The 53008-nt window shown below is 64.0% G+C and carries 58 protein-coding genes, 1 other RNA gene and 1 riboswitch; of the genes, 28 read left to right on the top strand and 31 right to left on the bottom strand.

Features of this window, described 5'->3' with window-relative positions; translation table 11 throughout:
* Positions 1-19: 19 nt before the first annotated feature.
* The gene (locus tag ACXAHG_RS17600; protein ID WP_475041341.1) at positions 20-529 is read right to left on the bottom strand and encodes a c-type cytochrome; all 510 of its coding nucleotides are present in this window, start codon (positions 527-529) and stop codon (positions 20-22) included.
* 118 nt (positions 530-647) lie between these two features.
* Here ACXAHG_RS17600 and ACXAHG_RS17595 point away from each other — a divergent pair, with 118 nt between their 5' ends.
* Entirely contained in the window at positions 648-1481 is an 834-nt protein-coding gene (locus tag ACXAHG_RS17595; protein WP_475059381.1) for a prephenate dehydratase, read from the top strand.
* A gap of 66 nt (positions 1482-1547) precedes the next feature.
* On the opposite strand, the gene ffs is transcribed toward ACXAHG_RS17595, so the two are convergent.
* Positions 1548-1646, bottom strand: an RNA gene (ffs, locus tag ACXAHG_RS17590) — signal recognition particle sRNA small type.
* 63 nt (positions 1647-1709) lie between these two features.
* Positions 1710-3563: a 5'-nucleotidase C-terminal domain-containing protein gene (locus ACXAHG_RS17585; RefSeq protein WP_475059379.1), complete on the bottom strand. Its 1854-nt coding sequence runs from the start codon at positions 3561-3563 to the stop codon at positions 1710-1712.
* A 334-nt stretch (positions 3564-3897) separates the two neighbouring features.
* Here ACXAHG_RS17585 and nudC point away from each other — a divergent pair, with 334 nt between their 5' ends.
* Together nudC and ACXAHG_RS17575 are read left to right on the top strand one after the other, a co-directional pair.
* Positions 3898-4884: an NAD(+) diphosphatase gene (gene nudC / locus ACXAHG_RS17580; protein ID WP_475059376.1), complete on the top strand. Its 987-nt coding sequence runs from the start codon at positions 3898-3900 to the stop codon at positions 4882-4884.
* A 57-nt stretch (positions 4885-4941) separates the two neighbouring features.
* Positions 4942-5409: an SRPBCC family protein gene (locus ACXAHG_RS17575; RefSeq protein WP_475041335.1), complete on the top strand. Its 468-nt coding sequence runs from the start codon at positions 4942-4944 to the stop codon at positions 5407-5409.
* 11 nt (positions 5410-5420) lie between these two features.
* On the opposite strand, the gene ACXAHG_RS17570 is transcribed toward ACXAHG_RS17575, so the two are convergent.
* The gene (locus ACXAHG_RS17570; RefSeq protein WP_475059373.1) at positions 5421-6299 is read right to left on the bottom strand and encodes an alpha/beta hydrolase family protein; all 879 of its coding nucleotides are present in this window, start codon (positions 6297-6299) and stop codon (positions 5421-5423) included.
* Between the two features lie 70 nt (positions 6300-6369).
* Between ACXAHG_RS17570 and ACXAHG_RS17565 the strand changes: the two genes are divergently transcribed.
* Both ACXAHG_RS17565 and ACXAHG_RS17560 read left to right on the top strand, forming a co-directional pair.
* Entirely contained in the window at positions 6370-6990 is a 621-nt protein-coding gene (locus ACXAHG_RS17565) for a TetR/AcrR family transcriptional regulator (protein ID WP_475041332.1), read from the top strand.
* An 18-nt stretch (positions 6991-7008) separates the two neighbouring features.
* Positions 7009-7231, top strand: a riboswitch (cobalamin riboswitch).
* Positions 7232-7341: 110 nt separating this feature from the next.
* Positions 7342-7746, top strand: a complete 405-nt coding sequence (locus ACXAHG_RS17560; protein ID WP_475059370.1) for a hypothetical protein — start codon at positions 7342-7344, stop codon at positions 7744-7746.
* Between the two features lie 130 nt (positions 7747-7876).
* On the opposite strand, the gene ACXAHG_RS17555 is transcribed toward ACXAHG_RS17560, so the two are convergent.
* Positions 7877-8422: a protein-tyrosine phosphatase family protein gene (locus tag ACXAHG_RS17555; protein WP_475059367.1), complete on the bottom strand. Its 546-nt coding sequence runs from the start codon at positions 8420-8422 to the stop codon at positions 7877-7879.
* Between the two features lie 196 nt (positions 8423-8618).
* Between ACXAHG_RS17555 and ACXAHG_RS17550 the strand changes: the two genes are divergently transcribed.
* The 3 genes from ACXAHG_RS17550 to ACXAHG_RS17540 are packed head-to-tail and all read left to right on the top strand — an operon-like array spanning position 8619 to position 11168.
* The gene (locus ACXAHG_RS17550) at positions 8619-10439 is read left to right on the top strand and encodes a DNA polymerase III subunit gamma/tau (protein WP_475059365.1); all 1821 of its coding nucleotides are present in this window, start codon (positions 8619-8621) and stop codon (positions 10437-10439) included.
* Positions 10436-10813, top strand: coding sequence for a hypothetical protein (locus tag ACXAHG_RS17545; protein WP_475059362.1), 378 nt, complete (start codon positions 10436-10438; stop codon positions 10811-10813). Before ACXAHG_RS17550 ends, ACXAHG_RS17545 begins: the two co-directional genes overlap by 4 nt.
* Positions 10814-10823: 10 nt before the next feature.
* Positions 10824-11168 carry a YbaB/EbfC family nucleoid-associated protein gene (locus ACXAHG_RS17540; protein WP_475041325.1) on the top strand — a complete coding sequence of 115 codons (345 nt, stop codon included), beginning with the start codon at positions 10824-10826 and terminating at the stop codon, positions 11166-11168.
* A gap of 66 nt (positions 11169-11234) precedes the next feature.
* Here ACXAHG_RS17540 and ACXAHG_RS17535 read toward each other — a convergent pair whose 3' ends face one another.
* Positions 11235-11738, bottom strand: coding sequence for a GNAT family N-acetyltransferase (locus tag ACXAHG_RS17535; RefSeq protein WP_475041323.1), 504 nt, complete (start codon positions 11736-11738; stop codon positions 11235-11237).
* Positions 11739-11874: 136 nt separating this feature from the next.
* Here ACXAHG_RS17535 and recR point away from each other — a divergent pair, with 136 nt between their 5' ends.
* Positions 11875-12474, top strand: a complete 600-nt coding sequence (gene recR, locus ACXAHG_RS17530) for a recombination mediator RecR (protein WP_475041321.1) — start codon at positions 11875-11877, stop codon at positions 12472-12474.
* Between the two features lie 23 nt (positions 12475-12497).
* On the opposite strand, the gene ACXAHG_RS17525 is transcribed toward recR, so the two are convergent.
* The 3 genes from ACXAHG_RS17525 to ACXAHG_RS17515 all read right to left on the bottom strand — a co-directional run bounded on the left by ACXAHG_RS17525 (position 12498) and on the right by ACXAHG_RS17515 (position 16126).
* Positions 12498-12785, bottom strand: a complete 288-nt coding sequence (locus ACXAHG_RS17525; RefSeq protein ID WP_475041319.1) for a DUF1330 domain-containing protein — start codon at positions 12783-12785, stop codon at positions 12498-12500.
* A 122-nt stretch (positions 12786-12907) separates the two neighbouring features.
* Positions 12908-15049 (bottom strand): ATP-binding protein, encoded by a 2142-nt coding sequence (locus ACXAHG_RS17520; protein ID WP_475041317.1) that lies wholly within the window; start codon positions 15047-15049, stop codon positions 12908-12910.
* 309 nt (positions 15050-15358) lie between these two features.
* Positions 15359-16126, bottom strand: coding sequence for a DUF1013 domain-containing protein (locus ACXAHG_RS17515; protein ID WP_475059360.1), 768 nt, complete (start codon positions 16124-16126; stop codon positions 15359-15361).
* Positions 16127-16272: 146 nt separating this feature from the next.
* On the opposite strand from ACXAHG_RS17515, the gene ACXAHG_RS17510 reads away from it, so the two are divergent.
* Positions 16273-16920, top strand: coding sequence for a ribonuclease T2 family protein (locus ACXAHG_RS17510; protein WP_475059358.1), 648 nt, complete (start codon positions 16273-16275; stop codon positions 16918-16920).
* A 323-nt stretch (positions 16921-17243) separates the two neighbouring features.
* Positions 17244-18101 (top strand): DUF2189 domain-containing protein, encoded by an 858-nt coding sequence (locus ACXAHG_RS17505; RefSeq protein WP_475041312.1) that lies wholly within the window; start codon positions 17244-17246, stop codon positions 18099-18101.
* A gap of 70 nt (positions 18102-18171) precedes the next feature.
* Here the strand turns inward: ACXAHG_RS17505 and ACXAHG_RS17500 are convergent, their stop codons facing one another.
* Positions 18172-19155, bottom strand: a complete 984-nt coding sequence (locus tag ACXAHG_RS17500; RefSeq protein ID WP_475059355.1) for an NAD(P)H-quinone oxidoreductase — start codon at positions 19153-19155, stop codon at positions 18172-18174.
* 458 nt (positions 19156-19613) lie between these two features.
* Here ACXAHG_RS17500 and ACXAHG_RS17495 point away from each other — a divergent pair, with 458 nt between their 5' ends.
* Positions 19614-20237, top strand: a complete 624-nt coding sequence (locus tag ACXAHG_RS17495) for a hypothetical protein (RefSeq protein WP_475059353.1) — start codon at positions 19614-19616, stop codon at positions 20235-20237.
* Positions 20238-20260: 23 nt separating this feature from the next.
* On the opposite strand, the gene ACXAHG_RS17490 is transcribed toward ACXAHG_RS17495, so the two are convergent.
* A complete protein-coding gene (locus ACXAHG_RS17490) occupies positions 20261-20962 on the bottom strand; it encodes a COQ9 family protein (RefSeq protein WP_475041307.1) in 702 nt (233 codons plus the stop codon).
* A 119-nt stretch (positions 20963-21081) separates the two neighbouring features.
* On the opposite strand from ACXAHG_RS17490, the gene rpsU reads away from it, so the two are divergent.
* Together rpsU and ACXAHG_RS17480 are read left to right on the top strand one after the other, a co-directional pair.
* Positions 21082-21288: a 30S ribosomal protein S21 gene (gene rpsU, locus ACXAHG_RS17485; RefSeq protein WP_005614280.1), complete on the top strand. Its 207-nt coding sequence runs from the start codon at positions 21082-21084 to the stop codon at positions 21286-21288.
* A 749-nt stretch (positions 21289-22037) separates the two neighbouring features.
* Positions 22038-23090, top strand: coding sequence for a CAP domain-containing protein (locus ACXAHG_RS17480; RefSeq protein WP_475059351.1), 1053 nt, complete (start codon positions 22038-22040; stop codon positions 23088-23090).
* Positions 23091-23178: 88 nt separating this feature from the next.
* On the opposite strand, the gene ppk2 is transcribed toward ACXAHG_RS17480, so the two are convergent.
* Positions 23179-24096 (bottom strand): polyphosphate kinase 2, encoded by a 918-nt coding sequence (gene ppk2, locus ACXAHG_RS17475; RefSeq protein ID WP_475041303.1) that lies wholly within the window; start codon positions 24094-24096, stop codon positions 23179-23181.
* A 193-nt stretch (positions 24097-24289) separates the two neighbouring features.
* On the opposite strand from ppk2, the gene ACXAHG_RS17470 reads away from it, so the two are divergent.
* On the top strand, positions 24290-25129 hold the full coding sequence (locus tag ACXAHG_RS17470) for a lysostaphin resistance A-like protein (RefSeq protein ID WP_475059348.1): 840 nt from the start codon (positions 24290-24292) through the stop codon (positions 25127-25129).
* Between the two features lie 67 nt (positions 25130-25196).
* Here the strand turns inward: ACXAHG_RS17470 and ACXAHG_RS17465 are convergent, their stop codons facing one another.
* Positions 25197-25655, bottom strand: coding sequence for an Lrp/AsnC family transcriptional regulator (locus ACXAHG_RS17465; protein ID WP_421053204.1), 459 nt, complete (start codon positions 25653-25655; stop codon positions 25197-25199).
* A 139-nt stretch (positions 25656-25794) separates the two neighbouring features.
* Here ACXAHG_RS17465 and ald point away from each other — a divergent pair, with 139 nt between their 5' ends.
* Positions 25795-26913, top strand: a complete 1119-nt coding sequence (gene ald, locus ACXAHG_RS17460; RefSeq protein ID WP_475041299.1) for an alanine dehydrogenase — start codon at positions 25795-25797, stop codon at positions 26911-26913.
* Between the two features lie 112 nt (positions 26914-27025).
* On the opposite strand, the gene ACXAHG_RS17455 is transcribed toward ald, so the two are convergent.
* Positions 27026-29272, bottom strand: coding sequence for a calcium-binding protein (locus ACXAHG_RS17455; RefSeq protein ID WP_475059346.1), 2247 nt, complete (start codon positions 29270-29272; stop codon positions 27026-27028).
* A gap of 299 nt (positions 29273-29571) precedes the next feature.
* Here ACXAHG_RS17455 and ACXAHG_RS17450 point away from each other — a divergent pair, with 299 nt between their 5' ends.
* Complete coding sequence (locus tag ACXAHG_RS17450) at positions 29572-30378, top strand: mechanosensitive ion channel family protein (protein ID WP_475041296.1); 807 nt, start codon at positions 29572-29574, stop codon at positions 30376-30378.
* A gap of 96 nt (positions 30379-30474) precedes the next feature.
* Here ACXAHG_RS17450 and ACXAHG_RS17445 read toward each other — a convergent pair whose 3' ends face one another.
* From ACXAHG_RS17445 to ACXAHG_RS17425, 5 genes are all read right to left on the bottom strand, one after another.
* On the bottom strand, positions 30475-31011 hold the full coding sequence (locus tag ACXAHG_RS17445) for a hypothetical protein (RefSeq protein ID WP_475059344.1): 537 nt from the start codon (positions 31009-31011) through the stop codon (positions 30475-30477).
* A 264-nt stretch (positions 31012-31275) separates the two neighbouring features.
* Positions 31276-31806 carry a GNAT family N-acetyltransferase gene (locus tag ACXAHG_RS17440; protein WP_475059341.1) on the bottom strand — a complete coding sequence of 177 codons (531 nt, stop codon included), beginning with the start codon at positions 31804-31806 and terminating at the stop codon, positions 31276-31278.
* A complete protein-coding gene (locus ACXAHG_RS17435) occupies positions 31803-32252 on the bottom strand; it encodes a YtoQ family protein (protein ID WP_475059338.1) in 450 nt (149 codons plus the stop codon). The genes ACXAHG_RS17440 and ACXAHG_RS17435 overlap by 4 nt, the downstream gene beginning before the upstream one ends.
* Positions 32243-32905 carry a phosphoribosyltransferase gene (locus tag ACXAHG_RS17430; protein WP_475041289.1) on the bottom strand — a complete coding sequence of 221 codons (663 nt, stop codon included), beginning with the start codon at positions 32903-32905 and terminating at the stop codon, positions 32243-32245. Before ACXAHG_RS17430 ends, ACXAHG_RS17435 begins: the two co-directional genes overlap by 10 nt.
* Before the next feature lie 47 nt (positions 32906-32952).
* On the bottom strand, positions 32953-33588 hold the full coding sequence (locus ACXAHG_RS17425) for a class I SAM-dependent methyltransferase (protein ID WP_475059336.1): 636 nt from the start codon (positions 33586-33588) through the stop codon (positions 32953-32955).
* Between the two features lie 87 nt (positions 33589-33675).
* On the opposite strand from ACXAHG_RS17425, the gene ACXAHG_RS17420 reads away from it, so the two are divergent.
* On the top strand, positions 33676-34569 hold the full coding sequence (locus ACXAHG_RS17420) for a LysR family transcriptional regulator (RefSeq protein WP_475045229.1): 894 nt from the start codon (positions 33676-33678) through the stop codon (positions 34567-34569).
* A 104-nt stretch (positions 34570-34673) separates the two neighbouring features.
* Here ACXAHG_RS17420 and pheT read toward each other — a convergent pair whose 3' ends face one another.
* The 6 genes from pheT to ACXAHG_RS17390 form a co-directional block, all read right to left on the bottom strand.
* On the bottom strand, positions 34674-37070 hold the full coding sequence (pheT, locus tag ACXAHG_RS17415; protein WP_475059333.1) for a phenylalanine--tRNA ligase subunit beta: 2397 nt from the start codon (positions 37068-37070) through the stop codon (positions 34674-34676).
* A gap of 89 nt (positions 37071-37159) precedes the next feature.
* On the bottom strand, positions 37160-37975 hold the full coding sequence (locus tag ACXAHG_RS17410) for a CE1 family esterase (RefSeq protein ID WP_475059330.1): 816 nt from the start codon (positions 37973-37975) through the stop codon (positions 37160-37162).
* A 285-nt stretch (positions 37976-38260) separates the two neighbouring features.
* Positions 38261-39181, bottom strand: a complete 921-nt coding sequence (locus ACXAHG_RS17405; protein ID WP_475041284.1) for a hypothetical protein — start codon at positions 39179-39181, stop codon at positions 38261-38263.
* 7 nt (positions 39182-39188) lie between these two features.
* A complete protein-coding gene (pheS, locus tag ACXAHG_RS17400) occupies positions 39189-40262 on the bottom strand; it encodes a phenylalanine--tRNA ligase subunit alpha (RefSeq protein WP_475041282.1) in 1074 nt (357 codons plus the stop codon).
* Between the two features lie 152 nt (positions 40263-40414).
* Positions 40415-41056, bottom strand: coding sequence for a hypothetical protein (locus ACXAHG_RS17395; protein ID WP_475059328.1), 642 nt, complete (start codon positions 41054-41056; stop codon positions 40415-40417).
* Positions 41057-41163: 107 nt separating this feature from the next.
* Positions 41164-42087 (bottom strand): GlxA family transcriptional regulator, encoded by a 924-nt coding sequence (locus ACXAHG_RS17390; protein ID WP_475059326.1) that lies wholly within the window; start codon positions 42085-42087, stop codon positions 41164-41166.
* A 97-nt stretch (positions 42088-42184) separates the two neighbouring features.
* Here ACXAHG_RS17390 and ACXAHG_RS17385 point away from each other — a divergent pair, with 97 nt between their 5' ends.
* The 4 genes from ACXAHG_RS17385 to ACXAHG_RS17370 all read left to right on the top strand — a co-directional run bounded on the left by ACXAHG_RS17385 (position 42185) and on the right by ACXAHG_RS17370 (position 44589).
* Positions 42185-42739 carry a cysteine hydrolase family protein gene (locus ACXAHG_RS17385; protein WP_475059324.1) on the top strand — a complete coding sequence of 185 codons (555 nt, stop codon included), beginning with the start codon at positions 42185-42187 and terminating at the stop codon, positions 42737-42739.
* Positions 42740-42753: 14 nt separating this feature from the next.
* Complete coding sequence (locus ACXAHG_RS17380; RefSeq protein ID WP_475059321.1) at positions 42754-43398, top strand: glutathione S-transferase family protein; 645 nt, start codon at positions 42754-42756, stop codon at positions 43396-43398.
* Between the two features lie 109 nt (positions 43399-43507).
* On the top strand, positions 43508-44143 hold the full coding sequence (locus ACXAHG_RS17375) for a DUF1326 domain-containing protein (RefSeq protein ID WP_475059319.1): 636 nt from the start codon (positions 43508-43510) through the stop codon (positions 44141-44143).
* Positions 44144-44235: 92 nt separating this feature from the next.
* On the top strand, positions 44236-44589 hold the full coding sequence (locus tag ACXAHG_RS17370; protein WP_475041272.1) for a GFA family protein: 354 nt from the start codon (positions 44236-44238) through the stop codon (positions 44587-44589).
* A 23-nt stretch (positions 44590-44612) separates the two neighbouring features.
* On the opposite strand, the gene ACXAHG_RS17365 is transcribed toward ACXAHG_RS17370, so the two are convergent.
* Positions 44613-45380 (bottom strand): AraC family transcriptional regulator, encoded by a 768-nt coding sequence (locus ACXAHG_RS17365; protein ID WP_475059317.1) that lies wholly within the window; start codon positions 45378-45380, stop codon positions 44613-44615.
* Between the two features lie 67 nt (positions 45381-45447).
* On the opposite strand from ACXAHG_RS17365, the gene ACXAHG_RS17360 reads away from it, so the two are divergent.
* The 3 genes from ACXAHG_RS17360 (at position 45448) to ACXAHG_RS17350 (ending at position 47841) form a co-directional block, all read left to right on the top strand.
* Complete coding sequence (locus ACXAHG_RS17360; protein WP_475059315.1) at positions 45448-46050, top strand: pyridoxamine 5'-phosphate oxidase family protein; 603 nt, start codon at positions 45448-45450, stop codon at positions 46048-46050.
* Positions 46051-46135: 85 nt separating this feature from the next.
* On the top strand, positions 46136-47416 hold the full coding sequence (locus tag ACXAHG_RS17355) for an aconitase X (protein WP_475059313.1): 1281 nt from the start codon (positions 46136-46138) through the stop codon (positions 47414-47416).
* Positions 47413-47841, top strand: coding sequence for an aconitase X swivel domain-containing protein (locus tag ACXAHG_RS17350; protein WP_475059310.1), 429 nt, complete (start codon positions 47413-47415; stop codon positions 47839-47841). Before ACXAHG_RS17355 ends, ACXAHG_RS17350 begins: the two co-directional genes overlap by 4 nt.
* 127 nt (positions 47842-47968) lie before the next feature.
* Here the strand turns inward: ACXAHG_RS17350 and rplT are convergent, their stop codons facing one another.
* The 4 genes from rplT to pyk all read right to left on the bottom strand — a co-directional run bounded on the left by rplT (position 47969) and on the right by pyk (position 50367).
* Positions 47969-48334, bottom strand: coding sequence for a 50S ribosomal protein L20 (rplT, locus tag ACXAHG_RS17345; RefSeq protein WP_008206278.1), 366 nt, complete (start codon positions 48332-48334; stop codon positions 47969-47971).
* Positions 48335-48349: 15 nt separating this feature from the next.
* Positions 48350-48550, bottom strand: coding sequence for a 50S ribosomal protein L35 (rpmI, locus tag ACXAHG_RS17340; protein ID WP_475041266.1), 201 nt, complete (start codon positions 48548-48550; stop codon positions 48350-48352).
* 116 nt (positions 48551-48666) lie between these two features.
* Positions 48667-48888, bottom strand: a complete 222-nt coding sequence (locus ACXAHG_RS17335; protein WP_475041264.1) for a hypothetical protein — start codon at positions 48886-48888, stop codon at positions 48667-48669.
* A gap of 33 nt (positions 48889-48921) precedes the next feature.
* Positions 48922-50367, bottom strand: coding sequence for a pyruvate kinase (gene pyk / locus ACXAHG_RS17330; protein ID WP_475059308.1), 1446 nt, complete (start codon positions 50365-50367; stop codon positions 48922-48924).
* Positions 50368-50487: 120 nt separating this feature from the next.
* Here pyk and ACXAHG_RS17325 point away from each other — a divergent pair, with 120 nt between their 5' ends.
* The 3 genes from ACXAHG_RS17325 (at position 50488) to ACXAHG_RS17315 (ending at position 51973) form a co-directional block, all read left to right on the top strand.
* Positions 50488-51225, top strand: coding sequence for an N-formylglutamate amidohydrolase (locus ACXAHG_RS17325; protein ID WP_475041261.1), 738 nt, complete (start codon positions 50488-50490; stop codon positions 51223-51225).
* Between the two features lie 117 nt (positions 51226-51342).
* Positions 51343-51582: a DUF6868 family protein gene (locus tag ACXAHG_RS17320; RefSeq protein ID WP_475059305.1), complete on the top strand. Its 240-nt coding sequence runs from the start codon at positions 51343-51345 to the stop codon at positions 51580-51582.
* A 76-nt stretch (positions 51583-51658) separates the two neighbouring features.
* A complete protein-coding gene (locus ACXAHG_RS17315; RefSeq protein WP_475041258.1) occupies positions 51659-51973 on the top strand; it encodes a DUF1244 domain-containing protein in 315 nt (104 codons plus the stop codon).
* Here the strand turns inward: ACXAHG_RS17315 and ACXAHG_RS17310 are convergent.
* Complete coding sequence (locus ACXAHG_RS17310; protein ID WP_475059302.1) at positions 51957-52832, bottom strand: DMT family transporter; 876 nt, start codon at positions 52830-52832, stop codon at positions 51957-51959. The genes ACXAHG_RS17315 and ACXAHG_RS17310 overlap by 17 nt on opposite strands.
* Positions 52833-53008: the final 176 nt, after the last annotated feature.

Below are 53008 nucleotides of genomic sequence, written 5' to 3'. Positions count from 1 at the left end.
GCTGGGACAGCGGTCTGGATTAGTTGTCCAGGCTGTCCAGGTAGGCGATGAGGTTCACCCGGTCCTTCTGCTTTTTCAGGCCGGAGAACGACATGGTGGTGCCCGACGCATAAGCCGACGGCTTGGTCAGGAAGGCGTCCAGCTCTTCTGCGGTCCAGGCCTTGTCGGCCATGCCGCTCAGCGCGCCGGAGTAGCCGAAACCGGATGCGGCTGCGATGTTGCGGCCGACCACGCCGTACAGATACGGGCCGGTGGAGTTGGCGCCGTCTTCCAGCTTGTGGCAGGCAGAGCATTTCTTGAAAACTTTGGCGCCTTTTGCGACATCGGCGGAGGCCATCAGCTCTTCAAAGCTGACTTCCGGCTCGTCGCTTGCCGCGGCATCGGCCGAGGCGACTTCGATCACATAGGAAGCCTCACCGTGGCTGTCCATGTGATACAGTACTTCTGCGCCCCATTTGCCCAGAAGGAATACCAGGAACGCGCCGCAGACGCCTGCGGTCGCTTTGGTGAGGGTCATCGTGTCAAACATGATCGCGAGTCCATTTAGCTGTCTGCAGGGGTGTCTAAGGCTTCCCCTCCCAAGTGGCAAGGTATAGACAGCGCGACGAAACGCCCAAATATTGAAGTTTTGCACGGGGAACACACCCATGAGCCGCAAAATCGCCATACAGGGGGAGCTTGGCTCCTACAGCCACGAGGCCTGCCGCATTGCCCGCCCCGGTATGGAGGTGCTGCCCTGCCGCACGTTCGAGGAGATTCTGGAGGCGGTGCGCAGCGGCGAGGCGGAGCAGGCGATGCTGCCGGTGGAAAACTCCACCTATGGCCGTGTGGCCGACAGCCACCGGCTCTTGCCGCACAGCGGGCTGCATATCGTCGACGAGGCGTTTGTGCGGGTGCATATCAACCTCTTGGCGGTGCCGGGGGCAAAACTGGAAGACATCCAGGAGGCGCATTCGCATCTGGTGCTGCTGCCGCAATGCGGGACCTTCCTGCGCGAACACGGCATCCGCGGCCGCGTCAGCCCCGACAATGCCCGCGCCGCCCGCGACGTGGCCGAGGCCGGCGACATCCACTCTGCCGCGCTGGCCAGCGAACTGGCGGGCGAGATCTACGGGCTGGACGTGCTGGCCCGCCATATCGAGGACAACGGCGACAACACCACCCGCTTCCTGATCATGGCCAAGGACATTGATTACACCCGCCGCGGCGCCCACAACATGATCACCAGCTTCGTCTTTCAGGTGCGCAACATCCCGGCGGCGCTGTATAAGGCGATGGGCGGCTTTGCCACCAATGGCATCAACATGACCAAGCTGGAAAGCTACATGGTGGACGGGTCGTTCACCGCCACCCAGTTCTATGCCGATATCGAGGGCCACCCCGATGATGCCAATGTGCAGCTGGCAATGGATGAGCTGAGCTATTTCACCACCAATGTGGAAATCCTCGGCGTTTACCCGGCGGACAACGGCCGGTTCTAGGCGCGCCGGAATTCGGCGCGAATTCCGGCCAGGAAAACGGCGTCTGCAACACAACACGGCGGGATTAAGTGAGAGGCTGGACATCGACCCAAGCGGGGCTCGTTGTGGCTGCTTCCTTCCGGACCTGACCAGGTTGGCGAGGCGCTTGCCCGCGCCAACCTCTCGAATCCCGATATAAGGACCGCTGCCGGGAATGGCAAGAGCGGCTGCGGCGGTGCCGTCAGACCGTCAAAGCCGCAGCTCCAATTCCAGGAAACCGCCGCTGTTGTATCCGCGCGGGCGCACCAGCCCGGCCGGCAGTTCATCGATATAGGACTGCGCCCCCGGCCCGGTCACCGCCACCGCGCTGGCGCCAGGGACCGGCACCAGCTGCCAGGGATAGGGCATCTCTGCCAGCGGGTCGGCGGGCAGGCGGCCGGCAATATAATCACGGACCGCCTTGCGGATGCGCATCGGCGGCAGCGGCAGGTCCTCGGCCTCCTGCAGCACGCGGAAATTGCCGCCGCCGCTGACCCGGTAGCTGTTCGCCGCCACTGCGAAACGCTGGCCCGGCTCCACCGGGCGGCCCTGCCAGCGCAGGTCCGTGATTCGCTGCGCCTGCGGATTGATCCGGTCGCCGGCGGCCGAGAACCGCGGCGGCTGCGACAGGTCGATCCGGTAGCTGAGCCCGAAGATCACATCAAAGTTATGGCCCGCGCGCTGCGGGTCCGCCAGCAAATGCCCGCCGCTGCCCGGCGGGATCCGGTTGAACAGCCCTGCCGACATCTCCAGCCAGTCCTGCAGCTGGCTGCCGGTCACCGCCACCGCCCGCAGCTCATTCGGGAACACTTGCAGATCGGCGATATTGCGGGCGCACAGGTCCCCGGCCGGGATATCGGTATAGAACTGCGGGCCGGAGCGGCCGCCGAACTTGCCGGGAGCGGCCGCGGACAGCAGCGGCAGCGTTTCCGCCGCGGTCCCCCGCAGCAGCTGCCGCACCGCAGCCGCCTGGGCGCAGGCCGCCAGCGCCAGCCCGCGGTCCGGCGCAAAGAAGGTGAAATAGGAATGCATTGCCACCGAACTGTAGCCGGCCGGTGCGCCCATCCGCTCCAGGGTGCGCGCGTGATCTGCGGCCAGCGCCTGCACGAAACCCGCGTCCTCATCCACCAGCGGCCGGGCCGCGCCCCCGGCCTGCTCCGCCGCCGGCTGCAGGCTCGCCGCACCGGCGGCCAGGCGCCAGCCGCTGCCGGTGTGCTTCAGCTCCAATTCCAGCAGCCCCAGATGCGAGCCATGCGCGCCAGGCATCACCACCGGCTTGGTCAAGGGGTGGCGGGGGTCCGGCAAGGTCAGATGGGTGTGGCCGCCCACCACCGCGTCGATGCCTTCCAGCGCCGCCAGCGGCCCCAGCACGTTTTCGCCGCTGCCGGACCCATCTTCGCTGCCGAGGCCGGTATGGGCCAGCGCCAGCACCAGATCGCAGCCCTGCGCCTTCAGCGCCCGGGCTTGGGCGGCAGCGCTTTCCAGAATGCCGGAGGCAACCAGCTGCGACTGCAGCGCCGGGCCGCACCAGGTCAGCGTCTGCGGCGGCAGCACCGAAAGCAGGCCGATCCGCACCGGCGGCAAGCCCGGGCAGCCCGGCACCGCGCGCTCCAGCACCGCGGACGGGCGGAACGGCAGCTGCAGCCCGGGCCGGGCCGCGGCCAGGTTGGAGCAAAGCACCGGGCACGGCATATCCGCCAGCACATCCGCCAGCGCCTCCAGCCCGAAATCGAAGTCGTGGTTGCCCAGCCCGATAGCGTCATATTCCAAAAACTGGAATGCACGGGCCAGCGGGTGCGGCCCCGCGGACTCCGGCAGGATATCCCCCAGCGGCGCGCCCTGAAACCCGTCGCCGTTGTCCACCAGAATGCAGGCAGCGCCTGCCGCGGCGGCCTCAGACCGGGCCTGGCGGATCAGCGTCGCCACCCGCGACAGGCCGATGGCGGTACCGGCCCTGCCGGCGTAGTAATCGTAGCTCAGCAGATTGCAGTGCAGGTCCGTTGTGGCCAGCACATGCAACCGCCCGGCGCCCTGCGCGTCAGAGGCCTCTGCCCCGATTGTCATGTCGCGAATTCTGCTGACACCGTTTGTCCGCCGCTCCTTCCGCACCCTGTGGCGCCGTTTTTGATTTGCGGCTATTTGAATCAGCGTTTTAACGATTTGCAAAGAAACCTTTGTGCGGCTTTTGATTTTTTTTGCTGACGCTGCGGCAGCCGGGCAGATGCGCCCTGTTCTGCGGGGAAAACCCTGGCCGGATGCGGCATGGGTGTGGCGGCATGGTGACAGGCAAGCACGGATCCGCGGCAATCGCTGGCCAGCCCTGCGGCACACTGTCATGGATGGCGCATCGCCGTCCGTTGCAAGGGGGCACGCCCCCGCCAGCCAGAGGAGAGCCCGCATGAAACGCGCAGAACAGGTGACTTTCGGCGGCGGCGGCGGGCTGGACCGGGCGGCGCATATGCGCACGGACAGCACAGCCCTGGATGCGGCATGGAACAGCCCGCGGGCGCAGGTGCTGCTGATGTGGCGCGGCAAGCCGCTGACCCTGCGCGCAGACGAGGCAGAGCTGCCCTGCGGCCTGGCCTGGACTGCACCGACGCATCCGCTGGCGGCGGACAACCGGGGCAGCGCGGTCTTTCTGGGGCTGGCCCCCGAAGGCGCCGCCTGTTTTGCCTGCGATATCAGCCATTGGCAGCCCGAAGCGCTGGACCAGGAGGCCCTGAACAGCTTTGCCGATGCCAGCGAGCAGCAGCACCCGGATCTGCCGCCCGCCCATGTCTTTGCCGAACTGCGCCGGGTGATGACCCGGCTCACCCCGCTGGAAGCGGAACTGGCGGCCACCGCCAAGGCCCTTCTGGCCTGGCACCGCAGCCACCGGTTCTGCGCCTGCTGCGGTGCGCCGAGCGATCTAGCGCAGGCCGGCTGGCAGCGGGTCTGCCCGTCCTGCAAGGCACCGCATTTCCCGCGCACCGACCCTGTTGTGATCATGCTGATCACCCACGGCGGCAGCGTCCTGATGGGCCGCTCGCCGGGCTGGCCCGAGGGGATGTATTCGCTGCTGGCGGGCTTTGTCGAACCCGGCGAAACGCTGGAGGCCGCGGTGCGCCGCGAAGTGCTGGAGGAAACCGGCGTGCAGGTGGGCGCGGTCAGTTATCTGTCCAGCCAGCCCTGGGCCTTTCCGATGTCGCTGATGTTCGGCTGTGCGGGTGAGGCGCTGAGCCGGGAGATCACCATCGACCCGGAGGAAATCGAGGATGCCATGTGGGTCAGCCGCCAGGACATGATGACGGCCTTTGCAGGCGGACATCCTGTTCTGAAACCGGCGCGAAAAGGCGCAATTGCGCATTTTCTGCTCAAGAACTGGCTTGCAGACACGCTGGACTAAGCTGCATATTGCCGCAAACAGCACGGCAGAATGGCCGCGCAGCAGAGGCAGGCATCCATGGAATTCAAAAGCAAAGAAGATATCGAAGCCCCGATTGCCGACGTCTTTGGCGCGATCTCCGATTTCGATCTGCTGGAACGCTCCGCCCTGCGCCGCGGCATCCAGGTGCAGCGCACCGGCGACCCTGCGCATCCTGAGAACGGGCTGGCCTGGGATCTGAGCTTCAGGTTCCGCGGCAAGCAGCGCGACGTGCGGTTGACGCTGGCCTCTTATTCCCCCGTGACCGGGATGGCCCTGACAGGCGGCGGCAGCGGTATCGACGGCCGGATGGAGATTGAACTGCTGGCGCTGTCGCCGCAGCGGACCCGGATGTCAGCGCAGCTGAAACTGGCGCCCTCCACCCTGACCGGGCGGCTGCTGATACAATCGCTGAAACTGGCACGCAGCAATCTAAACCGCCGCTTCAAGCTGCGGCTGGCCGATTACGCCCGCCTGACTGAAGAACGCCTAAGCCGGACAGCCTGAGGCAGTCCTGGTCAGGCCTGCGGCATCAGCCGCGGCCACAGCGCGGCATTGGCGCGGGCAAAGGCGCCAAGGTGGCCGATCTTCTGCACGCCAGCTTTTTGCGGGTCCAGCACCGCACGGCGCTGCGGCACATCGCCAAAGACATCGCCCAGCCGCCAGACCGCCGCGGGCGGCACCACATCGTCATCCGCCATCGCAAACAGATCCACCGGGATGCCGGTCTGCGCCCAGCGGGGCTGCGGCAGCGTGGTGCCGGTTTCCGGCAGGTAGCTGCCCTTCGTGGTGCACCAGCGCCGCCACTGCCAGTAGACACCGGCCGGCAAATCGGCCCCGAACCCCACCGCGCGCCCTGGCAGATAGCCCAAGGCACTGACCAGCGGCGGCACATGGCCGAACCAGAAGGCCAGCGCCAGCGCGCGGTAGGGCCAGGGATGATCGTGGTGATGCACCAAGCCGCCCGCGACCACGATCATGCGGGCGACGTCCGTCAGGCCATCCTGCAGGGGCATCAGCATTGCCCCCAGCGAATGGCCAATCACATACAACGGCACACCCGCATAGTGCCGCTGCATTTCTTTGCGGGCCGCTGGCTGATCCGCCAGCGCCCAGTCGGCCATGGTGGCCTGTGACCGGCGCGGGTGCATACGCGCCGAGGCCCCAAAGTCCCGGTAATCAAAAGTGAGGCAAGCCATCTGCCGCTCTGCCGCCAGCCAGCGTGCGAAATGCCGGTAATAGCCCTGTGGCACCCCAGTTGCGCCATTCAGCACCACCGCTGCCCGGGCCGGTCCCGCCGGGTGATACAGCCGCCCGGCCAGCACCGCCTCACCAGCGGCAAAGCGCAGCTCTTGCACCCGGATATCTGCCGTCTGTTCTGCATGGCTGTCGAGCATGGCACCCTCCTAGACCAATTGGTCTACTCCACCTCTGGACCAATCGGTCTAATGCTGTCAACCTGCCGTCATGACTGACGTGACGACACCTTCTGCCGCCCCGGACGGCCCCGTCCCCACCCGCGAGCGGCTGCTGCGCGCGGCTGCCGGGCTGTTCCGCAACAAGGGCTACAGCGGCACCGGCCTGGCAGAATTGCTGGCCGCGGCGGAGGCGCCCAAGGGCTCGCTCTACCACCATTTCCCAAACGGCAAATCGGACCTTGCGCTGGCCGCAGCGGACTGGGCATCAGAGCAGATGCAAGCACTGATCGACGCTTCCTTCACCCCTGCGCCGACCTTTCAGGACGGCGCCAAGACGGTCTGCTACAAACTGGCGAAACTGTTCGACAAACAGGGCAAATGGAGCGGCTGCCCGGTCTCTGCCACCCTGTTCGAAGGGCCGGAGAACGAGGCTTTCCACCAGCACGCCGCCAAGCTGTTCGAGGGCTGGATCACCGGGACCGCAGCCCATGCCCGGCGCCTGGGCCTGCCTGAGGCTGAGGCCCGCGCCGCTGCCGAGAATTTCTATATCCTGCTGCAAGGCGGCTGGCAGCTGGCCCGGGTGCGGCGCGATTCGGATGTGATCCGGGGGCTGCACCTGCAGATGCACAGACCCCAGCCAAACCCAATGCAGCTGCAGAAAAACGATTGACGACTCAGGGATCCAACCGCTACCGATTGTGGCGATGGTTCCCGCGCCACAGAATCTTGTGTCCGGGATGAAAAGGGAACACGGTGCGGCCCCGCCCTGCGCAAGGCCAATTCCGCGACTGCCCCCGCAACTGTAAGCGGCGAGCGACCCCGATAGAGCCACTGGCCCTCAAAGAGGCCGGGAAGGATCGGGAAAGCTGCGACCCGCAAGTCAGGAGACCTGCCATCGGATATGAAACTCGAACCCGGGCGGGGTGTCCGGACAGGGTCTGATGGCACCGCGGGGCTTTCCGCTTTCTCATCCGGTCTCTTGTCCCCAGAACTCCCCGCACCACGCGCGGAGGGCGCAAACATGATGTGGACGGACCAGACGCATTTCTATGCGGCAACGGATTGCAAATACCTCGGGAAACCCTGCCCCGCGGCAGAGCGGATGATCGCCAAGCTGGCCGAGGCGATGACCAAGGCCAAGCCGCTGACCCAGGAGGATTTTGAAATCACTGGCACCAGCGCGCTGGACGGCTGCCCGCGCAACTGCCCGGCGCAGTTCGTAGCCAGCCATGACCGGATCCGGCTGTTCTGCGGTGTCGGGGAGGACGCGCCGCGTGAGGGGCTGGACCGGTTTGCCGATGCGATCCTCAGCCGCGACGGCACCGGCTTTGCTGCCTCGAAACTGGACGCCCGCCCTTGCGCGCTGATGGAGGCGCTGCCGAAAACGGCAGAGGCGCATCAGGCAGAGCAGATGCTGGCGCTATAAGAATTCCAGACTGCAAGTGATCCGCCCGGCGGCACCGCCGGGCAGCGCCCGCCCCTCCCCGTCAAACCAAAGGTTTGCCTCCGGCAAAACGGGAGGACGCTTCGCACCCACCCAGGGTCAGGCGCGGCCCTCAGTGTTTGACACCCTGCCCTGCGCAGGCCCAATCCAGCTGCGCCTCAGTCTCCACCGCACAGGGCCGCACCGAGCGCAGCCGCGCCAGCGCCTGGACCGGGTCCTCGCCGCAGTCGATCATCAGCCGCAGCACCGCCATGCCGGAGCGCCCGCAGCCGCCCTTGCAATGCACCAGCACCCGTCCGCCGCCTGCCAGCGCCTGCCGCGCCGACTGGCTGGCGGCGGCCCATTTTGCATTCACTGCCGGTGGCGGCACCTGGAAATCCGGCACCGGCAAATGCAGCCAGCGGCAGGCCATGCTTTGGATGTCGACGCCCAGCCGCGGCACTCCGGCGGCCACATGCTCGGCCTCGGTGGTCATCGAGATCACCAGCCCCGGCTTCCATTGATAGATCTGGATCAGGTCGCTGCGGTAATCGCCGGCGCCGCCCGGCAGCCGGCACAGCGCCAGAATGCCGCCGCCCGCTGACAGCGCGTGGATGGTCAGGCCGGCCTGCGCGGCAGTCTCCTGCACCGCTGGCTTTGAAGTGTCTTCAGTTTGCATACCGCCTCCCTGGACGCCGCGCCCCTGCACTTCCCCCGCATTTCCCCCTTCCCTCCAGACTAGCCGCTAACCGCAGAAAGCCAAAGCGCTTTTGCAGCCCTGGCTTTGCTGCCTTCTGCGGTGGACGAACCGGCTGCGCTTCAATACCCTGCGCGGAACGCGGGACCCCCGCACACCGAATCCGGCACGAGACACCATGAACGACATTCCCAGCGGCACCACCCAATCGCAATACCAGGTTCTGGCCCGCAAATACCGGCCCGAAACCTTTGCCGATCTGGTGGGGCAGGACGCGATGGTGCGCACCCTGAAAAACGCCTTTGCCGCTGACCGTATCGCCCAGGCCTTCATCATGACCGGCATCCGCGGCACCGGCAAAACCACCACCGCCCGGATCATCGCCAAGGGCATGAACTGCATTGGCGAGGATGGCCAGGGCGGCCCCACCACCGATCCCTGCGGCAAATGCGAGCATTGCACCGCGATCATGGAAGGCCGCCATGTGGATGTGATGGAGATGGACGCGGCCTCGCGCACCGGTGTCAACGACATCCGCGAGATCATCGACTCGGTGCAGTACCGCGCGGCTTCGGCCCGCTATAAGATCTACATCATCGACGAGGTTCACATGCTGTCGACCAGCGCGTTCAACGCGCTGCTGAAGACGCTGGAGGAGCCGCCGGCGCATGTGAAATTCATCTTTGCCACCACCGAAATCCGCAAGGTGCCGGTGACGGTGCTGTCGCGCTGCCAGCGGTTCGATCTGCGCCGGATCGAGCCGGAGGTGATGATTGCCTTGCTGCGCAAGATCTCCACTGCCGAAGGCGCCCAGATCGCCGAGGACGCGCTGGCGCTGATCACCCGCGCCGCCGAAGGCTCTGCCCGCGATGCGACCTCGCTGCTGGACCAGGCGATTTCTCATGGCGCGGGGGAGACCACCGCCGATCAGGTCCGCGCCATGCTGGGGCTTGCCGACCGCGGCCGGGTCCTGGACCTGATGGACATGATCCTGCGCGGCGATGCAGCAGCGGCCTTGACCGAGCTCAGCGGCCAGTACGCCGAGGGCGCCGACCCGCTGGCAGTGCTGCGCGATCTGGCCGAGATCACCCATTGGGTCTCGGTGGTGAAGATCACGCCTGATGCAGCCGAAGACCCCACCGTCAGCCCCGATGAGCGCGCCCGCGGCAAAGCAATGGCGGATGCTCTGGCCATGCGCGTGCTGACCCGCATGTGGCAGATGCTGCTGAAAGCGCTGGAGGAAGTCGCCGCCGCGCCGAACGCGATGATGGCCGCAGAGATGGCGGTGATCCGCCTCACCCATGTGGCCGACCTGCCCTCGCCTGAGGAACTGATCCGCAAGCTGCAGGACACTCCGCCGCCGCCGCCGCCCGGCCCTGGCGGCCCCGGCGGCCCCGGCGGCGGCGTGCCGATGCAGGGCATGGGCGGCCCGGCGCTTGGCGGCGGCAGCACCGATGCTCAGGGCAGCTATACCGGTCCCGGCGCCCCCGCAGGCGGTGCTCCGGTTGCGCGCGGCGGCTCCGGCCCGGCGGCAGCGCTTGCGCCGCAAGCCAGCCCGGCGCTGGCCCGCTACCCCACCTTCGAACATGTGGTCGAGCTGATCCGCGAAAAACGCGACGGGCTGCTGCTGGAATATGTCAAAAGCTACCTGCGCCTGGCCGCCTATAAACCCGGCCAGATCACCTTTGAGCTGACCAGTGACGCCCCCCGCGACCTGACCAAACGGCTGAGTGAACAGCTGAAGGCCTGGACCCATCACAACTGGTTCTTCACCATTGTCACCGAAGGCGGCGGCGATACCATCAGCGAGCGCGAAAACGCCGCCGAGAACGCCCTGCGCGCGAAAGCCGCCGCGCATCCGCTGGTGCAGGCGGTTCTGGAAAGCTTCCCCAAGGCCAAGATCAAGCGCATCCGCACAGCCGACGAACTGGCCGCCGAGGTTGCCGCCGAGGCCCTGCCCGAGGTCGAGGACGAATGGGATCCCTTCGAGGAAGAGTGACGGCCGGCCTGGCGGCACTCTGGTTCTCCCTACCGGCCACCGCCTTCGCCAATGCCTGCTGGCATGAAGGCGGTACACCGGCCAGCGCATGGGATGAGCTGATCCGCCTGTCCGCCAAGCCTGTTTCTCTGGCCCTCTTCGCCCTTGCCGGATTCGCTGTTTTTACCGGGCGGCGCCTTCCCTTTGCAGTTGCTGCGATGCTGTGGGCCGGGCTGGCAATGGTTATTGCAATAGATAACCATGAGCTTTTCTTTGACGATAAGAGTGCCTTGGGCATAATCCAGGACTGCACCGCCTCCCCCCACTTGTTCATCGCGCTTGCAATTGCGATATGTGCCGGGATGACTTACGGCGCCCTGCGCCCCCGCAATTAGGAGAATACAGATGCTCAAAGGCCTCGGCGGTCTTGGCGACATGGCCAAGATGATGAAATCGGCACAGGAACTGCAGACCAAGATGGCGCAGATGCAGGAAGACCTGCACAACGTCATGGTGACCGGCGAGGCCGGCGCAGGCCTGGTCAAGGCAACCGCCTCTGCCAAGGGCGACCTCAAGGGCCTGGACATCGACCCGTCGATCTTCAACGGCGACGATAAGGAAGTGGTTGAGGACCTGATCCTGGCCGCCATCAAGGACGCCCAGGCCAAGGCCGCGGACAAGGCGCAGGAAGAGATGACCAAGCTGACCGAAAGCATGGGTCTGCCCAAGGACATCAAGCTGCCGTTCTAAGAACCGGCAAGCTGAACGCCAAAAGGCGGCCCGTCTGGTGCCGCCTTTTTCTTTGCCCCGCCTTGGTTAGCCCGTCTCCAGCCGGAACTTCAGGAACCGCTGGCCTTCGTACTGCACTTCCCCGGTCTGCACCGCCCCCAGCCGCATCAGCGGCCGCAGATGCCGCCGCGTCGGCGGCAGCAGGAAGGTAACATAGGGAATGCGCGAGTCCGCACGGGCAAAATCCAGCGCCTTGCGCGCAATTGCGGGGCCAAGGCCAAAGCAATCTGCCCGCAGCACCAGCCCGAAATCCCACTCCGCGCCTTCTTTCTGGAACCCGCCCCAGCCGAGGTAATCCTCACCGCGCAAAAACGCCCAATGGCCCAGCCCGTCGCGCTGCCAGCAGGCCTCCTTGGCCGCCACAAAATCCTTGGCCGCCTCCTCATCCCAAGCCCCTGCCAGCAACGGCATATGCGCCGCCATCCGCGGGTCTGACATGTGGCGGGCAATCACTTGCGGCGCAACCGCCGTCAGCCGGGCAAAACGCAACTGGGGAGTTTCATCTGCCTCCCGCGCAATCCTGCCTTCCATTTCAAACCCTCCGCCCTTCCAGGCAAGGCATACCCCCGGGGCGCCAGAAAAACAAACCCCGAACATTTTGCCGCCCCGCCCTTGCGCTTCCCTGTCCCGATCAGCCTATATGGCTGGAACACAAAGGGCCCAAGGCATGATCAAGAACTCCACCAGCAACATCGAAGACCTGATTGACCTGATGGCCAAGCTGCCGGGGCTGGGGCCGCGCTCGGCGCGCCGCGCAGTGCTGCATCTGATCCGCAAGCGGGCGCTCTTGCTGACGCCGCTGGCTGACGTGATGAGCGAGGTGGCCGCGACAGCGCGCGAATGCCTCAACTGCGGCAATGTGGGCACCAGCGAGATCTGCCCGATCTGCACCGACGAGGTGCGCGGCAACGGCGAGCTGTGCGTGGTCGAGGATGTGGCCGACCTCTGGGCGATGGAGCGGTCCGGCGTGTTCAAGGGCCGCTATCACGTGCTGGGGGGCACCCTCTCGGCACTGGATGCGGTAGGCCCTGAAGATCTGCGCATCCCGCGGCTGGTCGACCGGGTCGCGACCGAGGGCGTCCGCGAGGTGATCCTGGCGCTGAATGCCACCATCGACGGCCAGACCACGGCGCATTACATCGCCGACCAGCTGCAGGGACAGGTGAAGCTCACCTCGCTTGCGCAGGGGGTGCCGATCGGTGGCGAGCTGGACTACCTCGACGACGGCACCATTTCCGCCGCGATGCAGGCGCGCAAGGAAATCTGACGGCGCCCGGCGGGCCTGAACTGTTATTCTTCGTAGAAATGAATGGTCATGTCGCAGGCCGCGTCCCGCAGCGGTATCAGCGGCAGGTATTCCGGGCTGCTGTAGAACCGCTCCGCCGCGTCCATGTCCCGATAGCGGAACACCGCCGCCACCTCACCATAGCTTGAACCACCGCGCAGCACCCGGGCGAAACTGCCGCGGGTGACCACCTCAACACCCTGCGCCTCCATCAGCACCGCCGCGCGCCCGGCATAATCGCGAAACAAATCCGCATCCCTGATCTTTGCATATGAGAAATTGAGCACAGGCATAGGCAAACTCCGGAGTTCCATTACTGAAAAAACAGCCTTGAGGCTTGGGCCTGCCCCTTGGCTCCGTCAACTGAAATTTTGTATCCGCACAATACCCGCGCTACCCTGTCCCGTCCCTGAACCTAGCGGAACACCGCCCGGTACAGTTTTTCCTTGCTGAAAGGCTTGTCCAGAACCTGCGCATCCGCCAGTTCCGGAAACCCGGCCTCTGCCGCGCCGATGGCAAAACCGCTCATCATGACCGCGATCAGACCAGGCTGCTGCTGCCGCAGGCTGGACAGCGTCTCCCAGCCGCCCCGGCCCGGCATGCTCATGTCGATCACCGCCCGGTCGAACGGCCCTTTCTCCTGCAGCAGGGCCAGCGCCGCATCATAGCCATCGGCCTGCACCACATCGCAGCCGCGCAATTGCAGCAGCCCCGCAACCGCCCGGCGCACTGTATCCTCATCATCCACAACCAGGATCCGGCGCACCTCGGCCGGACGCTCCTGCGCCTGCTCCGGTGCAGCCGCAGCCTCGGGCGGCGCAGCGGTTGCCGGGAAGTAGAACCGGAAGGCTGTGCCCTCGCCTTCGCGGCTGTCCACCGCCAGCCCGCCCTGGTGGCGGCTGATGATGCCCAGCGCCGCCGCCATGCCAAGACCGCGTCCGCCGGGCTTGGTGGTGAAGAAGGGATCGAAAATCCGGGTGACCGTCTGCCGGTCCATACCTGCGCCGGTGTCGCGCACCTCCAGCAGCAGGCAGGGGCCAGCAGGCATCGCCGCCCCCTTCAAAAGCTTGCCCCGCTCCGCGCTGCCAAGCCGGATTTTCCGGGTTGTCACAGTCACGGTGCCGCCCCCGCTGCCGATCGCCTCCACGGCGTTGAACACCAGGTTCATCAGCAGCTGGCTGACCTGGGCCGGGTCCATCTGCGCCGTCAGCCCTCCGTCCCCCAGGTCCAGCGCCACCGATTTGCCCATCTTGCGCTCCACCGGCACCAGCGCCATGGTCTCCCGCACGATGGCATTGAGGTCGCACAGCCCCTGTTCCCGGCTGCCGCCGCCCTTGGCGTAATTCAGCAGCTGCCGCACCAGCGCCGCCGATGCCTGCAGGCCCTGCTCCGCAACTTCCACATGCTCCCGCGCCGGATGGCGGGTCTCAAGATGCGCCAATGCCAGTTCGGTGCGCCCCTGCATGGACGCCAGCAGATTGTTGAAGTCATGCGCAATGGTGCCTGCCAGCAGCCCCAGGCTTTCCGTCTTGTGCTTGATCAGCAGAGCTTCCTCCGCCTGGCGGCGGCGCAGCTCCGCCTTGCGGCGGCGCAGCTCCAGCCCGATCCGGGCAGCGAACAGTGCAATCAGATCCGTCTCCAGCTTGCGCTGTTTGATTTCCCGGTCATGCTGCAGCGCAAAATGGCCGATCACAGAGCCATCGGCATCCGTCAGCGGCAGCCCGAGATAGGACTGCAGGTTCTGTTCCCTGAAATGGGCCTGCCCGGGAAAGGCCTCCTGCAGCCCGCCCGGCACCAGGAATTTCTCCCGCCCCGCCAGCATCGCGCAAGGGGTGCCCTCATAGGGCACGACCGTGTCCTCGGCAGCCTCCACCTGCTGCCCCTCCTGGCAGCAGGCCAGCACCCGGAAACACTCCGGCCGGTCCTCCATGCATTCGGCGATAAAGGCCGAGCGCACCTTGAGCGCCCCCTGCAGCTGCTCCGCCAGCTGGCGGAAAGCCTCCCGCGGGGAGGTCCCGGCCGGCCCTTCGGCCAGCACCGCAAGCGTGGCCAGGGTCTGCAGCCCGGAAATCTCAGCCCCCAGGCGGTCCGCGAACTGCTCCATCAGCGCCACGATCTGCGCTGCCAGGACGCTGTCGATTTCCTGCCGCCAGGACGCCTGCACCAGGCCGATTGCATCGCCATCGGCGTTTTTCAGGGCAACACCCACATAGCTTTGGATGCCTTCCTCAATGAACATCTCATCGTCCGGGTACAGTTCCTGAACGCGGCAGGGAAAGATATGCGGATCGCCGCTCAGCACCACGTCGTGGCAGGGCGTCACACAGCTTTCATATTCGAAATCACCCAGCTGCAAGCCGTCGAACCAGCTTGCCAGCACCCGGATGCGCTCGGTCTCCATGACCTTCAGCTCACCCACCGTCACCAGATCGGCGCCAAAACCGCGCGCCAGCTGGTCGACAAATTCCTGGCAGAACTCCAAACCGCTCAAACGGGCAAGCGTTGCCAGATCCAAACGGCCGCTTTCCCCAAGCGCCATTGCCCCTGCTGCATCCATTGCGTGTACTCCTGCCACCCCTACCGCGGACAGGCACGTGCCGCCCGGCCGCTGGCAATACTCAATAACTCCCTGTTCCTTACACTTTGGAAACCGCCTGCAACATAAATGGCGCCTCCCGCTCCCCGGATTTTGCGGGCGCTCTGGAACACAACCGCCCGCAACATCATGCTGCGCAAAACAGGGCCGCATAGTCAACATGTTGTAATGTTGAATTTCAATTCTAACAGAAAAAGCCGCAAATCCAGAGCACTGGATCTGCGGCTTTTTAATGACTTAAGCGGTTGCGCCGCCGGTCCCGGAAGGGATTCAGAAGCGCGGATCCTCGTCCTCATCCTCGTCATCGCTGCCCGCAGGCAGGTTGAAGAAGCTGTCGGCGTCAAGGATATCTTCTTCTTTCTTCTCGTCTTCCGCACTGGAGCCGCCGCCCAGGGTGAAGGTCTCCAGGCCCTCGATCGCAGTCGGGATCTTGGGCTCTGCGTCCATCTCCAGCGACTGTTCGGTGGAGACCAGCTTGCGGCGCTCGTCATCGCTCATCACGCCGCCTTCGGCCGCTTTCTTGGCTGCGGCCTTCTGCACGGCAGAGTCCAGCTCGGACTGTTTGCACAGGCCCAGCGCCACCGGGTCGATCGGCTGCATGTTGGCGATGTTCCAGTGGGTGCGCTCGCGGATCGACTGGATGGTCGGCTTGGTGGTGCCCACCAGCTTGGCGATCTGGCCGTCGCTCAGTTCCGGGTGGAACTTGACCAGCCACAGGATCGAGTTGGGACGGTCCTGGCGCTTGGACAGAGGAGTATAGCGCGGGCCGCGGCGCTTTTCCTCGCCGGCAGCGGCCGGGTTGAACTTGAGCTTCAGCTTGTGCAGCGGGTTGCCTTGCGCCTTGTCGATCTCTTCCTGGGTCAGCTGGTTGTTGGCAACCGGGTCAAACCCCTTGACGCCCACCGCCACTTCACCGTCGGCGATGCCCTGGATCTCCAGCTCGTGCATACCCACGAAATCGGCAATCTGCTTGAAGCTGATCGTGGTATTGTCCACCAGCCACACGGCGGTTGCCTTGGCCATCAACGGTTTTGCCATGTGCTCATCTCCTTAAAACACCTCTGGTCCCCGGATACATCTCTCCCGCCGCCTGAAATGGCGTCCCCGGCGTTCCGGGGCAGGTTTCCGTTGTCGGGGAACTTCCGCCCTATATAGTCGGCATCAATGCATAAGGAAAGAGGCCAATGCGCAAGTTGTTCACAGGTGTTTTTGCCGCCGTCCTGACCTTGCTGCCCGCCGTTGCCGCAGCAGAAGGCGAGCCTGCGGGCGACTTTGACTATTACGTGCTGTCGCTCAGCTGGTCGCCGAACTGGTGCGCGCAGGAGGGCGACGCCAGGGGGGCAGACCAATGCGATGCCCGCCATGACTACGGCTGGACCCTGCACGGGTTGTGGCCCCAGTACCACCGCGGCTGGCCCAGCTACTGCCGCACAGCAGAGGCGCCGCCAAGCCGCGCGATGAGCCGCGAGATGGCCGGCATCATGGGCAGCGCCGGCCTTGCCTGGCACCAGTGGAAGAAACACGGCACCTGCTCCGGCCTCAGCGCCCGCGGCTACTATGCCGCCATGCGCGAAGCTTACGGGCGCATCACCCGCCCCGCCGCCTTCCGCAGGCTCGAAAAGCCCGTGACCCTGCCCGCCTCCGTCGTCGAGCAGGCGTTTCTGCAGGAAAACCCGGACCTCAGCCGCGACAGCCTGACCATCACCTGCCGCGGCGGCGCCATCCAGGAGGCCCGCATCTGCCTGTCCAAGGCACTGGAGCCGGTGCCCTGCGGCCGCGATGTGATCAAGGATTGCACTTTGAAGGACGCCCGCTTTGCACCGGTGCGCTGAAGGCGCTGCCCCGCAGACTTGACAGGAAAAGGGGCGCTGCCCTTCTTGGCCTGACGGCCAATTCACCCCGGAGTATTTCAGACCAGAAAGAAGCCTGGCCCGCGCAAATGTCAGGCACCGTGATTTTTGCACCCGCTTCCGCCTTCCTCTTGCCCGGAATATCCCCGCCGGAGGCCGGCGCCGCAAGGCGCGCACCCCGCACGCGGCAATAAATGGCCTGTGAAGCACACTTCGGCCGGTTTTGTGCTAGTATTATGTTACGTGCCGCGCCCGGCCCTGCCTGAACGGCACTTCCGTTTTGGTCAGCGAGGAGGAGGAAGCGCATGGCAAAGACAATCGGTAACCCGCTCAGCTGGCTTCTGCAGAGTGCAGAGACCACCGGGCAGCATATCGGCGAAACCGTCAGCGAGATGGGCAGCGACGGCGTCAAGGAACTGCCCAAAGCGCGCAAGCTCAGCATGGATGACATCATCCATTCCCTGGCCGCGGGGCTGGAGGATTTTGCCGCCTGCCGCTCTGACGCGATGTTCCTGGTGCTGTTTTACCCGATCATCGGCATCGCCCTGATCGTGATGAGCCTGTCAATGAATCTGCTGCCGCTCATCGTGCCGATGATCATGGGTTTTGCGATCCTCGGCCCGGTCGCTGCGGTTGGGCTTTATGAAATGTCCTCGCGCCGCGAAGCCGGGTTTGAGCCGCGCTGGATGGATGCCTTTGGCGTCATCCGCTCGCCTGCCTTTGGCGGCATCCTGGTGCTGGGCATGTATCTGGCGGCGCTGTTCATCATCTGGCTGGTGGCGGCGGATATGATCTACAGCCGCACCCTGGGGCCGGAGCCGCCGGCCTCGATCCTGGGCTTTGCTGCCGACGTGGTGACCACCCGCGAGGGCTGGATCATGGCGATCAGCGGCGGCATCGTGGGCGCTGTCTTTGCCTTTGCCGCCCTGGCGATGAGCCTGGTGTCCTTCCCGCTGCTGCTGGACCGCCATGTGGGCCTGCCGGTGGCGGTGGCCACATCAATCAAGGTGCTGCGCAAGAACCCCGTTATCTGCATGACCTGGGGCGTGATTGTCGGTTCTGCCCTGGTGATCGGAGCGATCCCGTTCCTGGCCGGGCTGATCATCGTGGTGCCGGTGCTGGGGCATGCAACCTGGCATCTGTACCGGCGCGCCGTGGACTGAGGCCGCGGCAGTTAACACGCGCGAGGGCCGGCACAGCTGCCGGCCCTCTTTTGATTGCCAAAACTGAAGATCAGCCCACCTTCAGCACGATCTTGCCGATATGGCCGGAGCTTTCCATCCGGGCATGGGCCGCAGCCGCCTCCTCCAGCGCAAATTCGCTGTCCATCACCGGCGCCACCTTGCCCGCCTCCAAAAGCGGCCAGACCGCCTCGCGCAGGTCCCGGGCAATCTGCGCCTTGGCCAGATCGCTTTGCGGCCGCAGGGTTGAGCCGGTCAGCGTCAGCCGCTTGACCATCATCAGGGCAAAGTTCAGCTCCACCTTCGGCCCTTGCAAGAAGGCGATCTGCACCAGGCGGCCATCCTCTGCCATCGCCTTGACATTGCGGGGGATGTAGTCGCCGCCGACCATGTCCAGCACCAGATCGGCGCCGCCTTCGGCGCGCAGCACCTTGACGAAATCCTCGTTGCGGTAGTTGATCGCGCGCTCGGCACCCAGATCCAGGCAGGCCTGGCACTTCTCATCCGACCCGGCGGTGGCAAACACCCGGGCGCCGAATTCACGGGCCAGCTGGATGGCGGTGGTGCCGATCCCGGATGAGCCGCCGTGCACCAGGAAGCGCTCCCCGGCCTTCAGCCCGCCGCGGGTGAAAACGTTGGACCAGACGGTAAAGAAGGTTTCCGGCAGGCAGGCCGCCTGTTTCAGGTCCAGCCCGTCCGGGACCGGCAGGCAGTGCGCCGCAGGCGTGGCCGCATATTCCGCATAGCCGCCGCCGGGCAGCAATGCGCAGACCTGATCACCAGCTGCGATGCCGCTGACGCCCGCGCCCACGGCCGCCACCTCGCCCGAGGCTTCCAGCCCCGGCAGGTCGCTGGCGCCCTTGGGCGGGTCATAGGCACCGGCGCGCTGCAGCGCATCGGGGCGGTTCACGCCCGCATAAGCCACCTTGATCACCACCTCGCCGTGGGCCGGCTGCGGCACCGGGCGCTCGCACAGCTGCAAAACCTCCGGCCCGCCGGGTTTGGTGATCTCCACTGCGCGCATCATCTCTGTCATCGGAATTTGTCCTCCTGATCCTTGCCTCCTGCCTAGCATCCGGCAAGGGGGGCGCAAACAGCAAAGGCGCCGCAGCTGGGGCGGATTGCGGACGCAACATCTCAAGAGAAGGCGAACCAGCCCTACGGGCAGCAGAAGTCCTGCCATCTCTGGCAAACTTTTTTTGCCGGCGCTCACAAACATGCCTTAGCCGTTCGCCTGTTAAAAGTACTGCGCGAGCCAAACTCAGCATTGCCGCACTTTGGCAATGATCCGCAATTTACCGCTGCGCGCTTTCCCGGCGGAGAACGCAGGGCGGCCTCCCGCTGCCTGCATGGGCAAGCGAGAGTTTTCAGCACATGCATCCCGGCGCTGAAATTGCCTGAATTCCGCCTGATTTCCGGGGCAAGCCGGGATCGGCAAACAAATTTCGAACCTTAGAGATTCGCCCTGTGTCAAATGCAGATTTTCGGAACCGTTTGCAGCGCATTCACGCAAACGCACCCCAGCAGCAGCTCTTAGACCAGGCTGCACCGCAATCAGCGCCAGCCTGGGCGCAGAAACCAAACTACGGTCTTTTGGCCGCGGGCGGAGTCATCATGATGCTTAGCCTTCGAGCGGTGAAGCACACAAACGCGAATTACGAGGCGATCAGGGACACTATCGGGCTCGGGGCGTCAGTTGTGCTTGGCATTGCCGCATATGCAGCATCTCTGACCGGGATCGTTGTTATGGCGCGTGCGTTCGTCAAAAAGCGCACCACTCAGGCGGTGCGGAAGGCATCGAACCGGGCGCGGCTGCTTTCGGCGCTGTCCGGTTGTGCGCTTGGCACGGTTTTCTGCCTGTTAATGTTCATGGCTGCGGCAGCCAGGTTCGTCGAGACAGAGACTGCCCGGCTCATTTCGGACGGCGGCGCTCTGACCGCCTTTCTGTTCTTTCTGCTGTCCCTGCTGGCAGGGCTGTCAGGGCTGTTCTTCCGCGGATATGCTCTAGGGCGCGTGCCGGTCTATTTTTTGATTTCCGGCTGTCTCACCTTTACCGCTGTCAGGCTGGCTGGGGTCAACCTGCTCAAATGGCCGCTTTTCATTGCAATGCTGCATTGAGCTGCCCGCCCCGCCGCCCGCCCTCACCGCCGCGGGCCAACCGACCCCGGCAGATCATCGCGCCCCTTCGGCGGCTTGATCTGCTCGGCCAGCCAGTTCGGACCCACCAGGAACGGCTTCAAGAGCGGGTTTTTCTGCAGGCCCGCCTTCAGCTTTTCAAAGTCCATCACGTTATCAATGCGCCGGTCCAGGAAATCCCAGGTCGCCTGGTGGTCCAGGCTGTCGTCCCCCAGCCAGTACAGCACCGTGGCGGAATAGACGCCCGCCAGCGAGGCGCGCTTGGTGTACCAGTTCAGATCGTCCGAGCCGTCGCCCAGCGCGTCCCAGATCAGATCGCAGGTGCCCCAGATTGCCTTGACCCCGTCGCCCGCATATTGCGGCAGCGTCAAAAGCGTGGTGCCGCGGCGCACCGCCTCCTTGTCGCAGGCGGCCTCCAGCCGGAAGCGCACCGCCGCCGCCACCTTGTCGCGGAACCGCAAACCCGACAGGTCCTCGGCCTCCAGCCGCTCCAGCATCCGCGAATCGCCGCGGGCATGATAGGCCAGCGCCAGGTCCACACCGCCGCGCGGGCAGACCGCATGGGCCAGCACTTCCGGCACGCCGGCATCCTGGCAGGCCGCGCGGAAGGTCGCCTCCGACCAGCCGTCAAACGGCACATGCAGCAAGGCCGCATCCAGCAGACTCGCCTTGATATCTTCCTGCCCGTGATCGTGGTCTTCGCTCATCTCACCCTCCCGCGGTCAGCGTTCTGACACCCTACTAGACAAAATATGCGCGCTTTGCTATACGGCCACCTCCTGCAATTTCCTTGCAACTCAAAACTTAGAAAGGTGGTGAATACCACATGCAGGTTAGTGTTCGCGACAACAACGTCGATCAGGCGCTCCGTGCCCTGAAGAAAAAGCTGCAGCGTGAAGGCGTCTTCCGCGAAATGAAGCTCAAGCAACATTTCGAAAAGCCGTCCGAGAAAAAAGCGCGCGAGAAAGCTGAAGCGATCCGCCGTGCCCGTAAACTGGCACGCAAGAAAGCACAGCGTGAGGGTCTGCTGTAAGCATTCCCTGCTCTCCAGCTTTGGACAGCACTAGGGCCGGTCCCCGGATCAGCCCGAACAGAAGATCAGACGACCCCCGCGGCCCAGCCCGGGGGTTTGTCATTTCCGGGACCTCAAAAGGATAGCCGGATTTCAAAGGGATACACGCAAAGCTCGTATTTTATCTTCAATTACATCTTTAGGGTGTATTTCCGCAGTTCTTTCTGCTATACAGAGATTACGGCGGGGCAAGACAGATGCGTTTCCCTAACCTTTGCCTCCGCCTGCCGGGCTTGGAACACCCGGTTTGGTGAAACCCTGGGCAGGATACGCTTCCCCCCAACCGATACCGGCGCCTGTCTTGGTCCCTGCAAACAAGGCATGGCCTGTCTGGGTTTCCATTGATGCCGGGCGCCGCCAGCTCCCCCCAGCCGGCGCCCGGCCTGCCTGTTCCCTACTCCTCCCATTTCTCATGCCGGCGGTCCGGTTTATCCGCACCCCGCGCGGGCATCAGCCGCCCTGCGAATCCCGGATACGGCCCGCCTGCCACCCGCCAGCCGCCCGCTGCCGCCCGCGCGGCCGTGCCTCCGGCCGCCGCAGCTGCAGCCAAACCGCATAAAACGCGCAAAAAACCGCGTATTCCCCGGCCTCTGCAAGCAGAGCTTTGCCGCAAACCTGCCCTGACGGCAGCCCGCCCTTTTAACGCCTTAAAATTCCGTTAACCGGTTTAGGACCGCCGCACAGCCGGCTCACTCATGGAGCAGTTACTGATGTCACAGGCAAACCAACTCGAGCGCCAGATGCTCGACCTGATCAACAACGAGCGCACCTCGCGCGGGCTCAACCCGGTGCAGCTGGAGCTGCGCCTCAACGATTCAGCCGAAGACCACAGCGAATGGATGCTGCAGCAGGATGTGTTTTCACACACCGGCGCGGGCGGCTCCAGCGCAGGCGACCGGATGGAGGACGCGGGCTTTCAGTTCTCCGGCAGCTGGACCTGGGCCGAAAACATTGCCTGGCAAAGCGAACGCGGCGCCGCGGGCCTGGCCGACGATGTTGTGGACTTGCACAATTCGCTGATGAACAGCCCGGGCCACCGGGCCAACATCCTGAATGCCAACGTCGAGGTGATCGGCATCGGCATCGAACACGGCAACTTCCTGGGCTGGGACGCGGTGATGGTCACCCAGAATTTTGCCCGCACCGGCGCCGCGCTGCAGCTGGACGGCGGATCCGGCGGCGGCGGGTCGGGCGGCGGCACCGGCGGCAGCACAGGGGGCGCCACCTCGGGCAATGACACGCTGACCCTCAGCAGCGCCGGCAGCCTGGCGGGGCTGGCCGGGAATGACACCCTGTCCGGCAGCAGCGGCCAGGACCGGCTCGACGGCAACGGCGGCCGCGACAAGCTGAACGGTGGCTCCGGCGCGGACGAGCTGAACGGCGGCGGCGGCCGCGACGTGCTGCGCGGCAACGACGGCTCTGACGAGCTGAACGGCGGCGGCCGCGGCGACAGGCTCTTTGGCGGCGCCGGCAACGACACCCTGAACGGCGGCAATGGCAATGACAAGCTGGCAGGCAAGAGCGGCGCCGACATCTTTGTCTTCAGCAGCGGCGATGACACCGTCACCGATTTCAACCCCAATACCAGCGGCGAACGCATCGACCTGGGCGCCGCTACCGGCATCAGCGGCTACAGCGACCTGATGAACAACCACGTCCGCCAAACCGCAGACGGGCTGCTGATCTCCGACAGCGATGGCGACAGCCTGCTGCTGAAAGGCATCTCCGAACAGGACCTGCAGTCGAACGACTTCCTGTTCTGATCCTGTTCGGATCCCCACCGGGCAAACAGCAAAGGGCGCGCCGCGGCGCGCCCTTTTTCATGGCTTGCCTATGCGGCCGCCCCCGTTGCTAGTAGATCTTGGGCACATACAGCTCATCCGGCAGCACCTGGCGCTCATAGTCCGGGTTGTACTTGCGGTCCGGCAGCTCGACCTTCTCGTGCTGCACCTCCTCATAAGGGATTTTGGTCAACAGGTGCTCGATGCAGTTCAGCCGCTCGCGCTTCTTGTCATTGCCCTCAACGATATACCACGGCGCCTCCGCGATGTTGGTGCGCTCCAGCATCTCTTCCTTGGCTTTGGTATACTGTTCCCAGCGGATCCGGCTCTCCAGATCCATCGGTGACAGCTTCCACTGTTTCATCGGATCGTGGATGCGCATCATGAACCGCAGCTGCTGCTCTTCGTCGGTGATCGAGAACCAGTATTTCAGCAGGATGATGCCCGAACGCACCAGCATCCGCTCGAATTCGGGAATATCCTGGAAAAACTGCTCCACCTGGTCTTCCGTGGCAAAGCCCATCACCCGCTCGACCCCCGCCCGGTTGTACCAGGAGCGATCGAACAGCACAATTTCGCCCCCCGCAGGCAGATGCGGCACATAGCGCTGGAAATACCACTGGCTCTGCTCGCGCCGGTTCGGTGCGGGCAGCGCCACCACCCGCGCCACCCGCGGGTCCAGCCGCTGGGTGATCCGCTTGATCACCCCGCCCTTGCCCGCCGCATCGCGGCCTTCGAACAGGATACAGACCTTGGCACCGGTATGCTGCACCCAGTCCTGCACCTTGATCAGCTCTGCCTGCAGCCGCAGGAGGTTGCGGAAATAGACCTGCCGGTCCAGCATCTCCGGATGCTGCTCGCGGTAGATCTTGCGGATCTCCTGGCTCAGCATCGGCTCGGCGAATTCGATCTCGATGTCCTCGTCCAGCGTGTCCTGCAGCTCCGCTTCCAGCCAGTCGAGGGAGGCGGTTTCATATTCGCGGGTCACGGGCGGGTTCCTTCCTTGTCAGGTGGCTCAAAGACTGCCTTCTAGCGACGCCATATGACGGATTGATGTCACCCGCCGGCCTGCAGCTTCCTTTAAGGCAAGCGGAATTCCCGGGCAGGTTCAAGCGCAAAAGCCGCAAGACCCCTGCACAACCACCTGGAAAACCGGCGGATGAGCGGATTATGTGCAGGCCATGAGCTTTGTTCTGACCACCCTGCCCCAAACCTGGCCCTGGCTGATCCTGATGGCGGCGCTTCTTGCCGGCTGGTCCGCGCAGCGCGGATTGGCCTTTGCCCTGCTGGCGGTCTTTGCCGGAGCCGCCACAGCGCTGGGGCATCTGGAACCGCTGGCGCTGATGGCGCTGGCCACCGGGCTGCTGTTTGCCGCTTTCATCCCCCGCACCCGCGGGCCTGCCGGGCTGATCGGCCACGCGGTGCTGGTGCTGTGGTCGCTGGCGCTTGGCGCGCATCTGCTGCCCGGCGTGCAGAATCTGCTGATCCTCAGCCAGGTGCAGGCCGGCCCCGCCAGCGCGCCATATTCCCTGCATCTGAACCTGGACAAGCCGCTGGTGTTCTTCGCCCTGCTGCTGGCCTGGCCCAGCCTGCTGCAGCGCAATGATCCGGCAGACAGGCGCGCCTTGATCTCCGGCCTGCTGCTCCTTGCCGCGCTGTTGCCGCTGGCCCACCTCACTGGCGCGCTGGAACTGGAGCCGTCGCTGCCGGACTGGCTCCCCCTGTGGATGGCCTCAAACCTGCTGCTCACCTGCCTGGCCGAGGAAGCCTTCTTCCGCGGCTACCTGCAGCAGGGTCTCAGCCGCCGCTTCGGGCCTGCTGCGGGGATTGCCACCGCCAGTCTGCTGTTCGGCCTTGCCCACCTCGGCGCCGGCCCCGCGGTGGCCGCATTCGCTGCGCTGCTGGGGCTGGCCTGCGGGCTGGGTTACTGGGGAACAGGCCGGTTCTGCGCGCCTGTGCTGATGCATTTCGGGTTCAACCTCACCCACCTTGTGCTGTTCACCTACCCCGGCCCGGCCTAGGTTCCGGCACCGCCCGGTGCACAGGGGGTGTACAGGGGGTGCACGCATGTCACCCCCCTGTGCAGGCTCAAACCGGCAGCGCCGTCGTCTTGAACACGGTGCGCAGGGCAAAGCTCGACTGCATCTGCGCCACCCCCGGCAGCCGCGCCAGATACTGGCGGTGGATGCGGGCGAAATCCTCAGTGTTCTCTGCCACCACCTTGAGGATATAGTCCGCGGTCCCCGCCATCAGGTGGCATTCCAGCACATCCGGAATCCTGGACACCGCCTTCTCAAACGCATCCAGCACTTCATCCGCCTGGCCGGACAGGGTAATCTCCACAAAAACCGTGGTCGGCACGTTCATCTTGCGTGCATCCAGCAGCGCCACGTAATCGCGGATGTACCCTTCCGCCTCCAGCCGCTGCACCCGCCGGTGGCAAGCCGAGGCCGACAGGTTCACCCGCTCCGACAGGTCGGCGTTAGAGATGCGCCCCTGCTTTTGCAGCACTGAAAGAATGCGACGATCTGTTTCGTCTAGCGACATTTTGCGAAGATCCTTGCTGTATTTCGCAAGTATACGCGAAGAATCTTCGAAAGGCATGTTTTTATTCTGCCCAAATAAGCAGCACATTCTGGACCGCCTGCGGCAAAATGACCGCAGAGAGTTTGGAGGAGATACTCACATGAAAATCGGTTGCCCCACCGAAATCAAACCCCAGGAATTCCGCGTCGGCATGACCCCGGACGCCGCCCGCGAAGCGGTCAACCACGGCCATGACGTCGTGATCCAGAAAGGCGCCGGCATGGGCGCCGGCTTCACCGACGAGGACTATGCCGCCGCCGGTGCCGTGATCCTGGACACTGCCGAGGAAATCTTTGCCACCGCCGACATGATCGTCAAGGTGAAGGAACCCCAGGCGGTTGAGCGTAAGATGCTGCGTGAAAACCAGCTGCTGTTCACCTATCTGCACCTGGCACCCGACCCGGAGCAGACCCACGACCTGCTGGAATCTGGTTGTACTGCAATTGCTTACGAGACCGTCACCGATGACCGCGGCGGCCTGCCGCTGCTGGCGCCGATGTCGGAAGTTGCCGGCCGCCTGGCCCCGCAGGTTGGCGCCTACACCCTGCAAAAGGCCAACGGCGGCCGCGGCGTGCTGATGGGCGGCGTGCCCGGTGTGGCCCCGGCCAAAGTGGTCGTGATCGGCGGCGGCGTTGTCGGCACCCACGCAGCCAAGGTGGCTGCAGGCATGGGCGCAGACGTCACCATCCTGGACCGCTCGCTGACCCGCCTGAAGTACCTGGACGATGTCTTTGGCCGCGAGTTCAAGAACCAGTACTCCACCGCCGGCGCCACCGCCGAGCTGGTGCGTGAGGCCGACATGGTGATCGGCGCGGTTCTGATCCCGGGCGCGGCAGCGCCGAAACTGGTGTCCCGCGCACAGCTGTCCGAAATGAAGCCGGGCGCGGTGCTGGTGGACGTCGCCATCGACCAGGGCGGCTGCTTCGAGACCTCCCGCGCCACCACCCACGCCGAGCCGATCTATGAAGTCGACGGCATCATGCACTACTGCGTGGCCAACATGCCGGGCGCCGTGGCACGCACCTCGACCCAGGCCCTGGGCAACGCCACCCTGCCCTTCATGCTGAACCTGGCAAACAAGGGCTGGCGCCAGGCCTGCGAGGACGATGCGCACCTGCTGAACGGCCTGAACGTGCACGCCGGCAAGCTGACCTACTACGCGGTCGGCGAGGCCCTGGGCCTCGACGTGCTGTCGCCGAAACTGGCGCTGAAGCAGTAATCTTCAAAGCACAGCCAAATCCATGCAAAAGCCCCGCCGGATTGGCGGGGCTTTTTTTACAGCGGCCGGAAGATCCGCAAGCTGCCGTGCGGATCTTCCGGCCGGGCACAAGTCAGAAGATGAAGTCGCCCGGATCGAGATCGCTGATGTCCGTGTCTGTCAGCGTGACCGAGAACCGCTTGCCGGCAGAGATCACCGCATCATCGCCGGACTGCGACAGGTGATTGTTCACAAGATCATTGTAGCTGACGATCTTGGACACTGCGCTGAGGTCGATTTTTTCCCGGCTGCTGCCCGCGTTAAAATCCTTCACAACGTCCCGGCCTGAGCCATTGGCAAACACAAAAACATCGTCGCCCCTGCCGCCGGAGAGCGTATCCTTGCCGCTGCCGCCAACCAGAATATCCGCACCGCGGCCGCCAGCCAGCTTGTCATTACCGCTGCCGCCGAACAGGTAATCGCTGCCACCGCCGCCATTCAGTTTGTCCCGGCCGCCTTCACCCGACAGGATGTCATTGCCGCCACGGCCGTTGATCCGGTCGCCGCCGCCCAGGCCATGAATGGATTCGGCGCTGCCTGATCCTCTCAGCACATTGGCGTTTTCATTTCCGGACCAGGATTCCAGCACCGCAAAGCTGTAGCTGCCGGTGCCGCGCTGATCGCCTGCGGAGTTTCCGACGAAGAAATGGAATTCATCATCATAGGTTGCAGTGAAGCTTTCCATCATCGTGTCGGATCTGGACGACAGGATGCTTTCCGGGGTGCTGCCGTAGTCCCAGTACTCCGCCCGCGCCTTGGACACGCCGTCTTGCAGCCCCGCGCCGGAGACAAACACGTCATAGGTTTGCCCGCCTCTCAGGTTGTAGGAGAACCCGTCCAGATCGTCCTCGAAATCAACCGCGCTGCGGGTGAATTTCCCGAGAACGCCATCAGCGCTGCTGTCATAGCTGTCGGGCATGTCCGAATAGGCAGAGATGTCATAGGTCCCCGGACCGCCTTGGTAGTAAGAGGTCGAGCCCGCGCGCAGGTAATGCACCCCGGTATAGGTGGCCTCGTAGTAGATGGACACAGAGGCATCACCGCTGTTGCTGGTGATCAGCTCATCGCCGTTCTGGCTGTGCACACCAAGCGCGGCCGAGGTGATCCCGGTCGCCGCGCCGTCGCTTGCCAGGCGGAAAGTATAGGTCTCGCCCCGCTTCAGTTCGACCGCAAACCAGTCGCTGTCGCGCGAATGTTCGATTGTGCTGTTCTCGGTTTCACCCATCGTCAGGCTTTCGCGCGTGCCGATGCCAGAGGCGATTTCCCGGATCAGCTCAACATTGTAGCTGCCCGCCTGGCCGTTGTAGCGGTAGCTGTCATCCCCAACCTGGGCATAGTAGGTTCCTGCAGACGTCGTGGTGAGGGAGACAAGCGCCGAGGCGTTGCTGCTGTCGTGATAGGTAATCTGGTCGCCGTTTGTCTGCTTCAGCGCCAGATAGGCATTGGAAATGCTGGTCGCAGACCCGTCCCCGGTCAGCTTGACGACATAGCCGTAATTCGCCTCCAGTTCCATCCGGAACCAGTCTTCGTCATAGTCGTATTCGATGCTGCTGTTTCGGATCTCGCCCACATCCAGGCTTTCGCGGGTGCCAAGGCCGGTTGCGATCTCCCGGATCAGCTCGACATTATAGCTGCCGGCTTCGCCTCTGTAAGCGGAGGATTCATAACCTACCTGGGCGTAATAGGTCCCGGCCGATGCTGTCGTTGTCGAAACAATCGCAGTTGCGCTGCTGCTGTTGGAATAGGCGACCTGGTCGCCATTGGCCTGGTTCAGCACCAGATAGGCTTCGGAAATACTGGTCGCGGAGCCGTCCCCAGTCAGTTTCACCACATAGCCATAGTTCGCCTCCAGCTCCATCCGGAACCAGTCTTCGTCGTAGTTGTGCTCAAGCGTGCTGTTCTGGATCTCATCCACCAGCAGGGTTTCCCGGGTGCCAAGACCGGTTGCGATCTCGCGGATCAGTTCAACATTATAGCTGCCCGCTTCACCATAGTAGCGCGAGCCATCATAGCCGACCTGGGCAAAGTATGTGCCCGAAGAGATCGTTGTCGTATAGACAATCGCAGTTGAGTTCGAACTGTTGTGCGTAGCAATCTGGTCGCCGTTCGGATTTCTCAGCGCCAGATAGGCCTCCGAAATGCTCGTCGCCGTACCATCGCCGGTGACCCGGAACACATAGCCGTAATTTGCATCCAGCTGGGCGCGGATCCAATCTTCATCGTAATCACTGGAAAGGGAGCCGTGGAAATCTTCCGAAGTTGTAATTGCATAGGTGGTGCCTGCGCCGCCGGGCGCATCAAGCGTTTCCTGAATAGTCATCTTTAACCAATCCCTGGAGATCAAATCTTCTTGATTGATCGCGCACCCCAATAACGCATTCAACGGGAAAGCAGCGGGAGGCCACCACTTTTACGATAGTTTTGCGTTCTGAAAACCTGATACCGCTTGTGCGTCCCATCGCTGTGCCGCGCCGCCAGTATAGCTGCCGGGCTTGCCCCGACCCTCCCCTGCAGGTTGAGCCGCACGCACCGAATCTTTCCCCGCTGCGTGCTATTGCCACAGCCGCACGGTTGAAGGACATTCAAGCGCAGAACATCAGAGCGACAGGAACAGCGGAAATGGAACAAGTGATAGAACAGGCCGGCGCCTATTGGCCCCTGGTGGTGAGCGGCGCCAAGGCGCTGGTGGTGCTCGTGCTGGGCTGGATAGCCACCGGATGGATCAGCGGCGCGGTGCGCAGCCGTATCAACAAGACACCGCAAATCGACCCGACGCTGGGAAATTTCGCTGCCAGCGTGATCCGCTGGGTTCTGCTGGCCGTGGTGCTGGTTGCAATCCTCGGCATCTTCGGCATTCAGGCCACCAGCCTGGTCGCGATGCTGGGTGCCGCCACCCTGGCCATCGGCCTGGCGCTGCAGGGCACGCTCAGCGATCTGGCGGCAGGCTTCATGCTGATCCTGTTCCGCCCCTATAAGATCGGCCAGTATGTGGACATCGGCGGCACCGCCGGCACGGTGAAGGATGTGAACCTCTTCGTGACGGAGCTGGCCACCCCTGACAATGTGCAGATTATCGTGCCGAACGGCCAGGCCTGGGGCTCGATCATCACCAATTTCTCGCATCACGACACCCGCCGGGTCGATATGGTGTTCGGCATCGACTACGGCGACAGCGCCGAAGCGGCCAAGGCTATCATCCTGGAACAGGCAAATGCCGACACCCGGGTGCTGCAGGACCCGGAGCCCTGGGTCCGCGTGACCAACCTGGGCGACAGCTCAGTCGATCTGACTGCCCGGGTCTGGTGCCAGGCGGCTGATTACTGGGAAGTGAAATTCGCCCTGACCCAAGGGGTTAAGGAAGCCTTTGACGCCAAGGGCATTTCCATCCCCTACCCGCATTCGGTGGAAATCAAGAAAGCAGGCTGAGACGCTCCCGCCCGGCTTCGGCCCTGGCAGGCCTCATCCCGTTGGGCCCGGCGCCCCGCCTTTGGCGGGGCGTTTTCCTGTTGCGCCCTCAAGCGGTCACTCGGCCCGTGCCGCCTGCATGGCGCGGATCGCGGCGTTGCGGGCGCGGGCCTCCCGCGCGCGGTGCTGCACCGGGTTCTGCCGCCGCTCCGGCGGGCGCCCCGACACGACGGTCTGCCCGTCCAGCCCGGTAAAAGCCCATTGCGCGGCCAGCAGCTGATAGGTCTTGAGATCCCAGCCGGACTCATCCGCGACAAACCGCAGCCGCCAGGTGCCCCGCACCTTGAGCGGCAGCCGCAGGCGCCGGACCTGCAGCATGGCCTCATGCCCGTTCACAGCCGACCGCAGCCCCTGGGCCCGGACCTTCTTCATCACCTCCATCAGCGCCGCCGCGTCCCGGGTGCGGCGGCCGGCAAAGACCACTTCCACCTCTGCGTCCGGTTTGACAATGCCCTTCACCACCAGATCGCCGCGGTTGTTGCGGCTGAAGACCGGCACCAGCTCCACCTCCACATCGCGCACCTCGCGCTTGAACAGGCCCTCGTCCTCGGACAGCGGGGTGATTTGCAAGGCAGGTCTGCGGCGGTTTGTCATGGTCTTTTCCTGGTGCCGCCTTTTCCGGAAACGGCAGGAGGCATTCCAAATGTCGTGCGTATCGCCACCAGATAACCGCCGCCGTGTTAACGAACCGTTGCAAGGATCCCGAAAACGCAAATCCTGCGCAAACCGCCGGCGCGCCTCACCTCTTTCAACCGGCAGGCCAACCCAGCAGCCTGGCGGGTCCGCCGCGCCCTGCGCGGCGCTACGCCCAACGGGCTAAGGCCTGCCAGGGCCGAAGCCGGGCGGGAGCATCCCGTTTCAGGTCCGCAGGATGCCCCGTTTCATCACCAGCGCCGGGCTGCCCCTGTAGAGCGCCTCCCCCACAGGTGCATAGCCCATCTTGCGCGCCACCCTGTGCGACGCGGTATGGCTGGGATCAAAGATACAAGCGGTTTCCGCCCAGTCCGTCATCTCCGCCGCCCAATCGTGGATACGGCTAACCGCCTCTGTCGCAATCCCCTGCCCGTGCACTTCAGGTGCCAGCACCCAGCCCGCTTCCGGCACACCGGCCAGCGGCGGCTCCATGCTGCGCTGGTAGTCGGCAAAGCCCACCTCGCCGATGAACTGCCCGCTGTCCCGCAGGGTCACGGCCCAATAGCCATAGCCCAGCGCCTGCCAATGGCCGATGTAGCGCAGCAGCCGGGTCCAGCTTTCCTCTGACGTCGACGGCGTGCCGGAGATGAACCGCACCACCTCCGGCTCCGCCCAAAGCGCCGCCACAACCCCGAAATCCTGCACCCGGTGCGGGCGCAGGATCAGCCGTTCTGTCTCCAGCGTGGGAGCGGTCATTCAGGCAGCTTGCCGGTCAGCACATAGGTGAGGATTTCGACCACCTGGCGCGGCTCCTCTGCTACCGCGAGCGCGGCGGCATGCACCTCTTTCAAGGCGTGCTGATGCTCCGGCGGGCTCAGGACAATGATCGACTTGCCCAGCGCCGCGGCATAGCCCGCGTCAAAGGCCGCGTTCCACTGCTTGTACTTGTCGCCAAAGCGCACCACCACAACATCGGCATCCGCAATCCCCTTGCGGGTGCGGATCGCATTGACCATCGCGCCCTTGTGGTCGTGCCAGTACTTGTTCTCCTCAGCGCCCAGCACCGCCACGCCGCAGTCGTCGCTGGCGCCGTGATCCGTCACCGGTGCGCTGAAGCTCACCTCCAGCCCTTTTGCACCCTCAACGATCTGTTCCCGCCAGTCTGTGTGAATCTCGCCCGAGAGATAAACATTCAATGCCACGTCTTGTCCTTTCCTGCGCCAGCTTCCGGGGCCGCGGCCAAGGCGGCCATGACCTCGTCATCGCTGGTTTGCGTAAAATCCCTGTAATGTGCGCCGACCGCCCAGAACTCCCTGGGGCTCAGCAAACAGACCAGAGTATCCACCAAGGGGCGCAGTTCGTCCACCGCTTCTGGCGGTGCAACCGGCACAGCCAGGATCACCCCGGCGGGCTTACGCTCCTGCAGCCAGAAATGCGCTGCCATGAAGGTGGCGCCGGTAGCAATCCCGTCGTCCACCACAATCACCGTGCGCCCTTCCAGCACAATCGGATCGCGCCCTTGCAGATAGCGGGCGCGGCGGGCGGCGTTCTCTTCCCGAGCCTGGGCAACCTGAGGGGCAAAATCTTCTGGCCTCATGCCCGTGGCCTTCAGCAGCGCGCCGTTGAATATGGGATTGCTGCCCTCGGCCAAAGCCCCTGCAGCCAGTTCCGGGTTGGAGGGCATGCCGATCTTGCGGATCAGGATCAGGTCCATGGGCGCGTGCAAGGCTTGCGCAACCGGCAGGGCCACAGGCGCCCCGCCCCGCGGCAGCGCCAGCACCACAGGGTCTGTCATCGGCAGTTCAGCCAGTTCCTTGGCCAGCTGAAGTCCGGCAGACATCCGGTCTTCAAACATCTCAGCCTCCACCCCGTTACCTAGCGCGGAAGCCGCAAAGGCAAAACTCAGCGCCGCCGCGCCACCAGGTAGCGCCCGGGGGTATCGGCCGGGTAGTTGCCGGTCTCGATGATCTCAAACCCGGCCTTCTGCACTGCCGCCTCCAGCCTGCGGATGCCGATGAAGTCCACGTAGCTTGGCGCCTTGCCCGCCAGCCGCATCAGCGGAATGGCCGCCGAAAACAGCCAGTATTTCCAGCTGCCCCGCATCTCGCCCAAACAGGGGGTCTTGGAGATGAAAAGCCCGCCGGGCCGCAGCCGCTCGGCGACGCCGTCCAGAACCTCTGCCAAGTCCGGCAGCAGGTGCAGCAGGTTATGCGCCAGCACCGCGTCAAACGGCCCCTCAGGCGCCTGCCCGGCGCTGCAGCATTGAAACTCGACATTGCCAGCACCTGCATCCCAGGCCCGCTCGCGGCCCACCTCCAGCATCGCCTCAGACAGATCAGTTGCGACGATCTTGGAGACACCGCGCGCCAGCTCAATGGCGGTGGAGCCGGTGCCGCAGCCCAGTTCCAGCACGGTATCATCCGCCTTGAGATAGGACCGCGTCCGTTCCAGCGCATAGCGGTAGGCGTCCATGTCGCGGATCTTGGACTTGGCGTATTTCGGGGCGATCTTGTTCCAAAAGCGGGCGTCGGCGGTCATCGCAGGTCTCCTTGGCTGGCCAAACCTTACCCATGCAAGAACCACAGATAAATTGCCGAAATCCGCAGTGTTGATATACGTATTTGCATGATGAGCCCTGACTGGAACCATATCCGCGCCTTCTTTGCCACCGCTGAAACAGGTTCTCTGTCAGCAGCAGCGCGCAAGCTTGGCCTCACCCAGCCGACATTGTCGCGCCAGGTGGCCGCACTGGAGGAGGAGCTGGGCGTACTGCTGTTTGAACGGCTGGGCCGGTCGCTGGCCCTGACCGAAGCGGGGCGGGAGCTGCTGGCCCACAGCCGCAGGATGGGCGAGGCCGCCGACAGGCTGGCCCTTGCCGCGACCGGCCAGGCTCAGACCATCGAAGGGCTGGTGCGCATCACCGCCAGCGACGGCATCTCGGCCCATATCCTGCCCGGGGTGCTGGAGCGGCTGCGCCAGCAGGCGCCGCGGCTGCGGATTGAGATTGTTGCCGCGGATGATATCCGCGACCTGCAGCGGCGCGAGGCCGATATCGCCGTCCGCCACGTCCGTCCGGAGCAGCCGGACCTGATCGCCCGCAAGATGCAGGACACCACCGCCCGCTTTTATGCCGCCCGCAGCTATCTGGAGCGTCGCGGAACCCCGCGCTGCCGCGCCGACCTCAGCACCCATGACTTCGTGTCCTTCGGCGATATTCCCCAGTTCCTCGGCTACATGGAACCGCTCGGCATCCGGCTGAGCGAAGACAACTTCCCTGTTGGTTCAACCAGCGGCCTGGCGGCTTGGGAACTGGTGCGGCAGGGGTTCGGCATCGTGCCGATGCTGGACGCCATCGCCCGCAAAAGCCCGGATGTTGAGCCGCTGGACCTGGAAGATCTGCCAACGCTGGAGTTCCCGTTGTGGCTGGCCACCCATCGCGAGCTGCATACCAGCCGCCGCATCCGCCTGGTGTTCGACATTCTGGCCGATTACCTGACTGGGCTGAAGATGCGGTTCTGAACCGCCGCCGCAAAGGAAAAGGGCGGCCCCGGAACCGGAAGCCGCCCAAAAGTTTTCCTCAAAACTTTTGCCAAGGCTTTTTCTCAAAAGCCTTGGGCCAGCCGTTACCCGCGCAGAGTGCCGCCGGTTGCCTTGGTCACCTTGGCGATGATCTTGTCGCTCACCGCTTCGATGTCCTTTTCCTTCAGCGTCTTGTCGCTGGGCTGCAGCCGCACGGTGATCGCCAGCGATTTCTTGCCCTCACCCAGGCTGCCGCCGATGAACTCGTCAAAGACTCGCACGTCTTCGATCAGCGCCTTGTCGGCACCCGCAGCAGCATTGACCAGGGTCAGTGCTTCGACGCTGTCGTCGACCACAAAGGCAAAGTCCCGCTCCACCGCCTGCAGATCGCTGATTGCCAGCGCCGGGCGGGTGGCAGAGGATTTGCGCGGCAGCGGAATTTCATCCGGCCAGATGGTGAAGGCGACAGCGGCGCCCTTGATGCCCATCTCTTTCAGAACCTTGGGATGCAGCTCACCAAAGACGCCCAGGGTCTTTTTCGGGCCCAGGCAGATGCGGCCGTGGCGGCCCGGGTGCCACCAGGCAGCGCCGTCGCGCAACACCTGCACCTTGGCCGGGGCGCCAATGGCAGCCAGAACCGCCTCGATGTCGGCCTTGGCATCATAAAGATCCACCGCGCGCGAAGCGCCATGCACGTCCTTCGGCCCGGTGCGGCCCACCAAGAGGCCCGCAATCTGGTTCACCTGCTCGCCCGGCTCGCCGCCGGTGAAGGCAGGGCCTGCCTCAAATAGCGCCAGATCCATGTAGCCGCGCGCCTGGTTGCGGGCTGCGGCCTGCAGCAGGCCCGCCAGCAAGTCAGGGCGCATGTGCGACATTTCGGAAGAGATCGGGTTGGCCAGCATGGTGGCATCATCACCGCCGCCGAACAGCGCGGCGGAGGCCTTGTCGATGAAGCTGTAGCTGACGACCTCGTTATAGCCGAGGCTGGCGCAGGTGCGGCGCGCCATCTGCTGGCGGCGCTGCTGCGGCGTCATCACCGGTTTCGGGATGCCATCGGTCAGGCGCGGCAGCGGCTTGCCCTGCAGCTTGGTCAGCGAGGCAATCCGCGCGACCTCTTCTACCAGATCAGCCTCGCCCTGCACGTCCGGACGCCAGCTCGGCACATGCGCCATGCTGCCCTCCAGGCGGAAGCCGAGGCGGGTCAGGGTCTGGCGCTGATCGCTTTCCGGGATCTCCATCCCCACCAGCGACTGCACCCGGTCGGCATCCAGCTTGTAGGCGCGCGAATGATCCGGCACATCGCCCGCAATCACCACCTCCGACGGCTCGCCGCCGCAAAGGTCCAGGATCATCTGGGTCGCCCGGTGCAGGCCCTCGATGGTGTATTCAGGGTCGACGCCGCGCTCAAAGCGGTAGCGTGCGTCGGAGTTGATTTTCAGCGCCCGGCCCGCCATGGCAATCTGCACGTGATCCCAGAACGCGCTTTCCAGGAACACATCCACGGTTTCCTCGGTGCAGCCGGTCTCCTCGCCGCCCATGATGCCGCCGATGCTTTCGGGGCCGTTGGCGTCGGAAATCACCATCTGGCCGGCGCCGAAGGTGTATTCCTTCTCGTCCAGCGCCTTCAGCGTTTCGCCGCCCTGGGCACGGTGCACCCGCAGGTCGCCTGCGACCTTGGCCGCGTCGAACACATGCAGCGGGCGGTTCTGGTCGAAGGTGAAGAAGTTGGTGATGTCCACCAGCGCCGAAATCGGGCGCAAGCCGATCGCCTTCAGCCGGTCCTGCAGCCACTGCGGGCTAGGGCCGTTCTTCACGCCCTTGATCACCCGGCCCGCAAACAGCGGGCAACCGTCCAGCGTGTCGGCGTCGATGGTGACCTTGACCGGGCTGGCGAAATCGCCCGGGATCGCCTCAAACGCGCGGGTCTTGAGGGTGCCGAGGCCCCGTGCCGCCAGATCGCGGGCGATGCCATAGACGCCCAGCGCATCGGGGCGGTTCGGGGTGATCGCGATCTCGATCACCGGGTCGACCTTGGCCGGATCGTTCTCCGCCAGCCAATCGACAAAACTGTCGCCAACCTCGCCCGAGGGCAGCTCGATGATGCCGTCATGCTCTTCCGACAGCTCCAGCTCGCGCTCGGAGGCCATCATGCCGAAGCTCTCAACGCCACGGATCTTGCCGACGCCAATGGTGATGTCGAGGCCGGGGATATACATGCCCGGCTTGCAGACCACCACGGTGATGCCTTCACGCGCGTTCGGCGCGCCGCAGATGATCTGCAGCTCGCCCTCGTCGGTGTCTACCTTGCAGACCCGCAGCTTGTCGGCGTCCGGGTGCTTCTCGGCGTGCTTCACATAGCCAAGCTTGAAGTCCTTCAGCGCGTCCGCCGGATTGACGACCCCTTCGACCTCAAGGCCCAGATCGGTCAGGGCATCAGTGATCTCTTCCACCGAGGCGTCGGTGTCGAGGTGGTCTTTCAGCCAGGAAAGCGTGAATTTCATCGGTCGGGGACCCCTTGGCAGACATGCGTGTTTGACCTGAGGCAATGGCAAAGAATGCGCCAAGGTTCAAGGGTCCGCTGCCCCCGTGGTCACGGATAGCTGGGAGTGCGCCCCAAAAGCTCATCCAATTGCCGCCCGATCCAGCCATGCGGGATGAAGTGACCGCCGGGATGGATGTCCAGAACCACCTGCCCCGCGCTGCAATCGCGCCACTCCTTGCGCGAGAGCGTTAGGAACTCCACCACTTGCCAGTCGCCGGTCCCGCGGCCCGCGCCGCAATTCAGCCGGGCGCGCCACAGCCCCATCGGCACGGTTTCGGCCCCAAGTCGGTCATTCGGAAAGGGCATAACCGTATCGCTCACCCCATGCACATGGCGCACCTCGCGCGGCGCCTCGGGGCAGGTTTCGCCCGGCGGAAACGCCCCGGCAATCCCCAGCAGCGCCGCCACATGGTTGCCGCTCTGACAGGCATACCGCCAGGCCATGGCCGAGCCATAGGAGTAGCCAGAGACGTAAATCTTATCCATATCAAGCGGGTAGCGCTTGGCCACATCCTCCAGCACCTGGTTGGCAAATTCCACGTCCTCCGTCTGGGCCGTCCAGAAGTCCCAGGTCTTGCGCCGCCCGTTCGGCGTCACCAGCAGCACCCCGCGCCGCTTGGTCGAGGCCCCCACCCGGTCGCTCCGCTGCGCATTGACCCCGGTCCGCGCCCAGCCGTGGAAATGCAAGAGCACCGGCAGGGCTGAGACCCCGTCCCACCCCTCCGGCTCCATCACGTGATAGGAACGGTCTTCCAACTGGCAGGCTGTCTCGCCATGGCAGTCAGAGGCCTGCCACGGCCCCATGGCGGCGGCGGAGGTGGCCCACAGAAGGGCGGCGGAAAGGGAAAGCGCTGCTCGGATCATCTGCCCGAGCCTAGCCAAGGAGCCCCAAGTGTCACGTCACATGTTTGTGGGGCTGTGGGTGGACAAGCCGCGCCATCGCCTGACCGCGGGGAGGCGATCCGACAGGGATGTTTGGCAATTTATGCCGGCCACGTCCGTACGACCTCCAGCTGGTGCGCTTGGCTCCCCCAATCGCCTGCCCGTGCGGGCGGTCAGGCGATGGCGCGGCGGCCTCTCGGCCTTGTTCCGCGCTGTCGATCTAGTTCAACCGCTACTGAAATTCACAAAACATCGCGAAAAGAACCGTCAACTCGCAATTGTAGACGCAAAAATCTTCTCAAAATCACCACGCTCATCTTCGCTACGTTCGTTGCAGCTGCGAACAAATTCGTCTGCCTCCTCGCCCAGAAGCTGAGAAATATGGCGTTCTACAGTCGCCTTGCTTTCACTTGCCATTTGACACCGCGACAAGCAGCCTAACGCTTTCAGTCCGACTTCCTTGCTCAAGTTCCCGTTAAATACTGACAAATAAACAACGTCGGAAAAACCTGCGTAGGTAATATTGCTGGTATCGACACTCTTTAGTTCAGGCGCTTCTCCACACAGGAGCCTAATATACCGAAGCTCAACATCACGGTCCAGATATTGGCCTCCACCACCTCTTCGCCAGCCTTTCAACTTTAGAACAAACATAACTACCGCCGCGTAGCCCATAAGCAGCACAAAGGTATCAAACGGGGAATCTAAAAACCCTAAAAGGCCGTCAGCCTCGTCGGTCCGTTCAACAATTTTGTCCGACGAAAGACCGCGCGCGCGGATAGAAAGTACCCCTTCTTCGCCGCTAAGATCACCCTCAGCAAGAAAGGCAAATCGCACAGACTCGCTGGGGTTAAGCTCTCCTACTTGAACTGTAACTTCACTACCAGAAACAACATGCTCAGTTTTAACTCCAAAGGGAGTATCTAGTGTGAAGTCGGCAATATTATTGCCATCAAGCTTATAGTTTATTTCTACGCTCTCGACCTCGCTCGAACCTTCGTTACTTACGTCGATAAAATAAATTTGTTTGTCGGTATCTGCATTCAATACACCAGAAGACACCGTATCATAGGTTATCAATTGGCGCTTGGTAACCCAGTCGTACGCTATAGGAGCAAGTGTGAACACGCCACCGACGACAGCGGCGACGATGGCGGTAACAAGTGCATTTTGAGCAATACCCTTCAACTTAGGTTTACCTGCTCAAACCGCCATGCAGCGCCGGCATGTCGAGGCTCTGGAAGCCGTAGTGGCGCAGCCAGCGCAGGTCGCTGTCGAAGAAGGCGCGCAGGTCGGGGATGCCGTATTTCAGCATCGCCAGACGGTCGATGCCGATGCCGAAGGCAAAGCCCTGATAAATCTCCGGGTCGATACCGCCGGCCGCGATCACCTTGGGGTGCACCATGCCGGAGCCGAGGATTTCCATCCAGTCGTCGCCTTCGCCGATCTTCAGCGTGCCGTCTTCCCAGGAGCAGCGGATGTCAACTTCGGCGGACGGCTCGGTGAAGGGGAAATGCGAGGCGCGGAAGCGCAGCTCAACGTCGTCCACCTCAAAGAAGGATTTGACGAACTCCTCCAGCACCCACTTGAGGTTCGCCATCGAGATGTCCTTGTCCAGCGCCAGGCCTTCGACCTGGTGGAACATTGGCGTGTGGGTCTGGTCATAGTCGGCACGGTAGACACCGCCCGGGCAGATGATGCGCAGCGGCGCGCCCATCTTCTCCATCGAGCGGATCTGCACCGGCGAAGTATGGGTGCGCAGCACATGCGGCGGCCGGTCGTCGCCTTCGGCACGGTGCATATAGAACGTGTCCATCTCGGCGCGCGCCGGGTGGTGGCCGGGGATATTCAGCGCATCGAAGTTGTACCAGTCTGTATCGATCCGCGGCCCTTCGGCGACGGAGAAACCCAGCTCGGCAAAGATCGCGGTGATCTCTTCCTGCACCTGGCTGATCGGATGCAGCGAACCCTGGCGGGTGGGGCGCGACGGCAGAGTCACGTCCAGCCATTCGGTGCGCAGGCGTTCATCAAGTGCTGCATCTTCCAGGCCGGCCTTCTTGGCGGCCAGGGCCGAGTTGATCTCATCCTTCAGCGCGTTCAGCGCGGGGCCAGCCACCTGGCGCTCTTCCGGGGTCATCTTGCCCAGCTCGCGCATCTTCAGCGCCACTTCGCCCTTTTTGCCCACGGCAGCCACGCGGATCGCCTCCAGCGCGGCTTCATCCGCAGCATCCGCAATCTGACCCAGGTATTTGGCTTTAAGATCGTCCATGACGGCCCCTCGAATTGTGCTTGTGCCCTGCTACCACAAGGGCCGCTGAAAGCAAGAGGGCCAAGGCGGATGCGCTGCTGGGTGTGTTGCAGGCGGCAAAGGAGTTTCGGCAAGCATAGTCTTGGGCAAAGACAGGACTTGGCCATGCTTGCCTAAACCAGCATTGCCTCCCAGTCTGAAGACACGGAACGGCTGAAGAATCCCGGAACGCTAACCCCAGATTCAATGGGTGACATGCAGCGCTCCATAAGCGGTGTCCAGGCCCATTGCCCCTCCGTTTTCCCGATCAACCCTGCGTTCTTGCAAAGCTGCGCAAAGCCAGGGTCCAGCTCAACCACCGAAGACGCCATCGGCCCGTCCGGACCCTCCAAACTGGCTGCGCCCCATTCATCCTGGGTTTCGCACCCAAAGAAGGCGTAGACCATGTATTCGAACTCTTCCGCTCCGAGAGTGCGGCTTTCCAGCAAGTGCTGCCGGATTTTGCCACACGGCACAGCCGCTTTGAAAAAAGCGGTTTCTCTGTGCCTGATGACTATCCCCAACTGCTCCAGCACCCAGGCCGCGCGGCTGTATGCTGCAACATTTGCCCAAATGAGCGCGCCAGCAAGGCCGCTGAACTGCGCGACGCCATCATACGCCCCGCTCTCGTTTTTCGCGCCCTCCTCGCCGGACACAATGTCCTTCCAGTCGTCAAAATCGAGCTGCGAGAAAAACCGCGTGAGCCTGAGCAACACATAACCTGCCATTTCAGCGGCAAGTTCAAACTGCGCTTCAGAAACCTGGTCTTTGTACATTTTCAGAGCCACCCGGAATTGAAATCTTCATCAGCTTGATACGCTGCCTGTCTTCAACTTCCTGATACCTGAGTATTTATCCTCTGCCCACAAAAGGCTCTGCGAATTCACCCCCGTGCCGGCGCAAACCGCTTGCGGTATTCACTCGGCGACAGGCCGACAATCCGCTGGAACAGCTTGCGGAAGGCGGAGACGTCCAGATAGCCCGCTTCCATCGCAATGCTCTCAATGCTGGCAGTTGACAGCTCCAGCCGCTCCCGCGCCTTGGCGACGCGCAGCTGCTGCAGGTATTGCGAGGGCTTCAGCCCGGTGGCGGCCTGAAAGCGGCGCAGGAAGGTGCGCTCCTCCAGCCCGGCCGCCGCCGCCATCTGCGGCACTGTTACCCCCTCAGCGTAGTGCGCCTGCAGCCAGTGCTGCGCCTTCAGCACCGGGGCGTCGCCATGGCTGAGGTCCGGGGCGAACAGGTTGTAGTAGCTCTGCTCGCGCCCGCCCGGGTCGATCAGAAAGAACCGCGCGGTTTCCAGCATCACCGCCAGCCCTAGGAACCGCGCCACCAGCCGCAAGCCAAGGTCGGTCCAGGCCATCAGCCCGCCTGCGGTGATCACGTCGCCATCGTCGATCAGCAGCCGCTCGGCCTGCAGCTGCACTTGCGGATAAGCCTGGGCAAAGGCCGGCGCCAAGGCCCAATGGGTGGTCGCCTGGCGCCCGTCCAGCAATCCCGTCTCCGCCAGCGGAAAGGCCCCGGCGCAGATCGAACAGACCAGCGCCCCGCCCCCGTGCTGCCGCGCCACCCAGGCTGAGACCGCGGCCAGTGCCGCCCCTTCCGGCCGCGGCCCCAGGCAGGGCGGCAGGATCACCGCGTCAAACCGGTCATCACCTTCAAACGCCTCGACAATCTCAACCCTCAGCCCCCGCGCTGCCTGCTGCATCCCGCTGGAGGCCTGCAGCAAGTCCTGCAAGCCCAGCACCGCCGCCCGCTGCGCGCAAGGATAGGCCGCCAGCCCGATCCGTATCTCTGTATCCGATGCCATTTGTCTGATTGAACCCGCTTTATGTCATTTCCGCCAATCACATCTGGGCACGCCGAGGGCCTATACCAACCCAGCATCCAAGGAAACAGAGATCCAAATGACCAAATCCGCATTGATCCTGATCGACATCCAGAACGACTATTTCCCCGGCGGCAAATGGGAGCTGCACGGGATCGAGGCCTCTGCCGCCAATGCCCGGCGCCTGCTGGACCAGGCCCGCGCCATGGGCCAATTGATCGTCCATGTGCATCACGAATTCACCTCTGACGACGCCCCCTTCTTTGCTCCCGGCAGCGAGGGCGCGCAGATCCATGCCTCGATGCAGCCCGCAGACGGCGAGCCCACCGTGCTCAAGCACCATGTGAATGCATTCCGCGAAACCAATCTGAAACAGCTGCTGGACGAGAACGGCATCACCGATGTCACCATTGCCGGCGACATGAGCCACATGTGCATCGACGCCGCCGCCCGCGCCGCCGCTGACTATGGTTATGCGGTCACCGTGGTCGAGGACGCCTGCTCCTCCCGCGATCTGGAGTTCAACGGCGCAACCATCGCCGCCGCAGACGTGCACAAAGCCTATATGTCGGCGCTTGGCTTTGCCTATGCCGCTATTGTGACCACCGATTCCCTTGTTTCCGCCTACCCCTGAGTGAGACTGCCTGAATGACCACGCTTTACCACGCCCCACTCACCTGCTCCCTCGCTGCCCGCTTTGCTGCCGCCGAGGGCGGGGTGCCGCTGGACATCGCCTATCTGAACCTGCGCACCAAGGAACTGGAGGCCGGCGGCTCGCTCTATGACGTGAACCCGCTGGGCCAGGTCTCGGTGCTGGAGCTGGAGGACGGCACCCGCATCACCGAAACCGCCACCGTGCTGATGTGGATCCAGTCGCAATCGCAGAACCCGGAGTTCCGGGTGGGTCCGCAAGACCCAGACTATTTCCAGCTGCTGCGCTGGACCAATTTCTGCGCCACGGAACTGCACAAGGGGTTGTTCCGGGTGGTGTTCTACCAGGAGGCCACTGACGCGGTGAAGGACCGCGTGCGCGAGCTGGCACCACTGCGGTTCCAACTGCTGGAGGACCATCTGGCGGACCGCCCCTTCCTGCTGGGAGAGCGTTTTTGCGCCGCGGATGCCTATCTGGCCTGGTTCTTTGTACTGTCCGGCAACGCCCGCCTGGATCACAGCACCTATCCGAATTTGGAGGCCTACCGGCAGCGGGTTCTGTCCCGCCCGGCCCTGCAGAAGCTGGTCGAAAGCGACCGTGTCAAAGACAAGCAGATGGATCAGCAGATCATCCCGGCCTAATGCCGCAGCGCCCGGGGCCCAGCCGGCTCCGGGCCCGCCCGCTGAATTTGCGGTTGTTTTGTGGTACACTTCCGGAATTCCTTTCAGCAGATAACCGGAGGTGACAGCCATGGCACATGTGGATTGGTATATCGAAGGCCGCAGCTTCGGGAACTGCAACTGCAATTACGGCTGCCCCTGCCAGTTCGAGGATCTGCCCACCCACGGAGACTGCACCGGGTTCGAGGTGATCCATATCGACAAGGGCCATTTCGGCGCGACCGATCTGGCAGGCACCCGCGCCGCCCTGTTCTATGCCTGGCCCGGCCCGGTTTTCGAAGGCAAGGGCGCACTGCAGGCAATCATCGACGACCGGACCACCGACGCCCAGCGCGCGGCGATTGAAACCGTGTTCATGGGCGGCGAAACTGATGAGGAAGCCACCCACTGGTGGGTGTTCCGCGCCATGTGCGACACCGTCCACGAGACACTGGTCAAGCGGATTGACTACGAAGTTGACATAGAAAACCGCACCGCCAGGCTGGATATCGAAGGGCTGGTCACCTCAACCGGCCGCCCGATCCAGGCCCCGCACGGCGGCGGCGAGCACCGGGTGCGCATCGACATCCCCGGCGGGATCGAGTTCACTCTGGCAGAAATCGGCAGCGCCTCCACCAAGTCCAATGCTGCGATCAAGCTGGACCTGGACGACAGCTATGGCCAATGGGCCATCATCCGCCACGGCCCGCACGGGATCGCCGCCTGAGGCCGGCCAGCATCAAAACCTCGTAAAACGCTTGCCGGCGCCTTGGCTGCCAGTCAAACTTGCCGCATTCCCCAAACCCAAAGAGGCAAGCCATGAAAGCCTATTCAGGCAGCTGCCATTGCGGCGCTGTCCGCTTCTCCTTCCGTGCGCCGGAGATCACCAGCGCAATGCAATGCGACTGTTCGATCTGCATCCGCAAAACCGCCTATCTGACCCCGTTCAAAGTGCCTCATGAATATATGGAAGTCACCGCAGGCTGTGAGGCATTGAAGACCTACCGGTTCGGCACGATGGCGGCGCGGCACCATTTCTGCGGCACCTGCGGCATCCATACATTCGTGGAACCGCGCCTTTCGCCCGGCACCTTCCGCGTCAATCTGGGATGTATCGGCGAGGTCAACGCCCTGCATCTGCCATCGGAGATCTTCGACGGCAAAAGCCTGTAACACCCCGGTTGGCCTTCAGCCCGTCAAACCAGCCGCCGCATCATCCCCTGCAGTGATTGCCGGCTGGCATAGCCGAGTCTTTGCGCCACCCGGTCCAGAGCCTCTCCCCGGGCACCGGCCCGCAGCGCGATCTGACAGCGCAGCCGGTCCCGCCAGCCGCCGAAGCTGAGACCGGTTTGCTGCTGAAATCTGCGGGTGAAGCTGCGGCGGCTCATCCCGGCCAGCGCCGCCCAGTGGTCCAGCGTCTGGCCGCTGCCGGGTTCCGCCATCAGCGCATCGCAGACCCGCCGCAGCCGGGCATCCGCCGGATAAGGAAGTGCCAGCGGCGTCTTTCGCGCCGCGCCCAGCTCAATCAGGATCAGCTGGCTCAGGTGATGCGCCCGCGGCGGCAGCGGCCAGGGGTTGTTCATGCCGCAGAGCGCCGCGATCAGCCCCGCCAGCAGCGGCTCCACGGTGACCGCCCGGCACTGTGCCATTGCTGCGGCCCCAGCCTCGCGCGGGTGAACATACAGCGATTGAAGCTGCACCTCTCCGGCCATCCGGATCTCATGCGCCATCCCCGCCGGAACGATCAGCCCCGATCCTGCAGGCACCGCCCAGCTGGTGCCGTCCGCCTCCGCCATCATCAATCCCGCCACCGCATAGACCAGCTGATGGCGCGGATGATCGTGCCAGGCAGAGACATAACCATCCTGATAGGTCCGCGCATAGGACACGACCCCATGCGGCAGCTTTTGCACCGCATCAGACGAGGTTTCCCTGCACCGGCGGATATCTGCAGTTTGGCCCATTTGCCTGAAAACTGGCCCCATTGCCACGAAAGGGCAAGCTAAAACGCAACCCACAGGAGGGACACCCATGCAGACAATCACCAGCACCGGCGCGCTTGAACAAATCTACGGCCCCCCGGTGCCGCAGTCGCTGACCAAGGTTTCGGCCCATCTGACGCCGCTTTACCGCAGCTGGATCAGCGCGGCGCGGTTTCTGGTTCTCTCCACCATCGGCCCCGAGGGCACCGACGCCAGCCCGCGCGGCGATGACGGCCCGGTGGTGCATATCGCCGACGACCGGACGCTCTGGCTGCCCGACTGGCGCGGCAACAACCGCATCGACAGCCTGCGCAATATCGTCCGCGACAGCCGCGTCAGCCTGATGTTCATGGTGCCCGGCTGCAACAACGTAGTGCGGGTGAACGGCACCGCCGTCCTGACGGCAGACGAGAGCCTGCGCGCCCAGTTCGCCCGCAAGTCGCTGCTGCCCGCCACCGTCGCGGTGATCACGGTGGAGGAACTTTACTTCCAATGCGCCAAGGCGCTGATGCGCTCCCGCCTGTGGGACCCGGAAGCCGAACGCCCCGCCGTCCCCACTGCGGGCCAGTTCCTGAAGGAGCAAGAAGAGAGTTTCGAGGCAGAAGCCTATGACGCAGGCTACGCGGAATACGCAAAAAGCCGGATGTGGTGAGGGGAGCGCCTTCAACCCGGCCATTCGAAGGCCTCATGGCCCCATGACTTAGTTTCAATTGGCAACGCGCTCAGCAGCCTATTGAATGAAGCCAGCCAAGTCAGCGGGGGACGTGATGCATCTGACCAGCGAAGAAACATACATGGCCTCTGACGCTGCACCGCCTGCGGTCTCGATGGCGATGCGCGTCGTGATGGAAACCGGGCGCCTGATGGGGGCTTCCTCGCTGATCCCCATTTCACACGCCCATATTGACGGTTGCGTGTATTTTTCTGACGCGGGCGTGCATTTCGCCGAGAAACTGCGCGATCTCGGCGGCAAGACCGCAGTCCCGTCCTCCCTGAACGTCGGCGCGCTGGATCTGGTCAATCCGGGTCTGATCCGGCATTCCGCCCGCGGCAAGGATATGGCCGGGCGGCTGATGAAAGCCTATACGGACATGGGCTGCAAACCGAGCTGGACCTGTGCGCCCTATCAGGCCGGTTTCCGTCCCGCAAAAGGCGAGCAGGTCGCTTGGGCGGAAAGCAATGCCATTGTCTTTGCGAACTCCATCCTCGGCGCCCGCACCAACCGCTATGGCGATTTCTTCGACATCTGCGCCGCAATCACCGGGCGGGCGCCGTACGTGGGGCTGCACCTTGCTGAAAACCGGCTGGCAACGGTGCTTGTGGATCTGTCGCATGTGCCGGATGCCCTCTTCGCAGAGGAGACCTTCTATCCGGTGCTTGGTACCTGGCTGGGGCAGACCGCAGGCAACAGCATTGCGGCGTTTCAAGGCATTCCGCCTGGCCTTCCCGAGGACTGGCTCAAGGCAATGGCCGCCGCCACTGCTGCCGCCGGATCCGTTGCCCTGTTCCACATCATCGGCACCACCCCCGAAGCCGCAACCGAGGATGACGCCTTTGGCGGCCGCCAGCCGCAACAGATCCTGCGCCCCACACTGCAGGAACTGCAGCAGGTGCGCATGTCCCTGACCTCGGCCGCCGGCAGCAAAATCGATTGTGTCGCCCTCGGCAGCCCTCATTTCTCGCTGGAGGAATGCCAGGCGCTGGCCAAGCTTTGCGCGGGCAAGAGCTTTTCGAAACCCGTCTACGTCTGCACCCGGCACGACGTTTATGCGGCTCTGACACAGACCGGAGAGCGGCAGCTGATCGAAGCGGCCGGCGGTACATTTGTCATCGGCACCTGCGTGGTGGTGACACCGATTTTGCGGCAGACGTCAGGCGTGCTGATGACGAACTCGGGGAAATTCGCGCACTACAGCAAATCCACCGTCAATCACGACGTCATCTATGGCTCCTTGCGGGAATGCGTGGCCGCCGCAGTTACTGGCGTTGCAGAACAGGACAGCACGCTATGGGGATGATCATCACGGATACCAAGGTGCTGGTTCCTGGAACCGCCAAAGGCGAAGTGCTCAAGCTGGACGCCCCGATCTGCTTCTGGGGCGGGCTGGATGCCAGAACCTCGCAAATCGCCGACCCGGACCACCCGCAATTCGGCGAGTGCATCGAAGGCAAGGTTGTAGCGATCCCCAGCATCACCGGTTCATCTTCCTCCAGCCAGTACCTGATGGACCTGATGATGCACGGCAAACCGCCGCGGGCGATCCTGCTGGGCAGCGAAGACATCATCATTGCGATGGCCGTCATCGTCGGCCGGGAACTGGGTTATCCGGAGTTTCCCATTTTGACCTGCAGCGTGGAAGAGCTGGAAACCGGAATGTTTGCCGTTCTGGACGAGGCCGGGGCAATCCGCGTGGGCGCGGTGCAGGCTGCGCCCAGCACTTAGCCTCTTCGCAATGCAGGCAAAAGCAGCGCTGCAAATCCGGTCCTTCAGCCAAAGCCCCATAGCTCCAACAGAAAAAGGCCGCCCCAACCGGGACGGCCTTCTCTGAATTCGGACTTCTCCGGAAGCCTTAGGCTGCCAGCGCGTCCTGTGCCTGGCGGACGATTGCACCGAAGGCTTCGGGCTCGTGCACGGCCAGGTCGGCCAGAACTTTGCGGTCCACTTCGATGCCGGCCAGGTTCAGGCCGTTGATGAAGCGGGAGTAGGTCAGCGCTTCGTCGTGCGAACGCACAGCAGCGTTGATACGCTGGATCCACAGCGCGCGGAAGTTGCGCTTGCGGTTCTTACGGTCGCGGGTTGCGTACTGGTTCGCCTTGTCGACGGCCTGACGGGCAACCTTGAAGGTGTTCTTGCGGCGGCCGTAGTAACCTTTGGCTGCCTTGATGACCTTCTTGTGACGGGCGTGAGTTGTGGTACCACCTTTAACGCGGGACATATCTCAGATCTCCTCTTAGCGGTCGTAGGGCATGAAGCCCTTGACGATCTTTGCGTCCGGTGCGGACAGGGTGGTGGTGCCGCGGGCGTCGCGGATGAATTTCTTGTGGCGTTTGATCATGCCGTGGCGCTTGCCGGCCTGACCTGCAACGACCTTGCCAGTTGCTGTCACCTTGAAGCGCTTTTTGGCGCTCGACTTTGTCTTCATCTTGGGCATTTCCGTCTCCTTCAATGCGGGTTCGCTAGACGCGCGACTCGGCATGCCTCGACGGCCGGCCGCGCGGAACAGAGCTGCCCTTTAAGCAATGCTGGCAGGATGGGCAAGCAGATTCTCTACAGAAGCTGCCCAAGAACCCGGAAAAACGCATCCGGGATTTCGCTCACCGCATAGCCGCCGGGCTTCATCACCACCGCATAGGTGATCAGCCCGATGGCGATCAGGATAGTCAGCACCGATGCCCGCGGCGGGCGCCGTTCGCTGAAGGCCGACAGGATCGACGGCACCGAAAACCCGGCAATCACCAGCCCCGCAATCAGCGGAAGATCGGTATTCATGCTGCTCTTACCTCACATATCCGTGAGGTCAGGTTATTCCGGGTCGGTGCTGTAGATCAACCGCTCGTCGCAAGGGGCGATGCGCAGGATATTGGTGGTGCCGGGCACGTTGAACGGCACGCCGGCAGTCACCACGATCTGATCGCTTTCCCCGGCATAGCCGCCCGCTCGCGCGGCGCGGGCCGCACTGACCACCGCGCCCTTGAAGCGGTCCAGCTCCGGGGTCATCACACATTTGCAGCCCCAGCTCAGACAGAGCCGCCGCGCCGTCGCGCTGACCGGGGTCATGGCGATGATCGGCACGCCGGGGCGTTCCCGTGCCGTCAGCAGCGCAGTCGTGCCGGACTGGGTGAAGCAGCAGATCGCCTTGATTTCCGTCTTCTCGGCAATCTCCCGCGCCGCCGCCACGATGCCGTCGGCCACGGTGGTGCCCTTGGCCGAGCGCGAGGCGGTGATGATCTGGGTATAGGTCGGGTCGGCCTCCACTTCGGTGGCGACCTTGTCCATGGTCTGCACCGCCTCGATGGGATACTGGCCGGCCGCGCTTTCGGCGCTCAGCATGATGGCGTCGGTGCCCTCGTAGATGGCGGTGGCCACATCCGAGACCTCGGCCCGGGTCGGCATCGGGCTTTCGATCATGCTTTCCAGCATCTGGGTCGCCACGATCACCGGCTTGGCGGCTGCCCGGCACTTGCGCACCAGCCGTTTCTGGATCGGCGGCACCGCTGCCACCGGCAGCTCGACGCCAAGGTCGCCGCGCGCCACCATGATGCCGTCAGAGGCATCCAGGATGGCCTCGAAATCCTCCACCGCCTGCGGCTTCTCGATCTTCGACAGCACCGCAGCGCGGCCATCCGCCAGCGCCCGCGCCTCGAACACGTCCTTGGCCCGCTGCACGAAAGACAGCGCCAGCCAGTCGACCCCCAGGGAGCAGACAAACTCCAGGTCCGCCCGGTCCTTCTCTGACAGCGCCGCCAGCGGCAGCACCACGTCGGGCACATTCACCCCCTTGCGGTTCGAGATGGTGCCGCCGGTCTCCACCGTGCAATCGGCAAAATCCTCGCCGCAATCATCCACCACCAGCCGGATCTTGCCGTCGTTCACCAGCAGATGCGCACCCGGCTCCAGCGCCTGGAAGATCTCGGGATGCGGCAGGCACACGCGGCTGGCATCGCCCTCCCCCTCATCCAGATCGAGGCGGAACCTGGCGCCCTCCGCCAGTTCTTCCTCGCCGTTGGCAAAGACGCCCACCCGCAGTTTCGGTCCTTGCAGGTCGGCCAGAATGGCAATCGGGCTGTCCAGATCCTGCTCCACCTGGCGGATGATCCGGTGCTTCTCGGCGATCTCCGGATGGCTGCCGTGCGACATGTTCAGCCGGAACACATCGGCGCCGGCCTCATGCAGGGCGCGGATGGTGTCATAGGTCTCGGACGCCGGCCCCAAAGTGGCGACAATCTTCACATTGCGCGAACGTTTCATTGGGGGTCTCTCCTCCGGCCCGAATTTCTGTTACCGCAAACAGCGTTTGAGGTGCTTATCCCCCAATTCCCATTCTGCCGCAACTCCCGTAAACAGCTTGCGGCAAAACATATCAGGCTCATGACATACACACCCTTTTTTGTTCACGGCGAAGACCGTCCCGCCCGCTGGCTGATTACCTGCGACCACGCAACCAACCACGTGCCGGAATTTGCCGGCGGCGGCGACCTTGGGCTGCCCCGCGAGGACATGGAACGCCACATCGCCTATGACGTCGGCGCCTATGAGGTGTCGAAACTCTTGGGCGAGATGCTGGACGCGCCGGTGGTGGCCTCCAATTTCTCCCGCCTGGTGATCGACCCGAACCGCGGCGAGGACGACCCGACGCTTTTGATGAAGCTTTATGACGGCACCATCATCCCCGCCAACCGCCACGCGGGCGAGGCAGAGCTGAAGGAGCGGCTGGAGGCCTGCTACCGCCCCTACCACCGGGCGCTGGCAAGGCTGGCCGAACGCCCCCGCACCGTGATCATCTCGGTGCACAGCTTCACCCGCCAGCTGCGCGGCCGGCCGCCACGGCCTTGGGAGATCGGCATCCTGTTCCCCGAGGGCGAGCGGTTCTCGCCTTTTGTGGTGGACGAACTGAACCGCCGCGGCGATCTGTGTGTCGGCGTCAATGAACCCTACACCGGCTACCTGCCCGGCGATGCGATTGAGACCCACGCCACCAAACCGGGCCGCCCCAACACGCTGATCGAGCTGCGCAATGACCTGATTGCCGAGCACAAGGGCCAGCATGAGTGGGCCGAACGGCTGGCCCTCGTTTTGCCCAAGGCGCTGGACGCCTCCGGTCTCTAACCCTGCCTCCTCCTGCCGTTTCCCGCATCGGGAAACGGCGGCCAGAAGTTGCAGAACCGGTACGGCATCCCCATATCTGTAACGGAAACGCGGGGCAGATACGGGAAAGGAGCCGCCATGGCCCAAGACACTCTCTCCGCCTTTTTCGGCTGGCTGACCATCCTGCACCTTGGCCTGTTCACCCTCTCCGCCATCCTGCTGATGCTGTTACAGGATTGGGTGGCCCGGCTGCATGGCCGGATGTTCGGACTGGCGCCGACAGATGTCAGCCTGACGGTTTACCGCTGGCTTGGCACCTACAAGATCGTGATCTTCGCCACCGCGCTGGGGCCGTGGATCGCGCTGCAGCTGGTCTGACGCCGCCTTGCCATTGCCCGCCTCCGCCGCGGCTGCTAGGCCTGCGGGAACGCAAGACAACTCCGGAGCCACCGCCATGGACAAGCAAACCGAGATCGAGATCCAGGCCGCCGCCTTCCGCCGCCTGCAGAAGCACCTGATGGAAGACCGCACCGACGTGCAGAACATCGACCTGATGAACATGGCCGGCTTCTGCCGCAACTGCCTGGCCCGCTGGTATCAGGAGGCCGCAAATGAGCGCGGCATCGAAATGGACAAGACCGAGGCCCGCGAAGCCTACTACGGCATGACCATGGCCGAGTGGAAAGCCAACTACCAGACCGAGGCCAGCGCCGAAAAACAAGCCGCCTTTGAGGTCGCCTTCAAGGAGAACGTTACGGACAAGCAGTAGGCTCAGCCGCCTTCCGCGCAGGCCTCTGCGACCACAGCACGGCCACAAAAATAACCGCCCCGCCTGCCATGGCCTGCAGGCTGGGCCGTTCGGCCAGGATCAGAAAGGCCAGCAGCGGCGCCAGCGGCGTCTCCAATGCTGACAAGAGCGCAGTTTCCGGCGCAGGCAGCCGCCGCGCGCCCTCGCACAGGGTCACAGAGGCGACGGCGAATACCAGCCCGAACAGCACCAGCACCGGCAATTCTCCCGCTGGCACCTCTGCCACAGGCGCGCAGAGTGCAGCCACCGGCAGCAGCAAGAGCGAGGAGACCGCATTGGGCAGCGCGGCCGTCACATCCGGCCACCTGCGGTAGGCGGTCATGATCGCCGCCATCATCAGCGTCATGAACAGCGCCAGACCGTCGCCCGCCAGGCTGCCCTGCCCGGCTGAGCCGGAAACGATGATAGCCACCCCGCCCAGTGCTGCGGCACTGGCCAGCATAACCCGGGCGGCGGGCCGCTCACGCAGCACCAGCCAGGCCAGAGCAGCGGCGGCAAAAGGCGCCGCGGCATAGATCAGAGCCACATTGGCGACGCTGCTCAGCTTGAAGGCCGGGATGAAGGCGGCACTGCCTGCAGCCCCCATCACAGCAATCAGCCAGGCCCGGCTGTCAAAGGCACGGACCTCAACGGCAAGCTCCCGCCGGGCGGCTAGCCAGGCCAAGGTAAACCCGGCCGCTGCCAGCCCGCGCCAGAAAAGTATCACCCAGGTGGCGGCAGCGACGGAACGGGTGAAGATACCCGCGGTGCTGAATACCGCCGCCGAGAGAACAACCAGGCAAATGCCTGCCGCGCGCGGTGGAAAATTGAACGGTGCCACGGCCAGGCCCTCCTCTTGCAGAAGGCCTGTCTATCCTCCCGCTGCTGACAACACCGCGTCAGCAGCAGGCTGGTTTTTGACAGCACCCGGCCCTCGCGAAGCTCTTCCGAGGCTCTCCCGCGCCCGCACAGTCCCCTGGCCCACGGCCGGACGTCCGGCGGGCGTGGGCCCGGCAC

Source organism: Leisingera sp. ABD4_442, from assembly GCF_056160905.1.
Note: the sequence above shows the minus strand (reverse complement) of the source record. Positions and strands in the feature narration are given on the sequence as shown.

Excerpts from the sequence above, each read along its gene's own strand:
- ACXAHG_RS17600 (WP_475041341.1), bottom strand. The coding sequence starts at position 529 with ATGTTTGACACGATGACCCTCACCAAAGCGACCGCAGGCGTCTGCGGC.
- ACXAHG_RS17595 (WP_475059381.1), top strand. The coding sequence starts at position 648 with ATGAGCCGCAAAATCGCCATACAGGGGGAGCTTGGCTCCTACAGCCAC.
- ACXAHG_RS17585 (WP_475059379.1), bottom strand. The coding sequence starts at position 3,563 with ATGACAATCGGGGCAGAGGCCTCTGACGCGCAGGGCGCCGGGCGGTTG.
- nudC (WP_475059376.1), top strand. The coding sequence starts at position 3,898 with ATGAAACGCGCAGAACAGGTGACTTTCGGCGGCGGCGGCGGGCTGGAC.
- ACXAHG_RS17575 (WP_475041335.1), top strand. The coding sequence starts at position 4,942 with ATGGAATTCAAAAGCAAAGAAGATATCGAAGCCCCGATTGCCGACGTC.
- ACXAHG_RS17570 (WP_475059373.1), bottom strand. The coding sequence starts at position 6,299 with ATGCTCGACAGCCATGCAGAACAGACGGCAGATATCCGGGTGCAAGAG.
- ACXAHG_RS17565 (WP_475041332.1), top strand. The coding sequence starts at position 6,370 with ATGACTGACGTGACGACACCTTCTGCCGCCCCGGACGGCCCCGTCCCC.
- ACXAHG_RS17560 (WP_475059370.1), top strand. The coding sequence starts at position 7,342 with ATGATGTGGACGGACCAGACGCATTTCTATGCGGCAACGGATTGCAAA.
- ACXAHG_RS17555 (WP_475059367.1), bottom strand. The coding sequence starts at position 8,422 with ATGCAAACTGAAGACACTTCAAAGCCAGCGGTGCAGGAGACTGCCGCG.
- ACXAHG_RS17550 (WP_475059365.1), top strand. The coding sequence starts at position 8,619 with ATGAACGACATTCCCAGCGGCACCACCCAATCGCAATACCAGGTTCTG.
- ACXAHG_RS17540 (WP_475041325.1), top strand. The coding sequence starts at position 10,824 with ATGCTCAAAGGCCTCGGCGGTCTTGGCGACATGGCCAAGATGATGAAA.
- ACXAHG_RS17535 (WP_475041323.1), bottom strand. The coding sequence starts at position 11,738 with ATGGAAGGCAGGATTGCGCGGGAGGCAGATGAAACTCCCCAGTTGCGT.
- recR (WP_475041321.1), top strand. The coding sequence starts at position 11,875 with ATGATCAAGAACTCCACCAGCAACATCGAAGACCTGATTGACCTGATG.
- ACXAHG_RS17525 (WP_475041319.1), bottom strand. The coding sequence starts at position 12,785 with ATGCCTGTGCTCAATTTCTCATATGCAAAGATCAGGGATGCGGATTTG.
- ACXAHG_RS17520 (WP_475041317.1), bottom strand. The coding sequence starts at position 15,049 with ATGGATGCAGCAGGGGCAATGGCGCTTGGGGAAAGCGGCCGTTTGGAT.
- ACXAHG_RS17515 (WP_475059360.1), bottom strand. The coding sequence starts at position 16,126 with ATGGCAAAACCGTTGATGGCCAAGGCAACCGCCGTGTGGCTGGTGGAC.
- ACXAHG_RS17510 (WP_475059358.1), top strand. The coding sequence starts at position 16,273 with ATGCGCAAGTTGTTCACAGGTGTTTTTGCCGCCGTCCTGACCTTGCTG.
- ACXAHG_RS17505 (WP_475041312.1), top strand. The coding sequence starts at position 17,244 with ATGGCAAAGACAATCGGTAACCCGCTCAGCTGGCTTCTGCAGAGTGCA.
- ACXAHG_RS17500 (WP_475059355.1), bottom strand. The coding sequence starts at position 19,155 with ATGACAGAGATGATGCGCGCAGTGGAGATCACCAAACCCGGCGGGCCG.
- ACXAHG_RS17490 (WP_475041307.1), bottom strand. The coding sequence starts at position 20,962 with ATGAGCGAAGACCACGATCACGGGCAGGAAGATATCAAGGCGAGTCTG.
- rpsU (WP_005614280.1), top strand. The coding sequence starts at position 21,082 with ATGCAGGTTAGTGTTCGCGACAACAACGTCGATCAGGCGCTCCGTGCC.
- ACXAHG_RS17480 (WP_475059351.1), top strand. The coding sequence starts at position 22,038 with ATGTCACAGGCAAACCAACTCGAGCGCCAGATGCTCGACCTGATCAAC.
- ACXAHG_RS17470 (WP_475059348.1), top strand. The coding sequence starts at position 24,290 with ATGAGCTTTGTTCTGACCACCCTGCCCCAAACCTGGCCCTGGCTGATC.
- ACXAHG_RS17465 (WP_421053204.1), bottom strand. The coding sequence starts at position 25,655 with ATGTCGCTAGACGAAACAGATCGTCGCATTCTTTCAGTGCTGCAAAAG.
- ald (WP_475041299.1), top strand. The coding sequence starts at position 25,795 with ATGAAAATCGGTTGCCCCACCGAAATCAAACCCCAGGAATTCCGCGTC.
- ACXAHG_RS17455 (WP_475059346.1), bottom strand. The coding sequence starts at position 29,272 with ATGACTATTCAGGAAACGCTTGATGCGCCCGGCGGCGCAGGCACCACC.
- ACXAHG_RS17450 (WP_475041296.1), top strand. The coding sequence starts at position 29,572 with ATGGAACAAGTGATAGAACAGGCCGGCGCCTATTGGCCCCTGGTGGTG.
- ACXAHG_RS17445 (WP_475059344.1), bottom strand. The coding sequence starts at position 31,011 with ATGACAAACCGCCGCAGACCTGCCTTGCAAATCACCCCGCTGTCCGAG.
- ACXAHG_RS17440 (WP_475059341.1), bottom strand. The coding sequence starts at position 31,806 with ATGACCGCTCCCACGCTGGAGACAGAACGGCTGATCCTGCGCCCGCAC.
- ACXAHG_RS17430 (WP_475041289.1), bottom strand. The coding sequence starts at position 32,905 with ATGTTTGAAGACCGGATGTCTGCCGGACTTCAGCTGGCCAAGGAACTG.
- ACXAHG_RS17425 (WP_475059336.1), bottom strand. The coding sequence starts at position 33,588 with ATGACCGCCGACGCCCGCTTTTGGAACAAGATCGCCCCGAAATACGCC.
- ACXAHG_RS17420 (WP_475045229.1), top strand. The coding sequence starts at position 33,676 with ATGATGAGCCCTGACTGGAACCATATCCGCGCCTTCTTTGCCACCGCT.
- pheT (WP_475059333.1), bottom strand. The coding sequence starts at position 37,070 with ATGAAATTCACGCTTTCCTGGCTGAAAGACCACCTCGACACCGACGCC.
- ACXAHG_RS17410 (WP_475059330.1), bottom strand. The coding sequence starts at position 37,975 with ATGATCCGAGCAGCGCTTTCCCTTTCCGCCGCCCTTCTGTGGGCCACC.
- pheS (WP_475041282.1), bottom strand. The coding sequence starts at position 40,262 with ATGGACGATCTTAAAGCCAAATACCTGGGTCAGATTGCGGATGCTGCG.
- ACXAHG_RS17395 (WP_475059328.1), bottom strand. The coding sequence starts at position 41,056 with ATGTACAAAGACCAGGTTTCTGAAGCGCAGTTTGAACTTGCCGCTGAA.
- ACXAHG_RS17390 (WP_475059326.1), bottom strand. The coding sequence starts at position 42,087 with ATGGCATCGGATACAGAGATACGGATCGGGCTGGCGGCCTATCCTTGC.
- ACXAHG_RS17385 (WP_475059324.1), top strand. The coding sequence starts at position 42,185 with ATGACCAAATCCGCATTGATCCTGATCGACATCCAGAACGACTATTTC.
- ACXAHG_RS17380 (WP_475059321.1), top strand. The coding sequence starts at position 42,754 with ATGACCACGCTTTACCACGCCCCACTCACCTGCTCCCTCGCTGCCCGC.
- ACXAHG_RS17375 (WP_475059319.1), top strand. The coding sequence starts at position 43,508 with ATGGCACATGTGGATTGGTATATCGAAGGCCGCAGCTTCGGGAACTGC.
- ACXAHG_RS17370 (WP_475041272.1), top strand. The coding sequence starts at position 44,236 with ATGAAAGCCTATTCAGGCAGCTGCCATTGCGGCGCTGTCCGCTTCTCC.
- ACXAHG_RS17365 (WP_475059317.1), bottom strand. The coding sequence starts at position 45,380 with ATGGGCCAAACTGCAGATATCCGCCGGTGCAGGGAAACCTCGTCTGAT.
- ACXAHG_RS17360 (WP_475059315.1), top strand. The coding sequence starts at position 45,448 with ATGCAGACAATCACCAGCACCGGCGCGCTTGAACAAATCTACGGCCCC.
- ACXAHG_RS17355 (WP_475059313.1), top strand. The coding sequence starts at position 46,136 with ATGAAGCCAGCCAAGTCAGCGGGGGACGTGATGCATCTGACCAGCGAA.
- ACXAHG_RS17350 (WP_475059310.1), top strand. The coding sequence starts at position 47,413 with ATGATCATCACGGATACCAAGGTGCTGGTTCCTGGAACCGCCAAAGGC.
- rplT (WP_008206278.1), bottom strand. The coding sequence starts at position 48,334 with ATGTCCCGCGTTAAAGGTGGTACCACAACTCACGCCCGTCACAAGAAG.
- rpmI (WP_475041266.1), bottom strand. The coding sequence starts at position 48,550 with ATGCCCAAGATGAAGACAAAGTCGAGCGCCAAAAAGCGCTTCAAGGTG.
- ACXAHG_RS17335 (WP_475041264.1), bottom strand. The coding sequence starts at position 48,888 with ATGAATACCGATCTTCCGCTGATTGCGGGGCTGGTGATTGCCGGGTTT.
- pyk (WP_475059308.1), bottom strand. The coding sequence starts at position 50,367 with ATGAAACGTTCGCGCAATGTGAAGATTGTCGCCACTTTGGGGCCGGCG.
- ACXAHG_RS17325 (WP_475041261.1), top strand. The coding sequence starts at position 50,488 with ATGACATACACACCCTTTTTTGTTCACGGCGAAGACCGTCCCGCCCGC.
- ACXAHG_RS17320 (WP_475059305.1), top strand. The coding sequence starts at position 51,343 with ATGGCCCAAGACACTCTCTCCGCCTTTTTCGGCTGGCTGACCATCCTG.
- ACXAHG_RS17315 (WP_475041258.1), top strand. The coding sequence starts at position 51,659 with ATGGACAAGCAAACCGAGATCGAGATCCAGGCCGCCGCCTTCCGCCGC.